The organism is Aeromonas eucrenophila (assembly GCF_000819865.1).
Classification (GTDB): domain Bacteria; phylum Pseudomonadota; class Gammaproteobacteria; order Enterobacterales; family Aeromonadaceae; genus Aeromonas; species Aeromonas eucrenophila.
On sequence record NZ_CDDF01000014.1, the window covers coordinates 357,887 to 413,835 of the forward strand.

At 59.3% G+C, this 55,949-nt stretch carries 59 protein-coding genes (2 of these 59 running past the window's edge); 48 read left to right on the forward strand and 11 right to left on the reverse strand.

Annotated features, from left to right (window positions below; translation table 11 throughout):
- Together BN1124_RS15205 and BN1124_RS15210 are read left to right on the forward strand one after the other, a co-directional pair.
- Positions 1–126: the 3' end of a LysR family transcriptional regulator gene (locus tag BN1124_RS15205; protein WP_042643282.1), read on the forward strand. 810 nt of this gene lie to the left of the window's left edge; the window shows 126 of its 936 coding nt (coding positions 811–936); the start codon falls outside the window, past its left edge; the stop codon is at positions 124–126.
- A gap of 182 nt (positions 127–308) precedes the next feature.
- Positions 309–1,505, forward strand: coding sequence for a NupC/NupG family nucleoside CNT transporter (locus BN1124_RS15210; RefSeq protein ID WP_033129217.1), 1,197 nt, complete (start codon positions 309–311; stop codon positions 1,503–1,505).
- Positions 1,506–1,929: 424 nt separating this feature from the next.
- On the opposite strand, the gene BN1124_RS15215 is transcribed toward BN1124_RS15210, so the two are convergent.
- Both BN1124_RS15215 and arfB read right to left on the reverse strand, forming a co-directional pair.
- A complete protein-coding gene (locus tag BN1124_RS15215) occupies positions 1,930–2,421 on the reverse strand; it encodes a methylated-DNA--[protein]-cysteine S-methyltransferase (protein ID WP_042643284.1) in 492 nt (163 codons plus the stop codon).
- Positions 2,422–2,460: 39 nt separating this feature from the next.
- Positions 2,461–2,877 (reverse strand): alternative ribosome rescue aminoacyl-tRNA hydrolase ArfB, encoded by a 417-nt coding sequence (gene arfB, locus BN1124_RS15220; RefSeq protein WP_042643286.1) that lies wholly within the window; start codon positions 2,875–2,877, stop codon positions 2,461–2,463.
- Positions 2,878–3,079: 202 nt separating this feature from the next.
- On the opposite strand from arfB, the gene glnK reads away from it, so the two are divergent.
- From glnK to BN1124_RS15245, 5 genes are all read left to right on the forward strand, one after another.
- The gene (gene glnK, locus BN1124_RS15225) at positions 3,080–3,418 is read left to right on the forward strand and encodes a P-II family nitrogen regulator (protein WP_033129214.1); all 339 of its coding nucleotides are present in this window, start codon (positions 3,080–3,082) and stop codon (positions 3,416–3,418) included.
- A gap of 242 nt (positions 3,419–3,660) precedes the next feature.
- Positions 3,661–4,668, forward strand: a complete 1,008-nt coding sequence (locus BN1124_RS15230; protein ID WP_082041652.1) for a Fe(3+) ABC transporter substrate-binding protein — start codon at positions 3,661–3,663, stop codon at positions 4,666–4,668.
- Positions 4,669–4,707: 39 nt separating this feature from the next.
- Positions 4,708–6,333: an ABC transporter permease gene (locus tag BN1124_RS15235; RefSeq protein WP_042643289.1), complete on the forward strand. Its 1,626-nt coding sequence runs from the start codon at positions 4,708–4,710 to the stop codon at positions 6,331–6,333.
- A gap of 43 nt (positions 6,334–6,376) precedes the next feature.
- Positions 6,377–7,411, forward strand: a complete 1,035-nt coding sequence (locus tag BN1124_RS15240) for an ABC transporter ATP-binding protein (protein ID WP_042643291.1) — start codon at positions 6,377–6,379, stop codon at positions 7,409–7,411.
- Between the two features lie 81 nt (positions 7,412–7,492).
- Positions 7,493–8,398, forward strand: a complete 906-nt coding sequence (locus tag BN1124_RS15245; RefSeq protein WP_042643293.1) for a Dyp-type peroxidase — start codon at positions 7,493–7,495, stop codon at positions 8,396–8,398.
- Between the two features lie 193 nt (positions 8,399–8,591).
- Here BN1124_RS15245 and argR read toward each other — a convergent pair whose 3' ends face one another.
- Positions 8,592–9,062: a transcriptional regulator ArgR gene (argR, locus tag BN1124_RS15250; RefSeq protein WP_005308670.1), complete on the reverse strand. Its 471-nt coding sequence runs from the start codon at positions 9,060–9,062 to the stop codon at positions 8,592–8,594.
- A gap of 200 nt (positions 9,063–9,262) precedes the next feature.
- On the opposite strand from argR, the gene BN1124_RS15255 reads away from it, so the two are divergent.
- The 6 genes from BN1124_RS15255 (at position 9,263) to BN1124_RS15285 (ending at position 14,200) form a co-directional block, all read left to right on the forward strand.
- Positions 9,263–10,003 carry an ATP-binding cassette domain-containing protein gene (locus BN1124_RS15255; protein ID WP_033129209.1) on the forward strand — a complete coding sequence of 247 codons (741 nt, stop codon included), beginning with the start codon at positions 9,263–9,265 and terminating at the stop codon, positions 10,001–10,003.
- Positions 10,004–10,027: 24 nt separating this feature from the next.
- Positions 10,028–10,768, forward strand: a complete 741-nt coding sequence (locus BN1124_RS15260) for a transporter substrate-binding domain-containing protein (protein WP_042643297.1) — start codon at positions 10,028–10,030, stop codon at positions 10,766–10,768.
- A gap of 3 nt (positions 10,769–10,771) precedes the next feature.
- A complete protein-coding gene (gene artQ / locus BN1124_RS15265) occupies positions 10,772–11,422 on the forward strand; it encodes an arginine ABC transporter permease ArtQ (RefSeq protein WP_042643299.1) in 651 nt (216 codons plus the stop codon).
- A 2-nt stretch (positions 11,423–11,424) separates the two neighbouring features.
- A complete protein-coding gene (artM, locus tag BN1124_RS15270) occupies positions 11,425–12,087 on the forward strand; it encodes an arginine ABC transporter permease ArtM (RefSeq protein WP_042643301.1) in 663 nt (220 codons plus the stop codon).
- 242 nt (positions 12,088–12,329) lie between these two features.
- Positions 12,330–13,265: a malate dehydrogenase gene (gene mdh / locus BN1124_RS15275; RefSeq protein ID WP_033129205.1), complete on the forward strand. Its 936-nt coding sequence runs from the start codon at positions 12,330–12,332 to the stop codon at positions 13,263–13,265.
- A 362-nt stretch (positions 13,266–13,627) separates the two neighbouring features.
- On the forward strand, positions 13,628–14,200 hold the full coding sequence (locus BN1124_RS15285; protein WP_042643380.1) for a tetratricopeptide repeat protein: 573 nt from the start codon (positions 13,628–13,630) through the stop codon (positions 14,198–14,200).
- 91 nt (positions 14,201–14,291) lie between these two features.
- Here BN1124_RS15285 and hmpA read toward each other — a convergent pair whose 3' ends face one another.
- Positions 14,292–15,485 (reverse strand): NO-inducible flavohemoprotein, encoded by a 1,194-nt coding sequence (gene hmpA / locus BN1124_RS15290; RefSeq protein WP_042643302.1) that lies wholly within the window; start codon positions 15,483–15,485, stop codon positions 14,292–14,294.
- Positions 15,486–15,596: 111 nt separating this feature from the next.
- On the opposite strand from hmpA, the gene BN1124_RS15295 reads away from it, so the two are divergent.
- A complete protein-coding gene (locus BN1124_RS15295; RefSeq protein WP_042643303.1) occupies positions 15,597–16,070 on the forward strand; it encodes an Rrf2 family transcriptional regulator in 474 nt (157 codons plus the stop codon).
- Positions 16,071–16,101: 31 nt separating this feature from the next.
- Here BN1124_RS15295 and BN1124_RS15300 read toward each other — a convergent pair whose 3' ends face one another.
- On the reverse strand, positions 16,102–17,382 hold the full coding sequence (locus tag BN1124_RS15300; RefSeq protein WP_042643304.1) for an HlyC/CorC family transporter: 1,281 nt from the start codon (positions 17,380–17,382) through the stop codon (positions 16,102–16,104).
- A gap of 39 nt (positions 17,383–17,421) precedes the next feature.
- Entirely contained in the window at positions 17,422–18,213 is a 792-nt protein-coding gene (locus BN1124_RS15305) for a cytochrome C assembly family protein (protein ID WP_042643381.1), read from the reverse strand.
- Positions 18,214–18,498: 285 nt separating this feature from the next.
- On the opposite strand from BN1124_RS15305, the gene ffh reads away from it, so the two are divergent.
- The 5 genes from ffh (at position 18,499) to rplS (ending at position 22,019) form a co-directional block, all read left to right on the forward strand.
- Positions 18,499–19,878 (forward strand): signal recognition particle protein, encoded by a 1,380-nt coding sequence (ffh, locus tag BN1124_RS15310; RefSeq protein ID WP_042643305.1) that lies wholly within the window; start codon positions 18,499–18,501, stop codon positions 19,876–19,878.
- A 181-nt stretch (positions 19,879–20,059) separates the two neighbouring features.
- Entirely contained in the window at positions 20,060–20,308 is a 249-nt protein-coding gene (rpsP, locus tag BN1124_RS15315; RefSeq protein ID WP_033129199.1) for a 30S ribosomal protein S16, read from the forward strand.
- Between the two features lie 24 nt (positions 20,309–20,332).
- Positions 20,333–20,854: a ribosome maturation factor RimM gene (gene rimM / locus BN1124_RS15320; RefSeq protein WP_042643306.1), complete on the forward strand. Its 522-nt coding sequence runs from the start codon at positions 20,333–20,335 to the stop codon at positions 20,852–20,854.
- 34 nt (positions 20,855–20,888) lie between these two features.
- Entirely contained in the window at positions 20,889–21,635 is a 747-nt protein-coding gene (gene trmD / locus BN1124_RS15325) for a tRNA (guanosine(37)-N1)-methyltransferase TrmD (RefSeq protein WP_042643307.1), read from the forward strand.
- Between the two features lie 36 nt (positions 21,636–21,671).
- On the forward strand, positions 21,672–22,019 hold the full coding sequence (gene rplS / locus BN1124_RS15330) for a 50S ribosomal protein L19 (protein ID WP_005313505.1): 348 nt from the start codon (positions 21,672–21,674) through the stop codon (positions 22,017–22,019).
- Between the two features lie 104 nt (positions 22,020–22,123).
- Here rplS and BN1124_RS15335 read toward each other — a convergent pair whose 3' ends face one another.
- Together BN1124_RS15335 and mutH are read right to left on the reverse strand one after the other, a co-directional pair.
- On the reverse strand, positions 22,124–22,453 hold the full coding sequence (locus tag BN1124_RS15335) for an isoamylase early set domain-containing protein (protein ID WP_042643308.1): 330 nt from the start codon (positions 22,451–22,453) through the stop codon (positions 22,124–22,126).
- Positions 22,454–22,536: 83 nt separating this feature from the next.
- Positions 22,537–23,211 carry a DNA mismatch repair endonuclease MutH gene (mutH, locus tag BN1124_RS15340; protein WP_042643309.1) on the reverse strand — a complete coding sequence of 225 codons (675 nt, stop codon included), beginning with the start codon at positions 23,209–23,211 and terminating at the stop codon, positions 22,537–22,539.
- 732 nt (positions 23,212–23,943) lie between these two features.
- Between mutH and rppH the strand changes: the two genes are divergently transcribed.
- From rppH to BN1124_RS15380, 8 genes are all read left to right on the forward strand, one after another.
- A complete protein-coding gene (gene rppH / locus BN1124_RS15345) occupies positions 23,944–24,483 on the forward strand; it encodes an RNA pyrophosphohydrolase (protein ID WP_033129194.1) in 540 nt (179 codons plus the stop codon).
- Between the two features lie 13 nt (positions 24,484–24,496).
- Positions 24,497–26,767, forward strand: coding sequence for a phosphoenolpyruvate--protein phosphotransferase (gene ptsP, locus BN1124_RS15350; protein WP_042643310.1), 2,271 nt, complete (start codon positions 24,497–24,499; stop codon positions 26,765–26,767).
- A gap of 84 nt (positions 26,768–26,851) precedes the next feature.
- Positions 26,852–27,676 carry a prolipoprotein diacylglyceryl transferase gene (gene lgt / locus BN1124_RS15355; protein WP_042643311.1) on the forward strand — a complete coding sequence of 275 codons (825 nt, stop codon included), beginning with the start codon at positions 26,852–26,854 and terminating at the stop codon, positions 27,674–27,676.
- Positions 27,676–28,470, forward strand: a complete 795-nt coding sequence (gene thyA / locus BN1124_RS15360; protein WP_042643312.1) for a thymidylate synthase — start codon at positions 27,676–27,678, stop codon at positions 28,468–28,470. Before lgt ends, thyA begins: the two co-directional genes overlap by 1 nt.
- A gap of 342 nt (positions 28,471–28,812) precedes the next feature.
- Positions 28,813–30,003: a Na+/H+ antiporter NhaA gene (gene nhaA / locus BN1124_RS15365; RefSeq protein ID WP_042643382.1), complete on the forward strand. Its 1,191-nt coding sequence runs from the start codon at positions 28,813–28,815 to the stop codon at positions 30,001–30,003.
- Entirely contained in the window at positions 30,000–30,404 is a 405-nt protein-coding gene (locus BN1124_RS15370) for a hypothetical protein (RefSeq protein WP_042643313.1), read from the forward strand. Before nhaA ends, BN1124_RS15370 begins: the two co-directional genes overlap by 4 nt.
- On the forward strand, positions 30,391–31,323 hold the full coding sequence (nhaR, locus tag BN1124_RS15375) for a transcriptional activator NhaR (RefSeq protein WP_033129189.1): 933 nt from the start codon (positions 30,391–30,393) through the stop codon (positions 31,321–31,323). Before BN1124_RS15370 ends, nhaR begins: the two co-directional genes overlap by 14 nt.
- A gap of 50 nt (positions 31,324–31,373) precedes the next feature.
- The gene (locus BN1124_RS15380; protein ID WP_042643314.1) at positions 31,374–31,676 is read left to right on the forward strand and encodes an ArsR/SmtB family transcription factor; all 303 of its coding nucleotides are present in this window, start codon (positions 31,374–31,376) and stop codon (positions 31,674–31,676) included.
- Between the two features lie 49 nt (positions 31,677–31,725).
- Here the strand turns inward: BN1124_RS15380 and rpsT are convergent, their stop codons facing one another.
- Complete coding sequence (gene rpsT / locus BN1124_RS15385; RefSeq protein WP_033129187.1) at positions 31,726–31,989, reverse strand: 30S ribosomal protein S20; 264 nt, start codon at positions 31,987–31,989, stop codon at positions 31,726–31,728.
- A 191-nt stretch (positions 31,990–32,180) separates the two neighbouring features.
- Between rpsT and murJ the strand changes: the two genes are divergently transcribed.
- The 12 genes from murJ to BN1124_RS15445 all read left to right on the forward strand — a co-directional run bounded on the left by murJ (position 32,181) and on the right by BN1124_RS15445 (position 45,996).
- The gene (gene murJ / locus BN1124_RS15390; protein WP_042643315.1) at positions 32,181–33,749 is read left to right on the forward strand and encodes a murein biosynthesis integral membrane protein MurJ; all 1,569 of its coding nucleotides are present in this window, start codon (positions 32,181–32,183) and stop codon (positions 33,747–33,749) included.
- 133 nt (positions 33,750–33,882) lie between these two features.
- Positions 33,883–34,857 (forward strand): bifunctional riboflavin kinase/FAD synthetase, encoded by a 975-nt coding sequence (gene ribF / locus BN1124_RS15395; protein WP_042643316.1) that lies wholly within the window; start codon positions 33,883–33,885, stop codon positions 34,855–34,857.
- Positions 34,857–37,718 (forward strand): isoleucine--tRNA ligase, encoded by a 2,862-nt coding sequence (gene ileS, locus BN1124_RS15400; protein WP_042643317.1) that lies wholly within the window; start codon positions 34,857–34,859, stop codon positions 37,716–37,718. Before ribF ends, ileS begins: the two co-directional genes overlap by 1 nt.
- Complete coding sequence (lspA, locus tag BN1124_RS15405; RefSeq protein ID WP_042643318.1) at positions 37,718–38,227, forward strand: signal peptidase II; 510 nt, start codon at positions 37,718–37,720, stop codon at positions 38,225–38,227. Before ileS ends, lspA begins: the two co-directional genes overlap by 1 nt.
- Entirely contained in the window at positions 38,224–38,676 is a 453-nt protein-coding gene (gene fkpB / locus BN1124_RS15410; protein WP_042643319.1) for an FKBP-type peptidyl-prolyl cis-trans isomerase, read from the forward strand. The genes lspA and fkpB overlap by 4 nt, the downstream gene beginning before the upstream one ends.
- On the forward strand, positions 38,676–39,611 hold the full coding sequence (gene ispH, locus BN1124_RS15415) for a 4-hydroxy-3-methylbut-2-enyl diphosphate reductase (RefSeq protein WP_042643320.1): 936 nt from the start codon (positions 38,676–38,678) through the stop codon (positions 39,609–39,611). The genes fkpB and ispH overlap by 1 nt, the downstream gene beginning before the upstream one ends.
- 110 nt (positions 39,612–39,721) lie before the next feature.
- Positions 39,722–40,129 carry a type IVa pilus pseudopilin TppA gene (gene tppA, locus BN1124_RS15420; protein WP_042643321.1) on the forward strand — a complete coding sequence of 136 codons (408 nt, stop codon included), beginning with the start codon at positions 39,722–39,724 and terminating at the stop codon, positions 40,127–40,129.
- Between the two features lie 3 nt (positions 40,130–40,132).
- On the forward strand, positions 40,133–40,696 hold the full coding sequence (pilV, locus tag BN1124_RS15425) for a type IV pilus modification protein PilV (RefSeq protein ID WP_042643322.1): 564 nt from the start codon (positions 40,133–40,135) through the stop codon (positions 40,694–40,696).
- On the forward strand, positions 40,693–41,697 hold the full coding sequence (locus BN1124_RS15430; protein WP_082041653.1) for a PilW family protein: 1,005 nt from the start codon (positions 40,693–40,695) through the stop codon (positions 41,695–41,697). Before pilV ends, BN1124_RS15430 begins: the two co-directional genes overlap by 4 nt.
- A complete protein-coding gene (gene tppD, locus BN1124_RS15435) occupies positions 41,694–42,125 on the forward strand; it encodes a type IVa pilus pseudopilin TppD (protein ID WP_042643323.1) in 432 nt (143 codons plus the stop codon). The genes BN1124_RS15430 and tppD overlap by 4 nt, the downstream gene beginning before the upstream one ends.
- Before the next feature lie 11 nt (positions 42,126–42,136).
- Entirely contained in the window at positions 42,137–45,715 is a 3,579-nt protein-coding gene (locus BN1124_RS15440; RefSeq protein WP_156128394.1) for a pilus assembly protein, read from the forward strand.
- Positions 45,712–45,996: a TapY2 family type IVa secretion system protein gene (locus BN1124_RS15445; RefSeq protein ID WP_048822966.1), complete on the forward strand. Its 285-nt coding sequence runs from the start codon at positions 45,712–45,714 to the stop codon at positions 45,994–45,996. Before BN1124_RS15440 ends, BN1124_RS15445 begins: the two co-directional genes overlap by 4 nt.
- 13 nt (positions 45,997–46,009) lie before the next feature.
- Here BN1124_RS15445 and BN1124_RS15450 read toward each other — a convergent pair whose 3' ends face one another.
- Positions 46,010–46,513, reverse strand: a complete 504-nt coding sequence (locus BN1124_RS15450; protein ID WP_042643324.1) for a GspH/FimT family pseudopilin — start codon at positions 46,511–46,513, stop codon at positions 46,010–46,012.
- 137 nt (positions 46,514–46,650) lie between these two features.
- On the opposite strand from BN1124_RS15450, the gene BN1124_RS15455 reads away from it, so the two are divergent.
- From BN1124_RS15455 to luxS, 4 genes are read left to right on the forward strand one after another with little or no spacing between them, the layout of a single operon-like run.
- Positions 46,651–48,273: an NAD+ synthase gene (locus tag BN1124_RS15455; RefSeq protein WP_042643325.1), complete on the forward strand. Its 1,623-nt coding sequence runs from the start codon at positions 46,651–46,653 to the stop codon at positions 48,271–48,273.
- Between the two features lie 9 nt (positions 48,274–48,282).
- Positions 48,283–48,621 carry a nitrogen regulatory protein P-II gene (gene glnB, locus BN1124_RS15460; RefSeq protein WP_005308848.1) on the forward strand — a complete coding sequence of 113 codons (339 nt, stop codon included), beginning with the start codon at positions 48,283–48,285 and terminating at the stop codon, positions 48,619–48,621.
- A 52-nt stretch (positions 48,622–48,673) separates the two neighbouring features.
- Positions 48,674–49,273: a transglycosylase SLT domain-containing protein gene (locus BN1124_RS15465; RefSeq protein WP_042643326.1), complete on the forward strand. Its 600-nt coding sequence runs from the start codon at positions 48,674–48,676 to the stop codon at positions 49,271–49,273.
- Positions 49,274–49,290: 17 nt separating this feature from the next.
- Entirely contained in the window at positions 49,291–49,800 is a 510-nt protein-coding gene (luxS, locus tag BN1124_RS15470; RefSeq protein ID WP_033135492.1) for an S-ribosylhomocysteine lyase, read from the forward strand.
- 61 nt (positions 49,801–49,861) lie between these two features.
- On the opposite strand, the gene BN1124_RS15475 is transcribed toward luxS, so the two are convergent.
- Positions 49,862–50,884, reverse strand: coding sequence for a GGDEF domain-containing protein (locus tag BN1124_RS15475; RefSeq protein WP_042643327.1), 1,023 nt, complete (start codon positions 50,882–50,884; stop codon positions 49,862–49,864).
- Between the two features lie 133 nt (positions 50,885–51,017).
- Here BN1124_RS15475 and rnr point away from each other — a divergent pair, with 133 nt between their 5' ends.
- The 5 genes from rnr to BN1124_RS15500 all read left to right on the forward strand — a co-directional run.
- Positions 51,018–53,390, forward strand: coding sequence for a ribonuclease R (gene rnr / locus BN1124_RS15480; protein ID WP_042643328.1), 2,373 nt, complete (start codon positions 51,018–51,020; stop codon positions 53,388–53,390).
- Positions 53,387–54,136, forward strand: coding sequence for a 23S rRNA (guanosine(2251)-2'-O)-methyltransferase RlmB (rlmB, locus tag BN1124_RS15485; protein WP_042643329.1), 750 nt, complete (start codon positions 53,387–53,389; stop codon positions 54,134–54,136). The genes rnr and rlmB overlap by 4 nt, the downstream gene beginning before the upstream one ends.
- A gap of 10 nt (positions 54,137–54,146) precedes the next feature.
- Positions 54,147–54,713, forward strand: coding sequence for a Crp/Fnr family transcriptional regulator (locus tag BN1124_RS15490; protein ID WP_042643330.1), 567 nt, complete (start codon positions 54,147–54,149; stop codon positions 54,711–54,713).
- A 58-nt stretch (positions 54,714–54,771) separates the two neighbouring features.
- Positions 54,772–55,227: a GNAT family N-acetyltransferase gene (locus BN1124_RS15495; RefSeq protein ID WP_042643331.1), complete on the forward strand. Its 456-nt coding sequence runs from the start codon at positions 54,772–54,774 to the stop codon at positions 55,225–55,227.
- A 104-nt stretch (positions 55,228–55,331) separates the two neighbouring features.
- Positions 55,332–55,949, forward strand: the 5' portion of a protein-coding gene (locus BN1124_RS15500) for a DMT family transporter (protein WP_042643332.1). Its footprint extends 219 nt past the window's final position; only the first 618 of its 837 coding nucleotides appear in the window; the start codon lies at positions 55,332–55,334; the stop codon falls past the right edge of the window.

Below are 55,949 nucleotides of genomic sequence, written 5' to 3' on the forward strand. Positions count from 1 at the left end.
GAGCATCTGGATCCCAAAATCCGGCTCTTCATCGACTTCCTCAAGGAGAGCTTCAGCCCGGAACCCTACTGGGAGCAGCGGCTCGCCCCCTGGCTCGGCGGCAAATTGTCCGGTGCAGAGGAATAATCGTTTCCATATACGAACACTGGCTTTCGCCTGATATCAAAATCGAACCAAATCAGCACCTTGGCGCAATCGGTATCGTGAAAACGTTTTTGCTAACAGGTCCGTAACCAAGCGGGCTTGCAGTAACCACGCGGGAGGAGCAGAATCCGCGCCCATCTTTTACCCCACTAGATGGAATCCCTATGATTGCCCTGCTCGGCATCTTGAGTATCCTGGCGATGGCCGTACTCTGCTCTGATAATCGTCGTCGTATCCCGTTGCGAACAGTCGGCCTGGCCCTCTGTCTGCAAATCCTCTTCGCCGCGCTGGTGCTCTGGTTGCCCGCCGGTCAGAGCGTGCTGAACGGGGTCAGCGAGAGTGTCAGCAGCGTGATCGGTTACGGTCAGGAGGGGATCGCCTTCCTGTTCGGCGATCTGGCCAAGTTCAAGCTGGGCTTCATCTTCGCGTTCAACGTGCTGCCGGTGATCATCTTCTTCTCCGCCCTCATCGCCATCCTCTATCACATCGGCCTGATGCCCAAGGTGATCGCCCTGCTCGGCGGCGGCCTGCAGAAACTGTTGGGCACCGGCCGGGCCGAGAGCCTCTCCGCCACCGCCAACATCTTCGTCGGCATGGTGGAGGCGCCGCTGGTGGTCAAGCCTTACCTCTCCAAGATGTCCGATTCCCAGTTCTTCGCGGTGATGAGCTGCGGTTTGGCCTCGGTGGCCGGCGGTACCCTGGTGGGCTATGCCAGCATCGGGGTCGAGCTGAAATACCTGATAGCGGCGGCCTTCATGTCGGCCCCAGCGGGTCTGGCCATGGCCAAGATCCTGGTGCCTCCCAGTGCGGATGAGGTGGATCACCACCAGGACGTGGAGATGCCGCGCTCGACCAACGTGATCGAAGCGGCGGCCGATGGTGCCATGGCGGGTCTGAACATCGCAGTAGCGGTGGGGGCCACCCTGCTGGCCTTCGTCGGCGTCATCGCCCTGTTCAACGGTCTGATCGGCTGGGCCGGGGATCTGGTGGGGCTGGAGCTGAGCTTCCAGATCATCCTGGGCTGGCTGTTTGCCCCCGTCTCCTGGCTCATCGGTGTGCCCTGGGATCAGGCTCAGGCCGCTGGCGCCCTGATCGGCACCAAGATCGTCATCAACGAGTTCGTCGCCTTCATCGCCCTGGTGCAGGATCAGACCCTGGATGCCTCGAGCAAGGCCATCGTCACCTTTGCCCTGTGCGGCTTCGCCAACATCTCCTCCATGGCGATCCTGATCGGCGGCCTGGGGGCCATGGTGCCGGAGCGCAAGGCCTTCATCGCCCGTTACGGCATGCGTGCCATCTTGGCTGGAGTGCTGGCGAACCTGATGAGCGCCTCCCTGGCCGGGCTCTTCCTCGCTCTCTGATTTGACCCCGAAGCTAACACCTTCCGGTCAAGGCCCGCTTCGGCGGGCTTTTTTGTGGCCGGACGACAGGCAAAAAAAAGCGCCTCTGGGGAGGCGCGGGGAAAAAGACAGATTGGAAGCGTCACACGGGTGGTACCTGGATGCAGGATGTTCCGTGCCATCCAAGTATGAAGCCATGATGCCTGTCTCTCTCTGAAGCCCTTCTGAGGCGATTCTTCATACTGCGTTCATTTTGCTAAACACCCATTGGGCCGGTTTAGTCGCCTGATCCTGTTGTCTGGGGGCCAGCTCAACGGCCTGGCCTGACTGGCTCTAGAGCCAGCAGCCAGTGAGTGTGAAGGGGAGGCCGTTGGCGGCTCTGGGGTCAGCTCAAAGGCCTGATCCGATTGTTCCACAATGAGTTATAAGGGGAGGCCGTTGGCGGCTATGGGGTCAGCTCAAAGGACTGGTGTGATTGTTCCAGTGCCAGCAGCCAGCGTTTGATGGGCAGGCCTCCGCCATATCCGATCAGCTCGCCGCTGCGGCCTATGACCCTGTGACAGGGCACTATGATGCTCAGGGGATTACGGCCGTTGGCGGCGCCCACCGCCCGCATCGCCTTGGGATTGCCGATGGCCCTGGCGATCTCCAGGTAGCTGGTGGTCTCGCCGTAGGGGATCTCGCACAGGGCCTGCCAGACCGATTGCTGGAAGGGGGTGCCCCGGGCGGCGAGCGGCAGGTCGAAGCGTTGCAGGCGGCCGGCGAAGTAGGCCTCGAACTGCTCGATAAAGGGGGCCAATGCCGGGTCATCCCGCTGCCACTCCGGCGCCGGCATCACGGGCCGCTCACCTCGCACGAACTCCACATAGCGCAGCCCATCCTTGTCGATGGCGACGAGCAGGGGGCCATGGCCGCTGTCACAAAAACTGTATTTCATCTTCTGCATTCCTTGGTTCGTGCTGGTCGCCAGTGGACCTCAGTCCAGCCCGGGTTTGCCACGGGTCGATTTGATCTCCCCCTTGCGCTTCTTGGCGTCGACCCGTTTGCGCTGGGAGCTGCGGGTCGGCTTGGTGGCGTGACGGGCCTTGGGGCGCCAGGCGGATTTTTTCAGCAGCTCCACCAGACGGGTCATGGCCTCCTTGCGGTTCATGTCCTGGCTGCGATGGGTCTCGACCCTGATCTGGATGAAGCCGTCGTGCACCCGGCTGTCGGCGAGCTTCTCCAGCCCCTCCTTGTAGAGATCTGGCAGGCTGGGGGAGTCCCGGTAATCGAAGCGCAACCAGACGGCGGAGTCGGTCTTGTTGACGTGCTGACCCCCGGCACCCTGGGCGCGCATGGTCTGGAACTGCAGCTCATGCCAGGGGATGGTCACGCTGTTGGAGATGACTAACATGGGGTGATGCTCTCATTTGGTGCATCAAGGGAGTCTGGTGCAGCTTGGTGCCTCAATATGGGGCGAGATGCGCTTCCTTGGTGATCCTGGGTCCTAATGGCCCAAGGGTTAAAGCCTATCTTTATGAAAATAAACAATAAAAATACTTGGCACAAGAATTGATGTCTCTATCCACGACATACCATGGATTGGGAGCAACCAGATGAAGCTGATTACTGCGATTATCAAACCCTTCAAGTTGGACGATGTGCGCGAGGCCATCGCCAGCCTGGGGGTCGAGGGCCTGACCGTGTCCGAGGTCAAGGGCTTCGGTCGCCAGAAGGGACACACCGAATTATACCGGGGAGCCGAGTATCAGGTCGACTTCCTGCCGAAGGTTAAACTGGAGATCGCCACCGCCGACGAGAACGTGGAAGGGGTGATCGAGGCCATCTGCAAGGCGGCTTATACCGGCAAGATCGGTGATGGTAAGATTTTCGTCTACGACCTGCTGCAGGCGGTCCGCATCCGTACCGGCGAGAGCGACGACGAGGCACTGTGATCCCTTGTGATCATTCCGCTGTTTGTCGGGGTGAACGGGGACAAGCAGCCTGGCGGATCCAGGCTGGCTGAAATGAGTGATATATCATCGAGGGGCTGGGTGGGATTCCATCCGGCCTCTTTGTTTGGTCGTTGGTTAAATATGTGATCCTACCTGTGTAAACGACCTTGATACTGTGGTCTCGACTGTGCAGAATGCAAACGAAAATAGTTATCACTCGATACGCACACAAGGAATGGATGATGAAAATGAAGATGTTGGCGCTGCTCTTCTCCTCGCTGGTCACCCAGTCGGCATTGGCAGCAGGGGAGGTGAACGTCTACTCCACCCGTCAGGATGAGCTGATCAAGCCCATCATCCAGCAGTTCGAGAAGGAAACCGGGATCAAGGTCAACGTGGTGTTCGCCAAAGAGGGGCTGAACGAGCGTCTGGAGCGGGAAGGCAAACTCTCCCCGGCCGACCTGATGCTGACCGTCGACATCAGCCGCCTGACCGATCTGGTGGACAAGGATCTGGTGCAGTCGGTGGACAGCAAGACCCTGCAGGAGAACATCCCCTCCATCTATCGGGATCCGGACAACAAGTGGTTCGCCCTGACCACCCGGGTGCGCGCCATCTATTCCAGCAAGGAGCGTCTCGGTAAGCTCGACACTGTCAGCTACGAAGATCTGGTCAAGCCTGAATTCAAAGGCAAAATTTGTACTCGCAGCGGCAAGCACGAATACAATGTGGCCCTGGTCTCCTCCATGATCGCCCATCACGGCATGGCCGACACCAAGATCTGGCTGGAAGGGGTCAAGGCCAACCTGGCGCGCAAGCCGCAAGGCAACGATCGGGATCAGGTCAAGGCGATCAAGGACGGCATCTGTGACGTCTCTCTCGGCAACAGCTACTACCTCGGCGCCATGCTGAAAGACCCGGCACAGAAGTCCTGGGCCGATGCGGTCTACATCAACTTCCCGAATCAGGCGGATCGCGGTGCCCACGTCAACGTGAGTGGCGTGGCCATGACCAAGTACGCCAAGAATAAGGCTGAGGCCCAGAAGCTGATGGAGTTCCTCTCCGGCGACACCGCCCAGCACATGTATGCTGACGTGAATGCCGAGTATCCAGTCAAGGCCGGGGTCGAGCCGTCCGCCATGGTCAAGTCCTGGGGCAGCTTCAAGACCGACGCCCTGCCGGTCAGCGACTATGCCAAGCACCGCAAGGACGCCTTGCAACTGCTGGATGAAGTGAAGTTCGACTTGTAATCAGATGGGGCCAAGGGCCCCATCAACCTCTGTGGTCTCATGAAAAATTTTGGTTGGATTGCCGGCAGCTGGGTCACCGCCCTGCTGCTGGGTTTGCCCGTACTCGCCCTCATCTTCTCCGCCTTCTCGGCGGACGGGGAGCTGTTTTCCCACCTCGCCGATACCGTTTTGCTGGACTACCTCGCCAACACCGCAGGACTGGTGCTGGGGGTGGTGGTGCTCAGCCTGTTGTTCGGAGTACCCACCGCCTGGCTGGTGGCTATGTGTCAGGTGCCGGGGCGCCGCGCCCTGCAGTGGGCGCTGATGCTGCCCATGGCCATGCCGTCCTATATCGTCGCCTACGTCTACACGGATCTGCTGGACTACTCGGGCCCGTTGCAGGCGGGACTGCGCGTTCTGTTCGACTGGCAGAGCCCGGCTGACTACTGGTTTCCGGCCATTCGCTCCCTCGGCGGGGCCGCCTGGGTGCTGGCGCTGGTGCTCTTCCCCTACGTCTATCTGCTGACGCGCGCCTCCTTCCTGGAGCAGTCGGTCAGCCTCATTCACTCCAGCCGGCTGCTCGGCTGCACCCCCTGGCAGAGCTTTCGCCGCCTGAGCCTGCCGCTGGCCCGTCCCGCCATCATGGTCGCCATCTCCCTGGTGGCGATGGAAACCCTGGCGGACTTTGCCACCGTGCATTTCTTCGCCATCAACACCCTGACGACGGCGATCTACGATACCTGGCTCGGCTACGGCAGCCTGGCGACCGCCGCCAAGCTCTCCTGCCTGATGTTGCTGGCGGTGGTGCTGCTGATCGCCATCGAGCGCCGCTCCCGTCGGCGCCAGCAGGTGTTCCAGAAATCCATGGGCCATGAGCAACCGCTGCGTTATCCCCTCAAGGGCTTGCCCCGCTTGTTGGCCGGACTCTGGTGCTGGGGTCTGGTGCTGGCGGGCTTTGCCCTGCCGTTCGCCATTTTGCTCGACTACGGGGTGCGCTACTTCGCGCTCTCCTGGACGCCGGAGTTCGTCCGCTTCGCCGGCAACAGTCTGCTCATCTCGGCCCTGACCGCCCTGCTCGCCATGGCCGTCGCCCTGCTGCTCGGCTTCTTCCGCCGTCTCGATGGGGGCACCCGCAGTCTGCTGCCCCTGCGCATCGCCGCCATGGGCTACGCCATGCCGGGCACTGTGCTCGCCATCGGGGTGCTGGTGCCGCTGACGGCGCTGGATTTTGGCATCAACGATCTGGCCGAGTGGCTGGGGTTGCAGGGGCCGGGTCTGCTGTTGACCGGCACCCTCACCGCCATCGTGTTCGGCTATCTGGTGCGCTTCGTGGCCATCGCCATCGGCTCGGTGGAGAGCAGCATGGGCAAGATAGCCCCCAGCCTCGACATGGCGGCGCGCTCCCTCGGGCAGGGCACCGGCGGCATGCTGCGGCGGGTGCACCTGCCGCTGATGCGGCGCGGCCTGTTCGCCGGCGCCCTGCTGGTATTTATCGAATCCATGAAGGAGCTGCCCGCCGCCCTGCTGCTGCGGCCCTTCAACTTCGAGACCCTGGCGACCCACGTCTATCAGTTCGTCTCGGACGAGATGCTGGAGCGGGGGGCGCTCGGCGCCATCGTCATCGTGCTGGTGGGCCTGGTGCCGCTCATCTGGATCAACCGCAGCCTGGACAGTCAGGGCCATTGAGCCCTTGTCCGGTCTGACGTCAAAGAACGAGAGGAGACGAGCCTTGTCTTGTCTGAATATCGAGAAGGTCAGCTGTCACTACAACGGCAGGCCGGTGCTGGAGCAACTCTCCCTGCAGGTGGCCGACAACGAGATCGTCTGCCTGCTCGGCGCGAGCGGCTGTGGCAAGACCACCCTGCTCAAGGCCGTGGCCGGTCTGCTGCCGCTGGCGGAAGGGGAAATTCGGCTCGGCGAGAGCCTGCTGGATGGCCCCGGGGTCAGCATGGCGCCGGAGGCACGCAACATCGGCATGATCTTCCAGGATTACGCCCTGTTCCCGCACCTGACGGTGGCCGACAACGTCGGCTTCGGGCTGGCCAAACAGAGCCGCGCCGCACGTCAGCAACAGGTGGAGGAGGCGCTGGCCCTGGTCAATCTGCAGGGGCTGGGGGAGCGCTACCCTCATCAGCTCTCCGGCGGTCAGCAGCAGCGGGTCGCCATCGCCCGCGCCCTGGTGTGCAAGCCGCGACTGATGCTGCTGGACGAGCCCTTCTCCAACATCGATACCCAGGTGCGGATGAAGCTCATCCTCGAGATCCGCGCCCTGCTCAAGCGCCAGGGCATAGGTGCCATCTTCGTCAGCCACAGCAAGGAGGAGGCGTTCGCCTTCGCCGACCGGCTGGCTCTGTTCAGATCCGGTCACATCGAGCAGGTGGGAGAGCCGGAGCAGCTCTATCGCCGCCCGCAGAACCGCTTCGTGGCGGAGTTCCTCGGCGGGGTCAACTACCTGGCGGCCGAGGTTGTGGACAGCCACTGCGTGCAGACGGCACTGGGGCTGATCAGGGGCCATGAACCCCACGGCCGCGTCGTCGGTGAGCGGCTGCAACTGATGCTCAGACCCCAGCAACTGGTGCTGACGGCGACGGCAGAGGGGGAGCTGGTGATCCGGGAGCAGCAGTTCCTCGGTCACCACTGCCGGGTGCTGGTGGCATGCGGGGAGCAGTTGCTGGAGGCCAGCATAGGGGAGCCGCTGGAAGGGGCGCGGGCGCGGGTTGTGGTTGCTCCCCATGCGCTGGTGCTGTTCGACTCTTTGCCCTGATAGCGATGTGAAATCAAGGAATTGGCCCGGTTCCGGTTTATAATCCCGCCACGCCTTTAGCCAATGTCTTTGGAGAGAGAAATGAAAGCCCAAGCCGGGATCTGCGCAGAGCCGAATCTGCACGCCCTCTATCTGATGTTCAATCGCACCGGTGACGGCGCCGAGCTGGCGGCCCGTCTGGCCAAGCTGCCGCTGCTGTGGGATGCGGTCGCCGCCGACTTCCCGGCGGCCGGTTTTTCCGGCCTGGTCGCCGTGGGCGCCGAAGGCTGGGATGCCATCTATCCGGCCGCCCGTCCGCCCCAGTTCCGCGGCTTTATGGCGCAGTCCGCCAATGGCCAGGAAGCGCCGAACACCCCCTTCGATCTGTTTGTGCAACTGCGTGCCGACCGGGTGGACGTGTTGCATCACGCCGGTCAGCGGGTGATGGCGCTGCTGGCGGGTCTGGTGGAGTTGGCCGAAGAGGTGCGGGGCTTCCGCAACCTGGACTGCCGCGATCTCACCGGTTTCGTCGATGGCACCGAGAATCCGCAGGATGAGCACAGGGCCGAGGTGGCGCTGCTGGAAGGTGGCGAGTTCGCCGGCGGCTCCTACATCCATGTGCAGCGTTGGGTCCATGCCCTGGCCGACTGGCAGAAGCTGGCGCTGAAGGAGCAGGAAGACATCATAGGCCGCACCAAGGCCGACAACATCGAATACGAGTCTGCCGACAAGCCGCTGACCTCCCACATCAAGCGGGTCAACCTCAAGACCCCGAAGGGCGAGTCCATGGAGATCCTGCGCCAGAGCATGCCCTGGGGCACCATGCAGGAGCAGGGGCTCTACTTCATCTCCTGCTGCCGCACCCCCCAGCACTTCAACGCCATGCTGGCCAGCATGTACAAGGGGGAGGGCAGTCACTACGATCACCTGCTGCGCTTCACCAAGGCAGTGACCGGTGTGGCCCTCTTCGCACCTTCTCAAGATTTCCTGCTGTCACAGGGTAAATAACAGCACGAACACACTGAAAAAATGAGCCGGCACGGGGTCTGGTACGGATCTCTGACCCTGTCGGCTCATCTCTGGCGCCGGGCAACAGAACCCGGATGCGAGTCAGGCCGTCGACAAGGCGTCCAGATAACAAAAATCCCGGCCTAGGCCGGGATTTTTCGTTCAGGTCACAGGGCCGGGAAGGCCTGCCTGATCAGGGGGTCTGTTCGAACAGCTCGAGCGCCGAGAGGTAGAGTTCTTCGATGTCGGTGTCGCTGGTCGGGGTGATGAAGATGGTGTCATCACCGGCGATGGTGCCGAGGATCCCTTCGGCCTTGCCGAGGGAGTCGAGCAGGCGGGCGATCAGCTGGGCCGCACCCGGGCTGGTGTGGATCACCACCAGGGCGCCGTTGTGGTCGACATCCAGCACCAGGTTCTTGAGCGGGCTGGAGGTGGTGGGTACACCCAGCTCTACCGGCAGGCAGTAGACCATTTCCATCTTGGCATTGCGGGTGCGAACGGCGCCGAAGCGGCTCAGCATGCGCGAGACCTTGGATTGGTTGATGTTCTCGAAGCCCATCTCTTGCAAGGCAGTGACTATCTCTGCCTGGGAGCCGAAACGCTCCTCTTTCAGCAGGGCTTTAAAGGCCTTTGCCAGTTTTTCTTGCTTGTCGTTATGTTTCATCTTGGACTCACGAATGAGGGGTGTGGCCGCCTGTCACGCTCAGGCGGCAGATACGAACAGCGCTGCTATTTTGCATTCATATGCCGGTTTTGGCAAGGAAGCGGCGCTTGTTCTGCATATTGATTCAAATATAGCTTGCATCCACCCAACCTAGCGCTAGAATCAGGACGAAATTTTGAAAACTTATTCAATTGGGCTGTATGGGTATTGAATTAATCGGCATCGAAAAATCCTGGCACAAGGTGCAGGTACTGCAACAGGTCAGCTTCAAGACCGCTCCCGGCGAGACCTTGGTATTACTGGGCCCAAGCGGTGCAGGCAAGAGTTCGCTGCTGCGCATGATGAACCTGCTGGATACCCCGGATGCCGGTGTATTGCGCATCGGCGACAATGAATTTTCTTTCCCGTCCTCCCTGTCGACGGCGGAATTCAACCGTCAGGCACAGGCCCTGCGCCGCAAGGTGGGCATGGTGTTCCAGCAGTACAACCTCTGGCCCCATCTCACCGTGATGGAGAACCTCATCGAGGCGCCGGTCAAGGTGCTCGGCATGAGCCGCGAGGCCGCCATCGACAAGGGGGCCTATCTGCTCGCCCAACTGCAACTGGCCGACAAGCGCGACGCCTGGCCGGCGCGCCTGTCCGGTGGTCAGCAGCAGCGGGTGGCCATCGCCCGTACCCTGATGATGGACCCGCAGGTGCTGCTGTTTGATGAGCCCACCGCGGCGCTCGATCCTGAAATTACCAAAGAGGTGGCGGAGATCATCCGCACCCTGAGCCAGACCGGCATCACTCAGGTGGTGGTGACCCACGAGGTGGAGTTCGCCCGCAAGGTGGCCAGTCAGGTGATCTATCTGGAGAAGGGGCGGATCATCGAGTCCGGTAGCGCCGCCATCTTCCAGGCCCCGCAAACCAGCCGGTTTGCCGAATTCTTGATGCATTGATACTGAGTCGATAAGGAAGCTGTCATGAAAAAGAGTCTGCTGTTGATCGCCGCCATGGGCCTGCTGAGCACTTCCGTGTTGGCCAAGGAGATCAAGTTCGCCACCGAGGCGACCTACGCGCCGTTCGAATACCTGGATGACAAGAACGAGTTCCAGGGCTTCGACATCGACCTGGCCCGCGCCATCTGCGTCCAGGCCAAGCTGGAGTGCAGCTTCCACAACCAGGCCTTCGACAGCCTGATCCCCAGCCTCAAGTTCCGTCGTTACGATGCCGCCATCGCCGCCATGGACGTGACCCCGGAGCGGGCCGCCCAGGTCGACTTCTCCGACATCTATTATGAAAACTCCGCCGTGTTCGTGGCCAAGAAGGGCAGCTTCAAGGGCCCGGAAGAGATGGTCGACAAGACGGTCGGCGTGCAGAACGGCTCCTCCCATCAGTCCTATCTGGTGGATAACTGGATCAGCAAGGGCCTGCTGACCGTGCCTTACGCCAGCTACCAGAGCGCCTTCCTCGACATGATGAACGGCCGCACCGACGGCGTCTTCGCCGACACCGCCGTCGCCGCCGACTGGCTCAAGCAGCACAAGGATTACGGCGTGATCGGCGCTCCCGTGACCGACGCCAAGTACTTCGGCACCGGCTTTGGCATCGCGGTGGCCAAGGACAACCAGGAGCTGCTGGGTCAACTGAACAAGGGGCTGGCCGAGATCAAGGCCAACGGCACCTATCAGAAGATCTATGACAAATACTTCGCGCAGAAATAAACCATGTTGAGCCTGTTGTTGGACGCAGCCTGGATGACCCTGGGGCTGGCCTTGGCATCACTGGTCGGGGGCATGGCGTTGGCGCTGGCATTCAGCGCCGCCGAGCTCAGCAAGCGCAGTTGGTTGGTGTGGCCGGTGGCCACCCTGACCACGCTTATCCGTGGCCTGCCCGAGCTGCTGGTGGTGCTGTTCATCTACTTCGGCTCGACCCAGGTGCTGTTCCTCATCACCGGCGAGTATGTGGAGTTCAGTCCCTTCGCCTGCGGCGTATTGGCGCTCTCCCTGCTGTTCGCGAGCTACGCCACCCAGACCCTGCGGGCCGCGCTCAATGCGGTGCCCTCGGGGCAGCGGCTGGCGGCGCTGGCGCTCGGTCTCGGCAGGGGCCACATCTTCTTTCGTATCGTGCTGCCCCAGGCCTGGCGCCACGCCCTGCCCGGGCTCGGCAACCAGTGGCTGGTGTTGCTCAAAGACACTGCCCTGGTCTCCCTTATCGGGGTGAACGAGATGATGCGTCAGGCGCAGATGGCGTCGGCCAGCACCTATGAACCCTTCACCTGGTATGCCGCAGCGGCCCTCATCTACTTAGGCATCAGCCTGGTGAGTGAGTTTGGCCTCAAGCAGGCTGCCCGTTATACCCGTCGTTACGGAGGCTGACCATGCAGGACTATCTCATGACCCTGCTGGGTGGTCTGGCGATCACCTTGCAACTGACGGCACTGAGCTTGTTGCTCGGCGTGTTGCTGGCGGTTGGCATGACCTGGGTGCTGGAGCGGCGCATTCCGGTGGCGACCCAGCTGGTGCAGCTGTGGGTGCTGATCTTCACCGGCACGCCCCTGCTCATCCAGATCTTCCTCATCTACTACGGCCCCGGTCAGTTCGAGTGGCTCAAGGCCGGCCCGCTCTGGCCGCTGCTCAAGCAGCCCTGGTTCTGCGCCGTGCTGGCCCTGGGTTTCAATACCGCGGCTTATTCCACCCGGCTGTTCAAGGGGGCGCTCGACGCCATCCCGGCCGGCGAGGTGGAGGCTTGTCGCTCGCTGGGCTTCTCGGCCGGACAGACCCTGTGGATGAAGGCGCGTCACGCCGCTCGCCGGCTGGTGCCCGCCTACTCCAACGAGGTGATCCTGGTGCTCAAGGGCAGTTCGCTCGCCAGTACCATCACCATCATGGATATCATGGGGTTGGCCCAGCGTCTCAACGCCCAGACCTATGACACCCTGGCGGTATTCACTGTGGCCGGTGCGCTCTACCTGACCATGAATGGATTGTTAACAATTGGTTTCCGTTGGTGTGAAAGACGAGCTCTGGCATTTCAGTCTTGAAACAGCCGTAATTACCTCTTAATGGTGAGGTGGGCGCAGGAAATCTGTGCCTTTCCTCCCATTTATCGCAGATTCCTCTCCATTTTCGTCTCCGCTTGTTCCCTGGCTCACAGAACCTGTGATTACAACTGTTATCAGATTGTTTTTTAGCAGGGGATCCTTTAAGGTGAGGCCCACAATAAGAAACAGCTTTAACCCAACTAGAAACAACCTTAAACCTACGCTGAAACATGGAGTTGATCATGAAAGTTGCCGTTCTGGGTGCCGCCGGTGGCATCGGCCAAGCCCTCGCTCTGCTGTTGAAAAATCGCCTGCCTGCTGGTTCCGAATTGAGCCTGTATGACATCGCCCCGGTCACCCCGGGCGTGGCGGCGGATCTGAGCCATATCCCGACTGACGTGAAAGTAAAAGGTTTCTGCGGTGAAGATCCGAGCCCTGCTCTGGTCGGCGCCGATGTCGTGCTGATCTCCGCCGGTGTGGCCCGCAAGCCCGGCATGGATCGTTCCGACCTGTTCAATATCAACGCCGGTATCGTCAAGAACCTGGTGGAGAAGTGCGCGGCCAGCTGCCCGAAGGCGCTGATCGGCATCATCACCAACCCGGTCAACACCACGGTCGCCATCGCCGCCGAAGTGCTGAAGAAAGCCGGTGTCTATGACAAGCGTCGCCTGTTCGGTGTCACCACCCTGGACGTCATCCGCGGCGAGACCTTCGTGTCCGAGGCCAAGGGCCTGAACATCGACAAGATCCGTGTCAACGTGATCGGTGGCCACAGTGGCGTGACCATTCTGCCGCTGCTGTCCCAGATCGAAGGGGCCAGCTTCACCGCCGAAGAAGCGGCTGCCATGACCAAGCGCATCCAGAATGCCGGTACCGAAGTGGTGGAAGCCAAGGCCGGTGGCGGTTCTGCCACCCTGTCCATGGGCCAGGCGGCCTGCCGCTTCGGTCTGTCCCTGATCAAGGGTCTGCAGGGCGAAGCCAACGTCATCGAGTGTGCCTATGTGGAAGGCAACGGCGAGCACGCCACCTTCTTCGCCCAGCCCATCCTGCTTGGCAAGAACGGCGTCGAGTCCGTGCTGGACTACGGCAAGCTGAGCGCCTTCGAGCAAGAGTCCATGAACAGCATGCTGGCCACCCTGAAGGCCGACATCCAGCTGGGCGTCGACTTCGTCAAATAAGCTGCAGCGTCAGTCATAAGGGGAGCTTCGGCTCCCCTTTGTCATTTTGGGTGGTCTGAACGCCGAGTGAGAGGGCTAAGGAGATGAGGCTTGCGGCCGATAACCGAGAGCAGCAGGAGATCTTCATGATGAAACCCAATACCCTCGTCGGCCTTATCTGTTTATGCAGCCTCCCCTTGCAGGGGGCAGAGCCGGTCTCGGCTGCCTCGCCAACCCAGGCCCCCGCGGTATCTGCTGCCATTGCGCCATCCATACCCGCCTTACCCGCTCCGGCGCCAGCTATTCCTGCCGTGACAGCGTCAGCTCCTATACCGGCCGCTCCCGCCTCGGCAGCGCCGTCGGCGGCACCGGCATCCGCTCCCTTGCCCGAGCCGCTGAGCACGGGTCTGCAGGCGGTGCAGCTCTATCGGCAGGATGAGCTGCTCAACTGGATTGAGCAGGGCCGCCATCTGACCCGGGTGAAGCAGGACAGATGCCAGCTGACCCAGGACATAGAGGCGCGCGCCTCCGTGATGAAGATCCCCGCCTACCAGTTCCTGTGGGGTGACATGCTGGCCTGGGGAGTCTGCATCAAGCCCGACGCACAGATGGGCGTGCAATACATGTGGGAGGCGGCCGATCAGGGGCTGGCCCCCGCGCTTGAACAGTTGGGGCGCTATTACTGGAAGGGGACATTGGTGCAAAAGGATCTGGCGCGAGCCGAGATCCTGATGCGGGAGGCGGCCAGCCTTGGCTTCCAGCGGGCACAGATCGAATGGGTCGAGATGCTGCTGCAGGGCATGGGCAGCCCGCTGGATTATGAGGAGGCCTACCATTGGCTGCACGGCACCGTCATAGGTGACAAGGCCACCCACCAGAAGGCGGCTAGCCTGCTGAGCCGGCTTGGCAATCGCATGCCCGCCAACGCCATCGCCCGTGCCAAGGCGATGCGCTGATCTCTGTCTGATGTGATGCCGGATATGACAAGGCCCACGAACCTGCGTTCGTGGGCCTTGTTGCATCTCGCCATGTCAGGATGCAGACGCCTTATAGATCCTGATGGGGACCGAAGACCTCGTAGTGCATCCGCTCGGCAGGTACACCCAGCGCGAGCAGCTGGGCCTTGATCGCCTTCATGAACGGGAGGGGACCGCAGAAGTAGTAGTGGGCATTGGCCGGAATGAGGTCGGTGACCTGCTCCAGCGCCATGGTGCCACTGAAGTCATAATCTTCTCCTTCCAGATCCTGCTCGGCAGGGGTGCGATACCAGACTCGGCTCTGTAGGTGGGCGTGTTGGCGGCTCTTGGCCCGGATCTCCTCCTTGAAGGCATGCACGGCGCCCTGTTCGCAGGCGTGCAGCCAGCGGATGTCGGCAGCCTGCGGCTCGGCCAGCCGCTGGTTCAGCATGCTCAGCATGGGGGTGAGACCCACACCGGCACTGAGCAGCACCACTGGACTGCTGGCGTCGGCTTGCAGGAAGAAGTCACCGGTCGGCGGCATCAACGCCACCTCGTCACCCGCCTGCAGCTGGTCGTGCAGCAGGTTGGAGACCTGACCCTGGGGCTCACGTTTGACGCTGATGCGATAGTCGCGGCCATTGGGGGCATCGGAGAGGGAGTATTGACGGATCTCCTGGTACTCCAGCGTTGGGTGATTGAGCTGGATGCTGAGGTATTGGCCCGGTTTGAAGGCGAGCACAGGTTTGCCATCGGCAGGGGCCAGCACGAAGGAGGTGATGAGCTCGCTCTCTTGGCGCTTCTCCTTGATGATGAAGGGGCGGGCACCCTGCCAGCCACCGGCCTGCGCGGCCCGCTCCTGATAGATCTCGCTCTCCCGGCCGATGAAGATGTTAGCCAGCACCCCATAGGCCTTGCCCCAGGCATCCAGCACCTCGTCGGTCACCGCACTACCGCCCAATTCTTTGAGCGTGGCCAAGAGATGACTACCTACAATGTGATATTGTTCCGGCTGGATAAGGAAACCCGTGTGCTTGTGGGCGATGCGCTCCACCGCGCCGGCCAGGGCGCCCAGATTGTCGATGTTCTTGGCGTAGGCCGCCACGGCATTGAACAGCGCCAGCGGTTGACCGCCGCTGCGTTGATGGGCCAGGTTGAAAATATCCTTCAGCTCGGGATTGTGGCTGAACATGCGTTGATAGAAGTGCTGGGTGAGCGCAGGCCCCGCCGATTCGAGCAAAGGGATGGTGCTTTTGATGACGGCGATGGTGCCTTGGTCTAACATAGGAGGTCCTTTTTAATTGAACATATAAAATGCCACTTAATAAGTTGCATCCTAAATGTTTAATTGATCTGGATCAATCATCAATTTCTTGCGCTATGCGCCACAGGCACTATGAGACTAACTAGCTATACCGATTTTGGATTGAGAGCCCTGCTCTATCTGGCCACCCTGCCGGAAGGCGAACTGTCGAGCGTGGCCAAGGTGTCCGCCCTGTACGACGTGTCCCGCAATCACATGGTGAAGGTGGTGAACCAGCTGGTGAAGCTGGGCTATCTGCAGTCCCAGCGCGGCAAGAACGGCGGGATCCGCATGGCCTGTAAACCCGAAGAGGTCAACATAGGTCAGGTGATCCGGGCACTGGAAGGCAATCTGGACGGGATCGACTGCAACTCGCCGGTCTGCCATATCGTCTCGGTCTGTCTGCTCAAGAGTGCCCTGAAAGAGGCGATGAATGCCTTCCTGGCGGTGATGGACAGCTATACGCTGCAAGACTTGCTGGCCAACCGCGCCGAGTTGCAACAGGTGTTCGGCGAGCTGATCCCGACCCTGGTGCTTGAGCCTGAGCCGGAAGAAGAGAACGAATAAGACGAAAAAGGCTGCCATCGGCAGCCTTTTTTCAATCCTCGTAACCCGACTCGTTGCGGTATAGATGTGGCATGATCCGCGCCATCTTCACCATGTTGTTCTCGACTTCAATGATCTCGATGGGATAGCCCGCCAGCCTGACGCTGATGTTTGGCTGGGGGATCTCCTCCAGGTACTCCAGGATCACCCCGTTGAGGGTGCGTGGCCCCTCGATGGGCAGATGCCAGTTCATCTCCTTGTTCAGCTCGCGGATGCTGGCGGAGCCTTCCACCAGGAAGGAGCCGTCCGGCTGGGGGTGGATCTCGTCGCTCGGGGTCGGCGTCATGGAGGTGGTGAAGTCCCCGACTATCTCTTCGAGTATGTCATCCAGGGTGATCAGCCCCTGAATATCCCCATATTCATCGACAATCAGCCCGATCCGCTCCTTGTTGCGCTGGAACTTGGCCAGCTGCACGTTGAGCGGCGTCCCTTCGGGAATGAAATAGATGGGATCGACCTCCCGCAGCAGGCTGGACTTGTTGAACTGATCCTTGGCGACCAGCCTGAGCGCATCCCGTGCGTGCAAGAAGCCGACAACGTCATCGATATTGTCGCGATAAAGCAGGATCTTGGTATGAGCGCAGTGAGCCAGCTGACGCAGTATGGTCTTCCAGTCATCGTTGATGTCGATGGCGAAGATCTCGCTGCGCGGCACCATGATGTTTTCCACCGTCATCTTGTCCAGATCCAGGATGCCGATCAGCATCTCCTGATGGCGTTGGGGGATCAGGCTGCCCGCTTCGTTGACTATGGTGCGCAGTTCTTCCGCGTTGAGGGAATCATCCTTGCGGTGATCCAGTCGCATCAGTTTGAGCAGCAGGTTGGTGATGCCGTTGATGAGCCAGACGAAGGGGGAGAGGGGAATCATCAATCCCTTGAGGATCCAGGAGGCTGGATAGGCAATCTTCTCGGGGAACATGGCGGCCAGGGTCTTGGGGGTGACTTCACCAAATACCAGTACCACCAGGGTCAGGCCGACGGTGGCGATGAGGATGCCGAGATCCCCGAACAACCGGATGCAGACGACGGTGGCGATGGCGGACGCCAGGATATTGACCAGGTTGTTGCCGATGAGGATGAGGCCGAGCAGACGCTCCGGCCTGGCCAGCAGTTTTTCTACCCGGCGGGCGGCCTTGTGCTTGGTCTGGGCCAGATGTCGCAACTTGTAGCGGTTGAGGGACATCAGGCCGGTTTCGGAACTGGAGAAGAAGGCTGACAAGAGGATCAAGATAACGAGGACAATCAGCAGTGTGCTCGTCGAGATACTGTCCAAAAAAGGCTCCTGTTGGATGATGAGGTGATGGACGAGCCGTCAGCTCAGCAAGACTTCCTTGACGAAACGGCTGCCAAAATAGGCCAAGGTCAGGATGACGCTGCCGATGAGGCTCAACGTGATGACCTTGCGGCCACGCCAGCCGCGGCTGTGATGACCCCAGAGCAGCAGCACGTAGACGCACCAGGCGAGGATCGACAGGACCGCCTTGTGGGACTTGCCCTGAGCAAACATGTCTTCGAGGAAGAACAGGCCGGAGGCGATGGACAGCGTCAGCAAGAACAGGCCGGCCGAGATGAGCTGGAACAGCCGCTTCTCCACCGTCATGAGCGGCGGCATGGCGGGCAGGTTGCTGATCTTTCTGGATTTCAGCTTGCGGTCCAGGTAGGCGAGCTGGAGCGCAAAGAGGCAGGCGATCATCAGCACCGAGTAGGCCATCAGGGCGAGCCCGATGTGCAGCAGCAGCTGGGGATGGGCCTCCAGATGGGTAACATAGTTACCGGGGATGAGGGCGCTGGCGGCCAGCAGCAAGGCCGAGAAACTGTAGACCACGGGCAGCAGGATCCAGCCGTTGAAGCGGCGGGTCACGCAGGTCATGAAGCAGCTGATGATGAGGGCGACCAGAGAGGCGACATTCAGCATGCTGAGATTTTGGCCGGACTGCGTGGCCAGCACTTCGCTGCCCACCGCGATACCGTGGGTAGTCAGGGCAAGACCGACGCAGGCGAACAGCGACACTTGCCCGACGGGCTTGGCACTGAGCAGCAGATGCAGCGAGGCGATGATGGCCAGCAGGTAAAACGCCAGGGCCAGAACAGAGATCACGATCATAACCAGGTCGTTGTTAAACAAGCTTTATGAATAAGAGGGGCAGTATACCTTGCACAAGATATGCTCGCCAGTTGTGCCAGGGGCTAACTGCCCATATATAAGTAGCAGGTGACCGCCGCGTGCGGTGAATAATCGTCCTCTGGCGTTGACTGAGGTATGATGCGCCTCATCTATTACGCCTGACCATGCTGATGGCAGGCGGCCGCTGTGCGGCGAATCATCGTCCCATAGTGCTGACTGGGGTATAATGCTCCCCATTTGTTACGCCAAGAACCGGAATGCGTCATGTTTGAGAATTTGACTGAACGACTCTCGCGCACCCTGCGCAATGTCAGCGGCCGTGGCCGACTGACCGAAGAGAACATCAAGGATACCTTGCGTGAAGTGCGCATGGCGCTGCTCGAGGCGGACGTCGCCCTGCCGGTCGTGCGTGACTTCGTGGCGCGGGTCAAGGAGCGGGCCGTTGGTCAGGAAGTGGCCAAGTCGTTGAGCCCGGGCCAAGCCTTCATCAAGATAGTGCATGGCGAGCTGGTCTCGGTCATGGGCGAAGCCAACGAGCAGCTCAATCTGGCCGCCCAGCCGCCGGCCATCATCCTGATGGCGGGTCTGCAGGGTGCCGGTAAGACCACGACCGTGGCCAAGCTGGCCAAATTGCTCAAAGAGCGCAGCAAGAAGAAGGTGCTGGTGGTCAGTGCGGACGTTTACCGTCCCGCGGCGATCAAGCAGTTGGAGACCCTGGCCAGCGACATCGGGGTCGACTTCTTCCCGAGCGACGTGACCCAGAAGCCGGTGGCGATCGCCACCGCCGCCATCGATCAGGCACGCAAGAAATTCTATGACGTGGTGATCGTCGATACCGCCGGTCGCCTGCACGTCGATGGCGAGATGATGGCGGAGATCCAGGATCTGCACGCCACCATCAAGCCGGTCGAGACCCTGTTCGTGGTCGATGCCATGACGGGTCAGGATGCCGCCAACACCGCCAAGGCGTTCAACGAGGCGCTGCCGCTCACCGGCGTGATCCTCACCAAGGCGGACGGCGACGCCCGCGGTGGTGCCGCCCTGTCTGTGCGCCACATCACCGGCAAGCCGGTCAAGTTCATCGGTATGGGCGAGAAGACAGACGCGCTGGAGCCCTTCCACCCGGACCGTCTCGCCTCCCGCATCCTCGGCATGGGGGACGTGCTGTCGCTCATCGAAGAGGTAGAGCGGACCGTCGATAAAGAGAAAGCCGCCAAGTTGGCCAACAAGGTCAAGAGTGGCAAGGGCTTCGATCTGGAAGACTTCCGCGAGCAGCTGGCGCAGATGCGCAACATGGGCGGCATGATGGGCATGCTCGACAAGTTGCCCGGCATGTCCGGTCTGCCGGATAACGTGAAGGATCAGATGGACGACAAGCTCACCGTGCGCATGGAGGCCATCATCAGCTCCATGACCCCCAAGGAGCGTGCCCATCCCGATCTCATCAAAGGCTCCCGCAAGCGCCGCATCGCCGCGGGCTCCGGCATGCAGGTGCAGGACGTGAACAAGCTGCTCAAGCAGTTCACCGAGATGCAGCGCATGATGAAGAAGATGTCCGGCAAGGGTGGCATGCGCAAGATGATGGGGCAGATGAAGAACATGCTGCCACCCGGATTCGGTGGCGGCGGTCGCGGCCCGTTCTGATCCCGAGCCATTCAGCCAGCACAGGGCCCACAAGATGTGGGCCCTTTTCATGGCGTATCCTGCGCAAAAAATGGCTGGTTTGGTTGCAATTATTACGAATCCAAGTAGAATTACGCGGCTTATTTTAAGCTAGGGTCCGCGTGTTTGCGGGCCTTGTTCATTAGATGTTAATGAGGACGATATGGTAACCATTCGTTTACAACGTGGTGGCGCGAAAAAGCGTCCGTTTTACCAAGTAGTAGTTACTGACAGCCGTTGCGCCCGTGACGGTCGTTTCATCGAACGTGTTGGTTTCTTCAACCCGGTCGCTACCGGCAATGCTGAAAAGCTGAAGCTGGACCTGGCTCGTATCGAGCATTGGGTTGCTACTGGTGCCGCTGTTTCTGACCGCGTTGCCAAGCTGATCAAAGACGCTGCCAAAGCTGCTTAATCAGTCAAACGGTAGGGAGTTAAGGTGGAAAAACCTATAGTTCTGGGCACCCTGGGTACCGTATACGGGATCAAGGGCTGGCTTAAAGTGAACTCCTTCACCGATGTTGCCGAAGCGATTTTCGATTACAACCCCTGGATGATTCATCAGAACGGGGCGTGGCGTGAGATTCAGGTTTCGGCCTGGAAGCGTCACAACAAGGGTCTGATCTGCAAGCTCGATGGTATCGATGTGCGCGAGGATGCCCTGGCATTGACCAATGTCGAGATTGGCGTACCCGCCGATCTGTTGCCTGCGTTGCCCGAAGGTGAGTTCTACTGGCGTGACCTGATTGGTTGCTCGGTAAAGACCACCAAGGGATACGACCTGGGCAAGGTGACCGAATTGATGGAAACCGGCTCCAACGATGTGTTGGTGGTTGAGGCCAATGTAAAAGATGCCTTTGGTGCTAAGGAGCGGTTGATTCCGTTTCTGGAAGAGCAGGTGATCAAGAATATTGATCTGACTGCTCGAACAATCGAAGTTGATTGGGATCCTGGTTTCTAGTTTCCCGCGCTAACACGGGTGCCGGAGGTTTCTTATGTGGATTGGGGTCATTAGCCTCTTCCCGGAAATGTTCCGAGCCATTACCGAGCACGGGGTAACGGGTCGGGCCGTCAAGAGTGGCCTGCTGCAGATTGAGTGCTGGAACCCTCGGGATTTCACCCACGACAAACACCGTACGGTCGATGATCGTCCTTATGGTGGTGGGCCTGGAATGCTGATGATGGTGCAGCCGCTGCGTGATGCGATTCATGCAGCCAAGCAAGCGGCGGGAGACGGGGCGAAAGTCATCTATCTCTCTCCTCAGGGACGCAAGCTGACTCAAGCGGGCGTAACCGAGTTGGCGACGAATCAGAAGCTTATTCTGGTCGCCGGTCGATACGAAGGTATCGACGAACGCGTGATACAAACCGAAGTCGACGAAGAGTGGTCTATCGGAGATTACGTGTTAAGTGGTGGCGAGTTGCCTGCCATGACCCTGATCGATGCGGTTTCGCGTCTGGTCCCAGGGGTCTTGGGTGATCAGGCCAGTGCCGAGCAGGACTCCTTCACGGATGGCCTGCTGGATCATCCCCACTATACTCGGCCGGAGTTGTTGGATGGATTGGCGGTGCCTGAGGCGCTGACAAGCGGCAATCACGAAGTGATCAGGCGCTGGCGGCTCAAGCAATCGCTCGGACGAACCTGGCAGAGAAGGCCGGAACTTATTAACAACCTAGCTCTGACTGACGAGCAAGAATCACTTCTTGCCGAATATGTCCGCGAAGTGCGTGACAACGTCTAAGTAGAGTTTTCAGTTTATCCTAGGTAAGGAAAGACAATGAGCAAGATTATTCAGCAGCTTGAACAAGAGCAACTGCGTACCGACATCCCGGCATTTGCCCAGGGCGACACCGTACGTGTTCAAGTTCGTGTTAAAGAAGGTGGTAAAGAGCGTCTGCAGGCTTTCGAAGGCATCGTCATTGCCAAGCGTAACCGCGGTCTGCACTCTGCTTTCACCGTTCGCAAGATCTCCAACGGCGAAGGTGTTGAGCGTGTATTCCAGACTCACTCTCCGCTGATCCACAGTGTAGAACTGAAGCGTCGTGGTGATGTTCGCCGCGCCAAACTGTACTACCTGCGCAACCTGTCCGGCAAAGCTGCTCGTATCAAAGAGAAGCTCAACTAATTCGATTCGAATTGGTGTCGGTATGTCGACGAATAGCTCGACAGGTAGTGAAAAGGCTCGCCAATGGCGAGCCTTTTTTGTGTCCGTCATTTGAGGCGCGGGGCTCAACCAGGTTGGCTGACCCGCACCACCGAGTTGTCCCGCCCGAAGGGGCCTGGCACATAGTCATCCGCCGCCCAGTCGTTGTCGTAATGGGTTTCTCCCCCCGGCTGCACCAGTTGGTAACAGTACTCGAAATGGCTGGGACCATCGGTGGGCAGATTGAGGGTCGCCTTGAACTCCCCGTTCTTCATTCGCTTGAGCTCGATGGGTTGCCACTGGCTGAACTCTCCCAGTAGCAAGATCTGTTCGGCCTCACCTGCGGCCTCTTTTTCCACTGCAAAGGTCACCTTGACCTCGGGACGCGACTTGAGAAACTGCTTGTTTATCGGCATATGGCCTCCTTGTCACTGATTGCGAAGAAAATGGCATTGGTTATTTTTATATCACTTTATGACAAGGATGTTGATAACGAAGATCAAAGGGGCAGGGCGAAATGGCGCTGCAACAGCCGATGGGTGAAATCAATCTTGAGATAAAAGCCCCGTGGCAGGGTCTGGATCGGCTGGCCGTTGCGGCCGATGGCGCGGGTCAGGGCCTTGCTGTTCGCCGCCTTGGGCCTTAGCTGCATGACTTGACCATGGCGGGCGCTGATCTGCTCCACTTCCCCCAGCACTATCATGTCCATCAACTCTTCCCAATCCTGACGCAGCAACCGATCTTCTTCCTCGCTTGGGCTCCACAGCAGCGGCATGCCGACCCGGCGCTCACCGATCGGGATCTCGCGGCTGCCCTCGACCGGGATCCAGAGTACCCGGGAGAGCTTGTTGCGCACGTTCGACTCTTCCCAGCGCTGGCCGCTGACACCGATCAACGGCGCGACGCAGACGAAGGTGGTCTCCAGCGGCTTGCCCTGAGGATCCACCGGGATCGTCTTGAGCTCTACCCCCAATTCCGGGAAGTCCTGCTCCGGCTTGCTGCCCGCGCTGGCGCCCAGTTGCCATTCGATCAACTGGCCGATCCAGCCTTTGTCCCGCCGCAGATCCCGTGGCACCGGGATACTTGCATCGGCGGCGAGCTGGGCCAGGGGGAGCCCCGCCATGGCATAGGCGCGCGCCAATAATTCTTGCTCTGACTGGGGACTGATGGGCATGAGGGACTCCTGTGAGATGAATGAGTCTAGCAAGTCTGCTTTTCGTTGAGGATCGCTGTTTTTATAACCGATCACTGGCCAACTGTGCACAGGGGAGGGTAGATTGCCAATAATCATCTATGGTGATGATTTTAAAGGAATTTGACTTTTTATGCCAGCCGTTGGGATCGGAGGATCCTCGCTGAAACGAGTTGTCCAAGGGTTTGGCCTGGCTGTTGCACATAGTTATCCACAGAAATCTTGGATAACTGGCATAAAGTGATCATAGTGGCCCCTTCACCGGAAAAAAATGTGAGAGTGCACCGATTTTTCCCGCCATATCGGTGCAGATAATGCGCCAAGCTTGTGGATAAATCAGCCATGGTGGATCTTTGAGCAGTCGAACTTGTTCACAATCCGGGAGCAGGATCCTCGGCGGCAAAAGACATGGATCTTGATCCAGCATTTAAATATTAACTACATGTATTTAAATGAATATTTTGTTTAATGGCGAATGAGGTATGATAAGGAATGATTTGGTACCCCGTTATGAAACTACTGTATATACCCGTTTGATCACAGGCTTATGCACAGTCTGGGTGGGCAACTCACGGCAGCTGATCCTAAAATTTGTTTATAACTTAGCTTGAAAAGGCAAGTTATTCATGAATGGAAGATGACAGTCCTTGTTTGCCGCCACGGGGTGAATGTGGAACAATCTCTTTATAGATTCAGCCTTTATAAGGTGATCACGTGATAGATGGTGACGGATTTCGTCCCAATGTCGGCATCGTGATCTGTAACCGTGACGGACAAGTATTGTGGGCTAAGCGCTATGGGCAGCACTCCTGGCAGTTTCCGCAGGGGGGGGTTGATGATGGTGAGTCGCCGGAACAGGCCATGTATCGTGAGCTATACGAGGAGATAGGCCTCAAGCCCGAAGACGTGACCATCTTGGCGATCAGTCGCAACTGGCTGAAGTACCGCTTACCCAAACGACTCGTTCGCTGGGACAGTTCACCGGTCTGTATTGGCCAAAAGCAGAAATGGTTTTTGTTACAGCTCGATCCGGGCAAAGAGTCCAGGATCCAGTTCGGTTGTCATGGTCACCCGGAATTCGATGATTGGCGTTGGGTCAGCTTCTGGTACCCGGTTCGTCAGGTCGTCTCCTTCAAGCGGGAAGTCTACCGCCGGGTGATGAAGGAGTTTGCCCCACTGGCCATGCCGGTGCCTGTGTTGGTACAGGCGGGGCAGGCTAATCGGAAGGATGGGCGGCGTAACCGCTCGCGCTAAGGAGCACAACTAGTTGTTGACGGAACTCAGACGCATCGTCGAGAGCATGGCCGAGGCCAATACCCTCGAGCAGGCCTTGCAGGCATTGGTGAGCCAGACCCGGCTCGCCATGACGGTCGACTGCTGCTCCGTCTACGTCGCCGAACCGGACATGCGGCGTTATCGACTGGCGGCCACCGATGGCCTGGCCGAGTCGGCGGTGGGCAAGGCCACGCTGCCGTTCGAGCAGGGCATCGTCGGTCTGGTGGGTCAGCGCGAAGAGCTGATCAACCTGGCCGATGCCCCTTCCCACCCCAGCTTCAAGTTCTTGCCCGACGTGGCCGAAGAGGCGTTTCGCTCCTTCCTCGGCGCCCCCATCATGCATCAACGCCAGGTGGTGGGCATCTTGGTGGTGCAGCAGAAAGAGAGCCGGCTGTTCGATGAGGGAGAAGAGTCCTTCATGGTCACGCTGGCGGCGCAGCTGGCGGCCCGCATCGCCCAGGCCCAGGCCAAGGGCTGGTTGCAGAAGACCGACTGGAGCAAGCCCCTGCGCGGCATCGCTGGCGCCAGCGGCATCGCCATCGCCAAGGCCTGGGTGTGGCGCCCACGGAAGGCGCTCAATACCATCACCCCGCGCAAAGACGAGGAGCATGGCAAGCAACTGGCGCGCCTTGAGCTCGCGGTGGAAGAGGTGCGACACGATCTGGAGAGCCTGGCGCTGCGCTTTCGCGAGAGCTATAGCGAGGATTCGGTCGCCATCTTCGATATCTATCTGCACCTGTTGAACGATCCCGGCTACATCAAGCCGATCCGCAACAAGGTCAGCAAGGAGCACTGGACCGCTATCTCCGCGGTCAAGCTCATCAGCGATCGGCTGATCGAGCAGTTCAAGGGGATGAAGGATCCTTACCTGCGCGAGCGTTCCGCCGATGTGAAGGACATCGCCCAGCGGCTCATCAGCCGTCTGGTGCAGGATGAGCCCGAGCAGCTCACGGTCGGGGAGCCCGTGGTACTGGTGGCCGATGAGGTGACCGCCACCATACTGGCCGAGATCCCGCGGGAGTTTCTGAGCGGGGTGGTGTCGCTCAAGGGGGGCACCAACTCCCACGCCGCCATCCTGGCGCGGGCCATGGGGGTGGCCGCCATCATGGGGGTGGATCTGCCCCTCGGCGACATAGGTGGTCGCACCCTGGTGGTCGACGGCTACAGCGGCGATCTCTTCATCGAACCCAATCAGGTGATCCTGACCGAGTACCGACAACTGCTCAACGAGGAGCGGGAGCTCGATACCCTGGTGCGCAGCGTCGACAACCAGCCTTCCGAGACGGCCGACGGCACGCCGGTGTCGCTGCTGCTGAACGCCGGTCTCAGCGCGGATACCGAGATCTCCCTCAATCATCTGGCGGACGGGGTCGGGCTCTATCGCACCGAGATCCCCTTCATGCTGCAGGAGAGCTTCCCCTCCGAGTGGGAGCAGACTGCCCGCTACCGCGGCATCCTGGAAACCTACCGGGATCGCCCCGTTTGTATGCGCACCCTGGACGTGGGGGGGGATAAACAACTGCCCTACTTCCCCATCGTGGAGGAAAATCCTTTCCTTGGCTGGCGAGGGATCCGGCTCACCCTGGATCACCCCGAGCTCTTCCTGGTGCAGCTCAAGGCCATGCTGAGGGCGAGCGAGGGGTTGGACAATCTGGCCATCATGCTGCCGATGATCAGCAGCGTGGGCGAGATCCGGGCCTCCCGCCGCCTGCTGGATCAGGCCTGGCGCGAGGTATCGGAAGAGGCGGCCAGTCGCAATGCGCTGATCCGCTATCCCAGTCTCGGGGTGATGATAGAGGTGCCCTCCGCCCTCTATATCCTGCCGGAGATGGCGCCGCTCATCGATTTCTGGTCGGTGGGCAGCAACGATCTGACCCAGTACCTGCTGGCGGTGGATCGCAACAACGCCCGGGTCGCCAACATCTATGACGCCTTCCATCCGGCGGTGATCCGCGCCCTGCAACTGCTGGTCGATGCCTCCCATCGCTATCAGAAGCCGGTCTCGGTGTGTGGCGAGCTGGCCGGGGATCCGGTGGGCGTGCTGCTGTTGCTGGCCATGGGCTATCGCCGTTTCAGCATGAATACCCACAACATCTCCCGCATCAAATACGTGCTGCGCCAATCCCATCTCGGCGAATTGACCAAGTTGCTGACCGATGGTCTCAAGCACGACAATCCCCATGTGCTGCGCGGCCTGTTCGCGCGCTATCTGGAAGAGCACGGCCTCGGCGGCCTGTTACGGGCTGGCCACAAGGCGAAATAGGCCGATTGATAATCATGCCTTGTCCCTGCTGACGAATGATCGGAGAATGCGGCTTTTCTCATTTCTCAAGATTGGGGCCGCACGATGCAGCACGATGGATATTGGGTTTTCTCGCAGATTGATCCCGTAGCATTCAGTTTGGGACCACTATCGGTACGCTGGTATGGTCTCATGTACCTGTTTGGTTTCGCCTTCGCCATGTGGCTTGCGGGGCGTCGTGCCGATGCACCGAACAGCGGCTGGACCCGTGAAGAGGTATCGGATCTGCTGTTCTACGGCTTCCTCGGGGTGATCCTCGGTGGCCGCATTGGCTATGTGCTGTTCTACAACTTCGATCTCTTCCTGGCAGATCCCCTCTATCTGTTCAAGATCTGGACCGGCGGCATGTCGTTCCACGGTGGTCTCATCGGGGTCATCACGGCCATGTGCTGGTTTGCCCACAAGACCAAGCGTCACTTCTTCACCGTGGCCGACTTCGTGGCACCCCTGATCCCGTTCGGGCTGGGCGTGGGTCGCATCGGCAACTTCATGAATGGCGAGTTGTGGGGTCGGGTGACCGATGTTCCCTGGGCCATCATCTTCCCGGAGGCGGGCCCGGAGCCGCGTCATCCTTCCCAGCTCTATCAGTTCGCCCTGGAAGGGGTGGTGCTGTTCATCATCCTCAACCTGTTCTGGCGCAAGAACCCGCCACGGGGTGCCATCTCCGGCATGTTCCTGCTGTTCTACGGTCTGTTCCGCTTCCTGGTGGAGTTCGTGCGCCAGCCGGACAGCCAACTCGGTCTCTACTTCCAGGAGATCAGCATGGGCCAGATCCTCTCTACCCCGATGATCATCATCGGTGCCATCATGATCTGGGTCGCCTACAAGCGGCCACAGCTGTTCGGTAACGTGGCGAAGGAGGCAAAGTAATGAGGGCTTATCTCGATCTGATGCAGAAGATCCTGGACGAGGGCACGGTCAAATCCGACCGCACCGGCACCGGGACCGTCTCTCTGTTCGGCCATCAGATGCGCTTCAACCTGGCCGAGGGATTCCCGCTGGTCACCACCAAGAAGTGTCACCTGCGTTCCATCATTCACGAGCTGCTCTGGTTCCTCAATGGCGATACCAACACCGCCTACCTGAAGGAACACGGCGTCAGCATCTGGGATGAGTGGGCCGACGAGCACGGCGATCTGGGGCCGGTCTACGGTGCCCAGTGGCGCTCTTGGCCGGCGGCCGATGGCGCCACTATCGACCAGATCCAGCGGGCGGTGGATGACATCAAGCACAACCCAGATTCGCGCCGGATCATCGTCTCCGCTTGGAACGTGGGCGAGCTGGACAAGATGGCGCTGGCCCCCTGCCACGCCTTCTTCCAGTTCTACGTGGCGGATGGCAAGCTCTCCTGCCAGCTCTACCAGCGCAGCTGCGACGTCTTCCTCGGCCTGCCGTTCAACATCGCAAGCTATGCCCTGCTGACCCACATGGTGGCCCAGCAGTGTGATTTGGCGGTGGGTGACTTCGTCTGGACCGGCGGTGATGTGCATCTCTATTCGAACCACATGGAGCAGACCGCGCTGCAGCTCTCCCGCGAGCCGCGACCCTTGCCGCAGCTGGTGATCAAGCGCCGGCCTGACTCGATCTTCGATTACCGCTTCGAGGACTTCGAGATCTTGGGATACGACCCGCACCCCGGCATCAAGGCACCGGTCGCCATCTGACTCAGGTCGGGGGCCCTCGCCGGCATCAATACAGGGTGCGACAGCATCTTATCGACAGGCACCCTCGGGTGCCTTTCTCATTTGTGGCTCATCCCCATCAGACCCTGGTGTGACCGCCTCCAGGCAACAGAGCTGAGGGGGTTCACTCAGCTAAAATATGAATTTCCATTCAAATTTATGAATGCCGCTGCGACTTGAAAAAGCGAGAAAAAACGGGGTTATAGCAGACTCGGTGATTTTTGCTTTCGGTTTTTCCGTTGTTAATGGCAGTTAGAAACGATTTTTCATTAACTCACTCCCGCTCTAGACTGAAAAAAATGCAATTTTATGGGTAGTCAGATCATGAGCGACGTAATCAAGAGATTCCTCAAACTGGAGTCAGCCTCCGGAATAATTCTGATCCTGGCGGCCTTGCTGGCCATTGGCTTGGCCAACTCGGCCCTGGCTGATCACTATCGGGCCTTCCTGGATACGCCCGTGCAGGTGCGCATCGCCGCCCTCGACATCGACAAGCCGCTGCTGCTCTGGATCAACGACGGCTTCATGGCGATCTTCTTCCTGCTGGTCGGGCTGGAGGTCAAGCGCGAGATGCTGGAGGGGGCGCTTTCGTCCCGGGTGCAGGCGACCTTCCCGGCCATTGCCGCGGTGGGTGGCATGCTGGCACCGGCGCTGATCTACGCCTTCTTCAACTACTCGGACGAAGTCGCCCGCGCCGGTTGGGCCATTCCGGCCGCGACCGACATCGCCTTCGCCCTCGGGGTGATGGCGCTGCTGGGCAAGCGGGTGCCGGTGAGCCTGAAAGTGTTCCTGCTGGCGCTGGCCATCATGGACGACCTCGGGGTCATCATCATCATCGCCCTCTTCTATACCCAGCAGCTGTCGCTGACGGCACTGGCGGTCGGCATCTTGGCTATCCTGACCCTGCTGTGGATGAACCGCCGTGGCGAAGACAGGATCGGCCTCTACATGCTGGTCGGCCTGGTGCTCTGGGTGGCTGTGCTCAAATCCGGTGTCCATGCGACCCTGGCGGGCGTGGTGCTGGGTTTCATGATCCCGCTTAACGGCAAGCGCTATGCCTCGCCGCTCAAGCATCTGGAGCATGTGCTGCATCCCTGGTGCGCCTACCTGATCCTGCCGCTGTTTGCCTTTGCCAACGCGGGGGTGTCGCTGGACGGGATCGGTCTGTCGGCCCTGCTGAGCCCGGTGCCGCTCGGCATCATGCTGGGGCTCTTCATCGGCAAGCCGCTCGGGGTATTTACCATCAGCTGGCTGGCAGTGAAGCTGGGTATCGCCCAGCTGCCGAGCGGGGTCAACTTCAAGCAGATCTTTGCGGTCAGCATCCTGTGTGGCATCGGCTTTACCATGTCGATGTTCATCGCATCGCTGGCGTTCGAGCATGGCGGATTGGATTACGGCAGTTACTCACGCCTCGGGATCCTGGCGGGATCCAGCCTGGCGGCCGTGGTCGGTTATCTCGCCCTGCGGATGTCGCTGCCCAACCGGGAGGCGGATCAAAGCACGGAGGGGTTATGAGAAGACTGGGATGGTTGGTTCTGCTGGCAAGCCCGACACTCTGGGCGGGTAGCCTGACGGATTGCCAGCAGGATGCGGCCTCGGCCGGCTGCTCGGCTTATCTCAACGGGGTGGTCGACGGTGCCCTGATGCTGGGGGAGCAACAAGCCAGGGCCAGGTTCGGTGAGACCTTTGCCGAGCGGGCCCTGAGCAGCCGGGCCGGGGAGCGGGTCAAGAAGTCCAACAAGCGCTATTGCGGGGAACGGATGCCGGAGCCGGTCGCGCTCAAGCTCAGCCTGCAGGCGCAGTTCGATGCGAACAAGGTTGACTCGATCAGCGACATGTATGACATTCTGGCGGTTGAACTCAGCTGCTACCGGAGCCCGCCTGGCGCGGGAACCCCATCGGATGTCACACCTTAATTACAATCATCTTTATTACTTTTGGATGACTCAGAAGAAGGGCTCCGTCACGCAAGCGGCGGAAGCCCTCTTCTTGACTCCGCAGACGGTCACCGGCCAGATCAAGCTGCTGGAGCAGCGGCTCGGTGGCAAGTTGCTGATGCGCAAGGGGCGCTCCCTCGAGGCCACCGAGCTTGGCCAGCTCGTCTTTCGTTACGCCGACAAGATGTTCAGCCTCTCCTACGAGATGCTGGATATCGTCAACTACCGCAAGGAGAGCCAGATCCTGTTCGACGTCGGCATCGCCGACGCGCTCTCCAAACGCCTCGCCAGCCGGGTACTGCTCTCTGTCATCCCCAACGACGGCTCCATCCACTTGCGCTGCTTTGAGTCGACTCACGAGCTGCTGCTGGAGCAACTGAGCGAGCACAAGCTCGACATGATCCTCTCCGACTGCCCGGTGGATTCCAGCCAGCACGCAGGCTTGCTTTCCAAGCGGCTCGGTGGCTGCGGCGTCAGCTTCTTCTGCAAGGCGCCCCTGCCTTCGCTGCCGTTCCCCGCCTGTCTGGAGGAGCGCAAGCTACTCATCCCCGGCCGTCGCACCGCCATGGGTCGTCAGCTGACCCACTGGTTCGAGCAGCAGGGCATCTCCCCCAGCATCCTCGGTGAGTTCGACGATGCGGCGCTGATGAAGGCATTTGGTTTCTTCAATCAGGGCATCTTCATGGCACCGACCATCTATCGGGAGGAGATCCTGGAGGGGGAGGGGGTCATGCTGCTGGGAGAAACCCAGGATCTGATGGAGGAGTATTACGTCATTTTTGCCGAGCGCATGATCCAGCATCCAGCGGTGAAACGGGTGTGCGAGAGCGATTTCTCCTTCCTGTTCGCCGGGCAGGAGGATTTTACCGCTATCCAGCCGGCGCCCCTGTCGTTTTAAATGGAAGAGGCAAGGGGGTATGATGCCTGCCTTGCAGAAGAGGGAATGAGATGCAGCTGGAAGAGATGGAGGCGAATGCCGGGCGTGCGGTGACTCTGCTCAAGGCATTGGCCAATGAACGGCGCTTGTTCATTCTGTGTCAGTTGCTGGAGCGGGAGTTGTCGGTGGGGGAACTCAACGAGGTGCTCAGGTTGAGCCAATCGGCCCTGTCACAACATCTGGCGGTGCTGCGGCGCGATGAGCTGGTGACGACGCGAAAGGAGGCCCAGACGGTCTACTATTCGCTGCGCAGCCATGAGGTGCGCGAGATGATAGGTCTGCTGCACAGGCTTTACTGCAGCGCAGATAAATAAAAAACCGGCCCTGGGGCCGGTTTTTTGAGCTTTATACAGCCGAAGCTGATTAAGCCATAGCTTTGATCTGGGCAGACAGGCGGCTCTTGTGACGAGCAGCTTTGTTCTTGTGGATCAGGCCTTTGGTAGCCATACGATCCATGATCGGCTGGGCAACAGCGAAAGCGGCAGTGGCAGCAGCCTTGTCGCCAGAAGCGATGGCAGCAATTACTTTCTTCAGATAGGTACGGGTCATGGAACGACGGCTGGCGTTGTGTTGACGACGTTTCTCTGACTGAATCGCGCGCTTCTTAGCAGATTTGATATTAGCCAAGGTAAAACTCCTAAAACTGTCTTAGCGAGTGTATTGAAAAGGCCCGGAAATATGCCCTTCCAACCACATATTGTCAAATGATTTGTGCAAATAAACACCGCCCCCCGGTGGTGTGTCAGTTGGGAGGCGGTTAAACTGTCGGCCGATTCTACCAGCATTCTTTCCATTCTGACAGTTCCAGAGGCTTCGTCTTGAGTAAGAAATTGATCAAATCCGGCATGATAGTGTCCGCAATGACGCTGGCGTCCCGTGTGATGGGCCTGGTTCGCGATGTGGTCATCGCCAACCTGCTCGGCGCCGGGATGGCCGCAGACGTCTTCTTCTTCGCCAACCGCATTCCCAACTTCCTGCGTCGCCTGTTCGCCGAAGGTGCCTTCAACCAGGCTTTCGTGCCCGTGATGACGGAGTACAAGAAGAAGGGGGATGAGAATGAGGTGCGCGAATTGCTGGCCGCGGTAGCGGGAACCCTGGGTGGCATCGTCACCGTCGTCACCCTGCTCGGGGTGCTGGGCTCCGGGGTGTTGACTGCCCTGTTTGGCTGGGGCTGGTTCTGGGACTGGCTGCACGGCGGCCCGGCGGCCGAGAAGTTCGAGCTCGCCAGCCTGATGCTCAAGATCACCTTCCCCTATCTCTGGTTCATTACCTTTACCGCCATGGCGGGGGCCATCCTCAACACCTACGGCCGCTTCGCCGTCTCCTCCTTTACCCCGGTGTTTCTCAACCTCACCATGATTGCCGCCGCCTGGTGGATAGCGCCCTTGATGGACAATCCCGAGATCGCGCTGGCGATCGGGGTCTTCCTCGGGGGGCTGGTGCAGTTCTTGTTCCAGTATCCCTTCCTGCGTCAGATGAACATGCTGGTGTGGCCCAAGTGGGGTTGGCATCACCCCGGGGTCGTCAAGATACGCACCCTGATGATACCGGCGCTGTTTGGCGTATCGGTCAGCCAGATCAACTTGCTGATCAACACCATGCTCGCCTCCTTCCTGGCGACCGGTGCCATCAGCTACCTCTATTACTCGGATCGGCTGCTGGAGTTCCCCCTCGGTCTGTTCGCGGTCGCCATCAGCACCGTGATCCTGCCGGCGCTTGCGAAGAAGCACGTGGATGCGGATCCCGCCGACTTCTCCCGCACCATGGACTGGGGGATACGGATGGTGATGCTGCTCGGCCTGCCCGCCATGGTGGGGATCGCCGTGCTGCGCGAGCCCATTCTGCGAGTGCTGTTCATGCGCGGTGAGTTCGGCCTGCACGAGGTGAGCATGTCCAGTGCCAGCCTGCTGGCCTCCACCACTGGCCTGCTGTCACTGATGCTGATCAAGGTGCTGGCCCCGGGGTACTACGCTCGCCAGGACACCAAGACCCCGGTGCGGATCGGGGTGATGTCCATGGTGGCCAACATGGTGTGCAACCTTATCTTCATCTACCCGCTCGGCTATGTGGGGCTGGCGCTCGCCACCGCCTGCTCCGGCACCCTGAACGCGGCCCTGCTGTTCAAGGGTCTCTATGAGCAGAAGGTCTATCGTCCGTCCCGCGAGACCGGGGTGTTCTGCCTCAAGCTGCTGACCGCGACCCTGTTGATGGGTGGCCTGCTTGCGTACCTGTCGCCGGATCTCGCCCAGTGGGGCGCCTGGAGCATGGGCAAGGCCAGTCTGGAGCTGACAATGCTGCTCTGCCTCGGCGGTGCCCTGTACGGGATAGTCCTGCTGGTGCTCGGCATTCGGCCGAGTCACCTGAAATCGGGGCAACAGCAGGACTGATCCTGCTGTTCCGTGCGGGATCGCTGGAGTCTGCATGTGAGCAAGATACCTGAAATCGGGCGGGGAGGGCTGACCCTGCCTGCCGCCTGATATATAATCCGCCGATTTCCCGGCAGCAACGCACAAGGCACTGATGGAGCTTATTCGCGGCATTCACAATATCAAGCCCCGTCACCGGGGTTGCGTATTGACCATAGGCAACTTTGATGGGGTTCATCAGGGACACCATGCTGTGCTGGCTCGGCTGCAGGAAAAAGCCGCCGAGCTGGGCCTTCCCGCCTGCGTCATGCTGTTCGAACCCCAGCCCCTCGAGCTGTTTGCCGGGGCCGATGCCCCCGCTCGTCTCAGCCGCTGGCGTGAGAAGTACGAGGCACTCAGGGGAATGCGGATCGATCGCATGCTCTGCGTGCACTTCACCCACCGTTTCGCCGAACAGACGGCCAACACCTTCATCGAGCAGCTGTTGGTGGAGAAACTCGGCGTGCACTATCTGGTGGTGGGGGATGATTTTCGCTTCGGTCGCGGCCGGGAAGGGGACTTCCACCTGCTGGAGGAGGCGGGGCGCCGCTTTGGTTTCGAGGTGATCAGCACCCAGAGTTTCCAGATCGAACGCCAGCGGATCAGCAGCACGCTAGTGCGCGAGGCCCTGAAATCGGGCCGGATGGCGGAGGTGGAGCTGATGCTCGGCCGCCCTTACGCCATCAGCGGCCGGGTCGCCCACGGCGACAAGCTGGGCCGTACCATAGGTTTTCCCACTGCCAATCTGGCCCTCAAGCGGCAGGTGATCCCGGTCGGTGGCGTGTTCGCGGTGGAAGTGTTATGTTCCGGCAAGACCTTCCCCGGCGTTGCCAACGTGGGCGTGCGGCCGACCTTGAGCGGCACACAAGCAAGATTGGAAGTACATCTATTTGATTTTTCTGGTGATCTATATGGTCAGCAGGTCAAGGTGCTGCTTCGCCACAAGCTGCGCGAAGAGCAGAAATTTGCCTCTTTCACCGCCTTGAAAGAGCAGATCGAACGAGATGCCCTGGCGGCCCGAGCCTGGTTCGGGCTGCCACCATTCAATTTACCCAGCACTCTTTTAGCAAAGAAGGGAACCCAGGACTGATGAGCGACTATAAACACACCCTGAATCTGCCGGAAACCGAGTTTCCGATGCGTGGCGATCTGGCCAAGCGCGAACCCAACATGCTGAAACGTTGGTACGATCAGGATCTTTACGGCGCCATTCGCCGCGCCAAAGCGGGCAAGCCTTCTTTCATTCTGCATGATGGTCCTCCCTACGCGAACGGCAGCATTCACATCGGTCACTCGGTCAACAAGATCCTCAAAGACATCATCATCAAGTCCAAGGGCCTCTCCGGTTTCGACTCCCCCTATGTGCCGGGCTGGGATTGCCACGGTCTGCCCATCGAGCTTAAGGTCGAGGGGCTCGTCGGCAAGCCAGGTGTGAAGGTCTCCGCCGCCGAATTCCGCGCCGAGTGCCGCAAATACGCCAAGACCCAGATCGAAGCGCAGAAGACCGACTTCATCCGTCTAGGTGTGCTGGGTGACTGGGAACATCCCTACCTGACCATGGACTTTGGCACCGAAGCGAACATCATCCGCTCCATGGCCAAGATCGTCGAGAATGGCCACCTGCACAAGGGCTCCAAGCCGGTGCACTGGTGTACCGACTGCGGCTCCGCCCTGGCCGAAGCCGAAGTGGAGTACTACGACAAGAACTCCCCCTCCATCGACGTGCGCTTCAAGGCCACCGATGAGGCGGCTGTGGCCGCCAAGTTTGATTGCCCCGAAGGTCATACCGGCCGTGGCCCGCTCTCTGCCGTGATCTGGACCACCACCCCCTGGACCTTGCCGGCTAACCGCGCCATCGCCATGCACGCCGACCTGGACTATGCCCTGGTGCAGGTGGAAGGGGAGAACCCCGAGCGCCTGATCCTGGCCGCCGAGCTGGTCAAGGACGTGATGGATCGCGCCGGCATCGAGAAGTACCACAACCTGGGTTATGCCAAGGGTGCGGCCCTCGAGCTGCTGCGCTTCAACCACCCCTTCTACCATTTCGACGTGCCCGTTGTACTGGGTGATCACGTCACCCTGGATGCCGGTACCGGCGCCGTGCACACAGCGCCTGGTCACGGTCAGGAAGACTTCGTGGTCGGCCAGAAGTACGGTCTGGAAGTGGCCAACCCGGTGGGCAGCAACGGTGTCTATCTGCCGGATACCGAACTCTTTGCCGGTCAGCACGTGTTCAAGGCCAATGCGGCCGTGGTCGAGGTGTTGACCGAGCGCGGCGCCCTGCTGCATCACAAGGTGTTCAACCACTCCTATCCGCATTGCTGGCGTCACAAGACCCCGATCATCTTCCGTGCCACCCCCCAGTGGTTCATCAGCATGGAGCAGAAGGGTCTGCGCAAGCGCGCGCTGGAAGAGATCGAGCGCATCGAGAAAGACGGCATCGCTCAGCAGGGTCAGAGTGGCTGGGTTCCTGCCTGGGGCAAGAACCGCATTCAGGCCATGGTCGAGAACCGCCCGGACTGGTGCATCTCCCGTCAGCGTACCTGGGGCGTGCCCATCTCCCTGTTCGTCCACAAAGAGACCCAGCAGCTGCACCCGGAATCCGTGCGCCTGATGGAAGAGGTTGCCAAGCTGGTTGAACAGAAAGGCATCCAGGCCTGGTGGGATCTGGACAAGGCCGATCTGCTCGGCGCAGATGCCGACAACTACGACAAGGTACCGGATACCCTGGACGTCTGGTTCGACTCAGGCTCCACCCACTCCTCAGTGGTCGATGCCCGTCCCGAGTTCAACGGCAACCCGGCCGACATGTATCTAGAAGGCTCCGACCAGCACCGTGGCTGGTTCATGTCGTCCCTGATGATCGGCGTGGCCATGAAAGACAAGGCTCCCTACAACCAGGTACTGACTCACGGCTTCACCGTGGATGGTCAGGGCCGCAAGATGTCCAAGTCCATCGGCAACGTGGTCAGCCCACAGGACGTGATGAACAAGCTGGGCGCCGACATCCTGCGTCTGTGGGTCGCGAGCACCGACTACACCGGCGAGATGACCGTCTCCGACGAGATCCTCAAGCGCAGTGCCGACGCCTATCGTCGCATTCGCAACACGGCCCGCTTCCTGCTGGCGAACCTGAACGGCTTCAATCCGGCGACCGACATGGTGGCGTCTGCCGACATGGTGGTGGTGGATCGTTGGGCCGTGGGCCGTGCCAAGGCCGTGCAGGCCGAGATCGTGACCGCGTTCAATGAGTACAACTTCCACGGCGTGACCCAGAAGCTGATGCAGTTCTGCTCCATCGAGATGGGCTCCTTCTATCTGGATGTCATCAAGGACAGGCAGTACACCGCCAAGGCTGACAGCCTGGCCCGTCGCTCCTGCCAGACTGCGCTGTATCACATCGCCGAGGCCATGGTGCGCTGGATGGCGCCGATCATGAGCTTCACCGCCGACGAGATCTGGGCCCTGTTGCCGGGTGAGCGCGGCGAGTTCGTGTTCACCGAGGAGTGGTACGACGGCCTGTTCGGGCTGGAAGCGGGTGAGCAGATGAGCGATGCCTTCTGGGCCGAGATCCTGGAAGTCCGTGGCGAGGTGAACAAGGCGCTGGAAGCGGCTCGTGGCGAGAAGCGCATCGGCGGCTCCCTGCAGGCCGAGTTGACCCTGTTCGCCAAACCTGAGCTGGCTGCCCGCCTGAACGCCCTGGCCGATGAGCTGCGCTTCGTGCTGCTTACCTCCAAAGCCAAGGTGGTTGTCGCCGACGCCGCGCCGGAAGGCGCCGTCGCGACCGAGCGCGACGGCCTGTGGCTGAACGTAGCTCAGTCTGCCGCCGCCAAGTGCGACCGCTGCTGGCACCATGTGGAAGACGTGGGCACCATTGCCGGTCACGAAGAGATCTGTGGCCGCTGCGTCACCAACGTCGAGGGTGACGGCGAAACGCGTCAATTTGCCTGATGAACATGATTCAAGACACTCAAAAAACCGGCCTGCGTTGGCTGTGGCTAGCAGTGCTGGCCTTCGTACTGGACCAGGCGAGCAAGCTCGCCGTGGTCAAGTTGCTGCCGTTTGGCTACCCGGGGGTGGAGATCACCCCCTTCTTTAACTTGGTACACGTCTACAACAAGGGCGCGGCGTTCAGCTTCCTGGCCGATCAGGGGGGCTGGCAGCGTTGGTTCTTCGCGGTGTTGGCGTTTGCCATCTGCGGTTTGCTGATCCACTGGTTGCGCAAGCAGCCGGTCACCCAGCGCTGGAGTGGCATCGCCTATTCGCTCATCATCGGCGGGGCCCTTGGCAACGTGTTCGATCGATTGGTGCTGGGCCATGTGGTCGATTTCCTCGACTTCTACTGGCAGCGTTCCCACTGGCCGGCGTTCAACCTGGCGGACAGCTTCATCTTCATCGGCGCCGCCATGATAGTGCTGGAAGGTTTTCGCAGTGAGAAGAAGAAGGAAGAGACAGCATGAGCCAGATCATCGGCGCTGACAGCAGCGTGTTGTTTCACTTTTCCATCAAGCTGGAAGATGGCTCTGTCGCCGATAGCACGGCGCTGCACGGCAAGCCGGCCCGCCTGCGGATGGGGGATGGCAGCCTGACCGACACCTTCGAGCAGTGTTTGCTGGGGCTGCAGCAGGGGGAAGCCAAGAGCTTCACCCTGACGCCGGAGCAGGCCTTTGGCCTCTCCAACCCCGACAACATCTACCATCTGGACAGAGCCAAGTTCGGCGCCGATATGGAACCCAGGGTCGGTACCATCATGGTCTTCGATCAGCCCAATGGTAGCGAGCTGCCCGGCATCATACGGGCGGTGGAAGGCATGTCGGTGACCGTCGATTTCAACCACCCCCTGGCCGGTCACACCGTCACCTTCGAGGTGGAGATCCTGGGTGTCGATGTCGAGGAGAAGGTGCACTGATGGATATCCTGCTGGCTAATCCCCGTGGCTTTTGCGCCGGCGTCGACCGTGCTATCAGCATCGTCGAGAGTGCGCTGGAGAAATTTGGTGCGCCCATCTATGTGCGCCATGAGGTGGTGCATAACCGCTACGTGGTAAACAAGCTGAAAGAGGCGGGCGCCGTGTTCGTCGAGGAGCTGGACGAGGTGCCGGACGACAGCATCGTCATCTTCTCCGCCCACGGTGTCGCCAAGTCGGTGCGCGAGATGGCGAAATCCCGTGCCCTCAAGGTGTTCGATGCTACCTGCCCCTTGGTGACCAAGGTGCATATGGAAGTCCATCGCGCCAGCCGCAAGGGCTCCGAAGCAGTGCTCATCGGCCATGCCGGCCACCCCGAGGTGATCGGCACCATGGGACAGTACGAGAACCGCGAAGGGGGCATGTATCTGGTGGAGACGCCGGAGGACGTGGCCAAACTCCGGGTGAAGAATCCGGACGACCTCTGCTTCGTCACCCAGACCACCTTAAGCGTGGATGAGACCTCGGATGTCATCGACGCCCTGCGCAAGCACTTCCCCAGGATCCAGGGGCCGCGCAAGGACGACATCTGCTACGCCACCCAGAACCGTCAGGATGCGGTGCGGGAGATGGCGGGGTTGGTGGATGCCATGCTGGTGGTCGGTTCACGCAACTCCTCCAACTCAAACCGTCTACGGGAGCTGGCCGAGAAGGTGGGAGCTCGCGCTTATCTTATCGACGATGCCTCCATGATCGAACCCAGTTGGCTGGCTGGGGTCGAGCGCATCGGTGTGACGGCGGGCGCCTCCGCCCCCGACATCCTGGTGCAGAACGTCATCGTCCGTCTGCGCGAGTTGGGAGGAAAGATAGTGACAGAGCACCCAGGTCGTGAAGAGAACGTGGTGTTCGAGGTACCGCCCGAGCTTAGAATTATTTGAATGTGGCCAGGATGGCCTAAGAATAAAGAGTGATGTTTCTGATGCCGGATTTGTCGTTGCGACCTATCCGGCATTAGACTGTCAGGACTACCAGTCACCAAGGATGGGATATGATTGGGCTCTATCGAGGCTTTTCTCTTATTGAATTGATGATTGTCGTCGTAATCGTGGCGATCCTTGGTGCTATTGCCTATCCCTCCTATCAACGTTATCTACTAACCAGCCATCGTGTTGAAGCCAAAAAAATGCTGTTGGATGCTGCCAATAGACAAGAGACCTATTATATGGACTTCAATCGGTATACCTCTTCTGCGGTTGCGCTGAACGTTGCCACTCACTCCGATTCCAACTATTACAATTTGGTTATTTCTGCTGGGACTAATACCTTCACTTTGTCGGCAACCGCCTCCGGTGCGCAGGGTTTCGATAGAGATTGCGTCACTTTCTCCGTCGATCAGAACGGAGCCCGCACTGCCACCCGGTTTGGTAATACCGCCAACAACGCCTGCTGGGATTAGTCAATGAAACAGCATCGCCGTGTTAGTCAGACTGGATTTAGCCTGCTGGAAGTAATGATAGCTGCGGTGGTGCTCTCCTTTGGCTTGCTTGGCTTGGTGGCTATGCAGGCGACGGCCAAGTTTTCCAGTTATGAAGCGCGCCAGCGCACCATTGCCAGCTGGCTAGCCAATGATCTGGTGGAGCGCGCTCGGATCAACAAAGACAGCTGGTCTGCCCAGGGAACCACTGTCGTATCCGGTAACGCAATATTACGTATGCCGAACTGCGCCAACATCGATGGCACTATGTCGGGTTGTAGCCGGAGTGATCGACAAGTGCTCGATCTTTACTATTGGCAACGCTCCCTGCTGGGAACTGCCGTCTCCGGCTCGGCCTCTTCTCTGCAAGCCCCCACTGGGTGTGTGATCAGGGGGGGCAATAACAGCCTGACGGTAGGGATATTCTGGCGTGGCCGTCAGTCCCTGTCCGATGGTAGCGGTGCCGTCACGGCTGTACGTAACAGTTGTGGTCTGAACAACGCAGCCGATCGGCAGAGGCGTCAGTTCGTACTGACGACTACCCTATGAATGCCCGTGGCTTCACCCTGATCGAATGGTTGATCGCCATGCTGATAGGCGTATTTCTGGTCGGTGGTGGCTTGAGCGTCTTTGTGGCATCCCGTGCGACCACAGAGGATGCGTTCGATCAGAGTGAGTTGCAGGAGAACGGTCGCATCGCCATGCGCATGCTGACTCAAGATCTAAAATGGGCGGGTTTCTGGGGTGACTACACAGGTTCTCCGATGGCAACGGGTCTAGGAGTGACCTTGAGCAGCGGATCTACGGTAGCTAGCTCAGCTGACTGCTTGGACAATCTGGGGCGGGGTAGCTTGCCACCCAGTGTGGGGACAAACAGAGCGCTCTGGGTAACCCGGATTGATAACAACAAGCTTATTGCCGCAAGTGCTTTCGCCTGCATTCCCGTCGCTTCGCGCATTGCCAACACCGACGTCATCAGCATCAAGCGGCTGATGGGCCGCCCTCTCACCGATGCAAATGCCTCTGGAAACCGCTTCTATCTTGCCACGACAACCCAGGCCGCTCAGATGTTCAAAGGGGGAGAGACTATACCGAGTGTGGCGACTATGCCTGCGCGCCAACTATGGGAATATCAACATGTTATTTATTATATTTCTCCTAATGCAACAACGAATAGCCCCGAACTGAGAAAGCGATATCTGACGGCCAATGGTGGTTCAGTCCTGATTGGTGGTGCCATGGCGGAAGGCATTGAACGGCTGAACGTATTATTTGGAGTGGACGATAGTTCGGTACCTGATGGTGTAGTCGATCGCTACGTCGCCACCAATAATGTCACCGAGCAGGAGTGGAGTGAAGGGCGCGTCGTTGCTGCCAGGGTCTTCGTGCTCGTGCGTTCATTGCAAGCATCAGGTCGTTATGCAAATAACAATACTTATCAGGTTGGTGATATATCAGTTGCAGGCAATGGTGATGGTTTTCGCAGGTTGTTATTGGAAACCAGCGTATCACTGCGTAATCCGGCAGTGATTACCGGGGGAGGCTCATGAGAACTCAGCGCGGCGTGGCCCTGATAGTAGCCTTGATCATTCTGGTACCACTGACGCTTATTGCCGTGGTGGTGATGCAATCATCGGGACAGGATCTCAAGATGGCAGGTTCAGCAGCCAATTTCCGGCAGGCAGAGCATCGACTCGAGGGAATCATGGAAGCGGCCATACAGAGCAACAATTTCTCGACACTCATCGCCAATATGGGGGCCAGTGCAGCGATCAATGTCAATAGCAGCAATGCCTCTGCAGCCGTAGCCCTCACGAATCGTACCGAGACTATTTGCAAGCGCAAGGTTGATGCCAGCAGCAATAATGTGATTCCGGTTTGTAAATATGTTGAGCTGCAGGCGAATGTAAACTATGGAAAATATTCCCGGCCCTTGAATTGGACTGCGGGTGTAGAACAACCACTGCTCACCAAATAGGAGCGAAGGATATGTGGTTACGTCAACTTGGGATGATACTCAGCTGGTTCAGTATGGTACTGGCTGCGACTATGGTAAGAGCCGATGATACCGAGCTTTTTATCTATGATTTCAATAAAGCTGGGGATTTTAGACCCAAGGTACTGCTGATTTTTGATAATTCAGGCAGTATGGCTGACACTATGGAGCAGATTAAAGAAGTCTATAATCCTGCAACCACCTATCCTGCATTAAGTAATGATCCTGACTCTGGAAATAGTAAGAAATATATCTATTTTTCTACTGATGGTAGTATTCCAGCCATAAACAGCACCAAACGCTTCTCCGATAAATTGAATGCCTGCGCCACTTCAAAAACACCGCTGTCAAATATTGGTTATTTTCAATCTCAGGTATGGAGCTATGAGGTCAATAATGGTACGCCTCCTGGTAGAGGTCGTGGCGCTTGGTACTCTATCAGTGGATATCAAGAAAGCAATATCAATCTAATTGATTGTAAGCAGGATGTGGCGGCCGCCAACCCGGCAAACCCGTATACTGGAACATGGACAGTAGGTACCGGATACCCTGTTGATAAAACCAGTAATAACCAAGGGATATGGTTTTATACTGCGGCGACAAAGGACTCTGTCAATGCAAGCAATACGGCTGTAACCCTCTACTCTGCTAACTATATTCGCTGGTACTATGGCCCGACAGGTTATTCTGTACAGTCGAGATTGCGCATTGCCAAAGATGCTGTGAAAGGTCTGATATCATCGACGCCTGGCGTTGATTTTGGTTTGGCTGTTTTCAATCGGAATGATAGTAACAGCAATAATGGTGGCCGCATTGTTCGGGACGTATTGGGCAGCGAAATAACCTTGGCGAACGGAAAAACTGGGGAGCAAGATTTGCTTGATAGAGTAGAGGCTCTGACGGCAAGCACCAATACTCCGCTCTGCGAGACACTGAGAGAAGCTTATCAATTTTTTGGTGGTAAGGCCGTTGTGTATGGTTTGCAAGGTAGCCCAAGAGATACGACTGCTGAAAATCCGAGTGGCACTTATGAAGCCCCCTATGATAACTGTTCAAACAATGGCTATGTCATCTATATAACAGATGGTGAGCCAACTCAGGACACGTCATCTGATACCTTTGTTCAGGGGCTGGTCAATACGCTGTCAACTGATGAAAAAGCGGCATATGGTTCAACCGTGTCGTATGGTTCCGGAAATAATAGAGCAAACAGCTATTTGGCTGCCCTTGCTGGTTATATGAAGCATAAGGACGTCAATTCTGTTTCCCCCGGTACTCAGACAGTTACCACTTTCACGGTCGGCTTTGGTGATGAAGCCATCAGTGGTGCAGGGAATTTACTGGCCGAGACGGCTCGTCGTGGTGGTGGTGTATATTATCCAGCCACTAATTCCTCTGCATTAACTGATGCATTAAAGTCTTCTTTGCTCGCTATTCTCAGAATAAATACCTCTCTGGTTTCTCCGGCGATTGCCAGCAATAACTTCGACCGTACGCGGAGCCTCAACAATATTTACTATGCCATGTTTGAACCGGATGATGGCCCGAGGTGGCGAGGCAACCTGAAGAAATTAATGTTCTCCCCGAAGGGTTATGTTGTCGATAGCCGCAACCTGCCTGCCATCAAGTTTGATGGGACCATACTCGACAGTGCCCAAACATTCTGGTCATCAACCAGAGATGGTAACAAGGTTGCTGAAGGTGGTGCGCAGGATATGCTGGCGACAAAGAGCAACCGCAACTTGTATGTCGTCAACAATGGACAAAGCCGGCTTGATACGCTGACGAAAGCCAACTTAGTGGCCCAGGCTGGCACTGAAGCTGCACTCATGACTTGGATGAAGGCCAGTGACACGACTGAGCTCGATCAGTTGGTAAACTGGACCAAAGGAGTTGACGTCGATGATGAAGATTTCGATACCTCAACTCTGATCCGCAGCCATATCATGGGAGATCCCTTGCACTCCCGCCCACTGGTACTGAATTACGGCCCCCAATCCGGCAATATGACAGACGCACCGGATCTGCGGATCCTGTTTGGAACCAATGCTGGTTTCCTACATATGTTCAAGGACATGGGGAACACAGTAGATGAGAGCTGGGCTGCTATCCCCTACGAATTTTTGGCCAACCAGAAGGCACTACGTGCCAACGCCGAATCAGCAGAGCATATTTATGGCGTTGACTCCTCTCCCGTGGCACTCATCAAGGACGCCAATCGTAACGGTATATTGAAAGCTTCTGAAAGTGACTTCGTCTGGGTATTTACTGGCTTGAGAAGCGGTGGGAAGGCCTATTATGCCTTTGATATATCGAGCCCGAATATCCCGACACTGAAATGGCGTTTGAATTCGCAGACAACGGGCTTCAACGAGCTGGGATTGACTTGGTCAGTACCTGAGATCGCGTTTGTCCCAGGGGTAACGGATCCGGTTTTGATTTTCACCGGAGGTTATGACCCGAACAAGAATGCTCTGGGAGTAGGGGCAACTGACAGCATGGGGCGGGGTATTTATATAGTGAATGCTGCGACTGGGGCACTCCTGTTCAGTGCAAGCCCTGCGGCTACCTCGACCACCAACCTGCAAGTAACTGGCATGGTGGATAGCATGCCTGGTTCGGTGGCGACCCTGGATAGCGATGGTGATGACAAGACGGACCGTATCTACGTAGGGGATACGGGGGGAAATATATGGCGGATGGATCTTCCTTCTGCCACAACATCTGACTGGAAGGTATTCAAGTTTGCCAGCTTGGGGTCGGATACAACCCAAGCAGATGATCGCCGCTTCTTTACTCAGCCCATAGTGGTTCGTACCATCAACAAGCAAGTGACGGCAACGGTTGTCGGGGGAAATACGACCTACTCCTATCAGGATCGACCCTTCGATGCGGTGTTGATAGGCAGTGGTGATCGCAATCGCCCCTCGTCCGAATCAACCGTCCATAACGGCTACTTTATGTTGCGTGACTATGATGTCATGCCTCGCACGTCAACTTCGCCTACCAGGTCAGCTATCCAAGTATCGGAACTATACGATGTGACCAATGACCCCTTGTCGGCACAGACGACCAGTGCTGGCATTCTGTCAACCAAGGCGGGTATTACCAGTGCAAAGGGCTGGGTCAACTGGTTGAACGAAGAGGGTGAGAAGTCGCTGGGAGCGGGCGTAGTGTTACAGGGCAAACTCTACTTCACCTCCTTCCTGCCACAGGTGCAGTCATTCCAGCAGTGCACCATTCAGTCCATTGGGGCGGCACGCCAATACATGGTGGATATGCACTATGGCAGCTCCTTCCGTTACGTGGTTGATCTGGATGGTAATGAAACACCAGAACGCTATGTGGAGGTTCAAAACAAGGTGGCGGATGACCTGGTTGTACATGCGGGTGATGATGCAAAAATCCGCATCATAGGCGGAGGTGCTGGGGAGGAAGTGATTCTCAAAGACGATGGTAGTGGTGAACCTGAACGCTGCACCGGTGGTGGTGAATGTGCTCAGGGGGCGGAAGAGGCCGATATGGACATGTCACCCAAGAAAATCTACCTGTATGAAGGAGAGGCGCAATGAAACCGCTGAAGATGATGTTGGGCCTGAGTCTTTTATTATCAGGCCCTGTGCTGGCGGATGACATTAAGTGCTATGTGGAACTGGCTAACGGGCAGAAAGTCGTACTGCATGGCACAGTGACGGATAGCAGCCAGAAGGCAGTACAGGAGAAGTTCAAGCAGCGAGGCTACGAGGTCAATGGTGTAGTACAACCGGTACTCAAGTTGCTGGAGTGCCTGCCATCGGGAGACAAGTTTCAGTCAAAAGAGGGACAGCAACAGGATGCTAGTCAGTTGCGATAGTAGACAAGACTCATCAAGGGCAGGTATTGGCCTGAGTGGACTGGGTGGCGCGTCCCGATGGGGCAATGACCAAATTGACCTGAGCGTTGCCTGGGCTGCAGAGACTGAGGGTGGCATTGGTGACCAAGCTGGTGCCATCCGGGCTGAAGGTGGTGGAAGTCCGGTTGTTGGTGGCGGTCAACGCTCTCGGGAATGCCGGGCTTCTTGCTAGAAACTGTTCGCCATTATTGAGTACATCATTGCCATCACTATCGACGAAGATCAAGACTTGGGTCGGATTGGCCGTGACGCAGTTATCGCTGGCATTAGCCAGGCAGGTGGTCACGGATTGCTGGTTGTCGACGGCCTGGCTGCGAGCGAAACGCAAGTATTTCAAGACTGAGCGGGATTCAAACTGCAGGGTATTTTCATTGAGCAGTCTCGACATGGCGGGTGCCCCTATTCCGAGCAAGATGACTCCCAGGCTGACGGCAATCATCAGCTCAAGCAGGGTGAATCCTTTCACATCCTTGATCATGGCTATCTCTCCTTCGATTAGTTACATCTTATCTCCTGGCGGCCAGAACTCCAGCGCAAAGCCCAAGTGTTGAGCTGGCACAGCCAGCGCCTTTTCTTTATCATTCCCCATCATTTTCGAGTTTAAGATGCATCGCCATGGCAAAAGCCCTCTCTCTGATGCTTGCCCAGTTAAATCTGACGGTAGGCGCCATCGAAGATAACTGTGACAAGGTACTGGCAGCGGCCGCACAGGCGGATCTGCAAGGTGCCGATCTGCTGGTGTGTTCCGAGTTGGCGCTGACCGGCTATCCGCCGGAAGACTTGCTGCTGCGTGCCGACCTGATGATCCGGGTCGAGGCTGCCTTGGCCCGTGTCTCAGCCTGGGCTGGCCAGTGCGCCATCCTGGTGGGTCATCCCTGGCGTGAAGAGGGGGCGCTCTACAACGCAGCCTCCCTCTATGAGCAGGGCACGCTGGTCGCCCGCTACTTCAAGCAGGATTTGCCGAACTACGGGGTGTTCGATGAGAAGCGCTACTTCAGCGCTGGCTCGGAGACCTGCGTTGTGTCTTTCCGTGGTCATCAGCTTGGGCTGCTGATCTGCGAAGACCTGTGGCAACCAGGTCCGGCATTGGCCGCCAAAGAGGCCGGCGCCGAGCTGCTGCTGACCATCAATGCCTCCCCCTACGATAGGGAAAAGCCCTGGGTTCGCCATGAGCTGATGACCGAGCGCTGCGCCCAGACTGGTCTGCCGCTGGTCTACCTCAATCAGGTGTGCGGCCAGGATGAGCTGATCTTCGATGGCTGTTCCAAGGTATTCAACAGCCAGGGTGAGCTGGCCCACAAGCTGGCCCCCTTCGCCGAAGAACTGGGGCTGGTGCGTTTTGAAAACACTCAACCGGTGAAGGTGAAAGAACCCGCCGCTTCCCTCGCCCCCTTGGCCGAGATCTACCAGGCGCTGGTACTGGCGGTGCGCGACTACATCACCAAGAACGGTTTCCAGGGTGCCGTGCTGGGCCTCTCCGGTGGCATAGACTCCGCCCTGACCCTGGCCATCGCAGCCGATGCCATCGGTGCGGACAAGGTGCAGGCGGTGATGATGCCGTTCCGCTACACCGCCCAGATGAGCGTGGAAGATGCCAAGGAGCAGGCCGAGCGGATGGGGGTCGAGTTTGACATCATCTCCATCGAGCCCATGTTCGAAGGCTTTATGGCCCAGCTGGCGCCGCTGTTTGCCGGCACAGCCCGCGATACCACGGAAGAGAACCTGCAGGCCCGCTGCCGCGGCGTGCTCTTGATGGCGCTCTCCAACAAGCGCCGCCGCATCGTGCTGACCACGGGCAACAAGAGCGAGATGGCTGTGGGCTATGCCACCCTGTATGGTGACATGGCGGGTGGTTTCGATGTGCTCAAGGACGTGCCAAAGACTCTGGTCTTCAAGCTGTGTGAATATCGCAATACCTTGGATTACGTGATCCCGCAGCGGGTCATCGATCGCCCCCCTTCGGCAGAGTTGGCGCCGGATCAGGTGGATCAGGACAGCCTGCCCCCCTATGACATCCTGGATGCCATCCTCAAACGCTATGTGGAAGAGGATGCCTCGGTCGCCGATCTGGTGGCGGAGGGCTTCGAGGAGGCGATGGTGCGCAAGGTGATCCGGCTGGTGGATCTCAACGAGTACAAGCGCCGTCAGGCCGCCGTCGGGCCCCGTATCACGGCCCGCAACTTTGGTAAGGATCGCCGTTACCCCATCACATCCGGGTTTGGCAAACAGAACTGGTAAGGAGTCACCATGAAGAAGATTGAAGCCATCATCAAACCGTTCAAGCTGGACGATGTGCGCGAGGCCCTGGCCGAGATCGGCATCAACGGCATGACCGTCTCCGAAGTCAAAGGCTTCGGCCGTCAGAAGGGGCACACCGAGCTCTATCGTGGCGCCGAATACATGGTGGATTTCCTGCCCAAGGTGAAAGTGGAGCTGGTGGTGCAGGACGAGGACCTCGATGCCTGCCTGGAGGCCATCCAGAATACCGCTCGTACCGGCAAGATTGGTGATGGCAAAATTTTCGTCTGCGAGGTGGAGCGCGTTATCCGTATTCGTACTGGCGAAGAGAACGAAGACGCCATTTGATGTGGTGGATGCGCCTCGCGATGACGAAGAGAATTAAGATGGCATTTTGCTGATGTGGACACGTTTAATGGTGGCGGCGGGCCTTTTAGTGGGTCTGACCGCCTGCAGTACCAGGCCGCCGGCCCAGCCGGAAAATCTGTGCCAGATATTCACGGAAAAGCCCGAGTGGCACAAGGCGGCGCTCAAGATGAGCGAGCGCTGGGGCACGCCGGTGCACGTGGTGATGGCCATGATGTACCAGGAGTCCTCCTTCGTGCACGATGCCCAGCCGCCGATGCAGTACTTCCTGTTCATCCCGACCGGGCGAGCCAGCTCGGCTTATGGCTACGCCCAGGTGAAGGACGAGACCTGGGATGATTACCAGCGGGAGACCGGCAACGGCTGGAGCGATCGCGACGACTTTGCCGACGCCATCGATTTCATGGGCTGGTACACTAACAAGGCCCAGCGGCTGAACGGCACCTCCAAGTGGGATGCCTATGGTCAGTATCTCAATTATCACGAAGGCTGGGGCGGTTACCGGCGTGGCAGCTACCGTGCCAAGGGGTGGCTGATGAAGGTCTCCCGCAAGGTGGAGGCCCGCGCCCAGCGCTACGGCGCCCAGTATCGACAATGCAAGGAACGGCTCCCCAGCGGGGGCTGGTTCTCGTAACCAATCAGGAGTCAGAAATGCCGTTATTGGACAGTTTTACCGTCGACCACACCCGCATGGAAGCCCCTGCGGTGCGCGTGGCCAAGACCATGCAGACCCCGAATAAAGACACCATCACTGTGTTCGATCTGCGTTTCTGCGTGCCGAATCAGGAGATCCTCTCCGAGCGCGGCATTCACACCCTCGAGCACCTGTTCGCCGGCTTTATGCGGGATCATCTGAACGGTAACGGGGTCGAGATCATCGACATCTCCCCCATGGGTTGCCGTACCGGCTTCTACATGAGCCTGATCGGCGCGCCGGACGAGGCCCGTGTCGGCGCCGCCTGGCAGGCCGCCATGAGCGATGTGCTGACCGTGCAGGAGCAGGGCAAGATCCCCGAGCTGAACGAATACCAGTGCGGTACCTACAGCATGCACTCCCTGGAGGAGGCGCACGCCATCGCGCGCCACGTGCTGGAGCGCGGCATCGGCGTCAACCACAACGACGAGCTGGCCCTGCCGGAAGAGAAGCTCAAGAGCCTCTAAGCGCATCGCCAGAATGAAAAAGGCCGGTCATTGACCGGCCTTTTTGTTTGCTGCATGAACCTCAGGACGGCAGCGGCATCACCCGGTTGCGACCCAGCTCCTTGGCCTTGTAGAGCAGCTTGTCGGTGCGCTCGACCAGGGTATCGCCTGCTTCCTGTCCACTGTATTCGCCGACTCCGAAGGAGGCGGTGATGTGATCGATGCGGCGGCCTGACTTGCGATCCAGGATCGACATCTTCTCGATGGCCCGGCGCAGGCTCTCCGCCATCTGCCGGGTCAACGCCAGGGAGCGGCGCGGCGCCAGCAGGGCAAACTCTTCCCCTCCCAGCCGATAGGCGGTGATGCCTTCCTTGCTGGCTTCTCGCAGGCGCTTGCCGAAGATGCGCAGCACCTGATCCCCTAGCAGGTGACCGTACTCGTCGTTGAAGTTCTTGAAGCGGTCGATGTCGGTCATGATCAGCGAGAAGGGCTGCTTGCTGCGGATCAGGCTGTCCATCTCCAGATCGAAGGCGCGCCGGTTGAGCAGGCCGGTGAGGGCATCCTCGGTGGCCAGCTTGCGGGTCTCGCTCAGCGCCTCCTTCAGCTCCTTGATCTCCTTCTCGGCACTGCTGAGCTGATTGCGAAAGTGCATGGTGGACATGCGCACGTCCCGCGACTCACGCACCAGCTCGCGCAGTATGCTCATGGTGTCATCCAGGCTCAGCCCCTCGTCGTCGATGAGGCTGAGGCGGTCGAAACTCTTGTCGAGCACCGCCTGGAACTGGCCGGTGTCGACCAACGCATCCTGCATGGAGTGACCGAGCTCGTTGGCCATGGCGACCAGATTGAGCTTCATGGTCTCCATCTGCTGTTCGTCCTGGCTGGCGAGGTGCCGGTGGTAGAGCCGCTCACAGGTCGTGAGGGAACAGGTCCCCTGCAACTTGACCGCCTGATCAATGGCGCCGTTCAGCTCTGGCATATCGCCGGAGACGTAGCTGTACCAGAGGTGGTAATTGTTCGGGGTGGTAGGAATTTGATACTTGATCATCAGGGGTACCGCCTGTTTCAAATAGGCGGCAGATTGGGCGAACGAGTCCTTGCTCATGAGTTCCGAGTCTCACATACCTGCAAACTGTGCCCAGTATGACAGAGAGATTGGCCAAAAGGCAGTCGATGGATGCCAATAGCTCCCCCCTTCGATATAATGTCTTCGTTATTACCTACCCAAAGGCCTGCTTATGTCTCAAAAAGATCCTTTCCTCCAACGCGAGGCCGAAAAATACGATAACCCCATCGCCAGCCGCGAGATGCTGCTGGAGCTCATCCGAGGCCATGAAAAACCCATGTCCCGTGAAGAGCTGGCCACGGTCCTCAAGCTGACCGACGAAGAGCCGTTGGAAGCCTTGCGCCGTCGTCTGCGCGCCATGGAGCGCGATGGGCAGCTGGTATTCACTCGCAACCAATGTTATGCCCTGCCGGATCGCCTGAATCTGGTCAAAGGCTATGTGCTCGGCCATAAGGATGGCTTCGGTTTTCTGCGCCCCGAGAGCGGTGGATCGGATCTGTTCCTGAACAACCGTGAGATGCAGCGCCTGATGCACGGCGACTATGCGCTGGTGCAGCCGACCGAAGTCGATCGCAAGGGTCGCCAGGAAGCGCGGCTGGTGCGTCTGCTCAAACCCCGTGAGGCGGACATTGTCGGCCGCTACTTCGTGGAGAACGGCGTCGGCTTCGTGGTACCGGATGACAGCCGCATCGGCCAGGACATCATCATCCCGGAAGGGGAGAACAAGGGTGCCCGCCAGAGCCAGGTGGTGGTGGTGCGTATCAACCAGCGCTCCAACGGTCGCACCAGCTCGGTCGGTACCGTGCTGGACGTGCTGGGCGAGAACATGGCGCCGGGCATGGAGATTGAAATTGCCCTGCGCACCCACGGCATTCCCCATACCTGGCCGGACGAGGTGACCAAAGAGGTCGCGGGTCTGGGCGAACAGGTGCCGGAGAAGGCCAAAGAGGGTCGCATTGACCTGCGCGCCCTGCCGCTGGTGACCATCGACGGTGAAGATGCTCGTGACTTCGACGATGCGGTGTTCTGTGAGGCCAAGCGCGGCGGCGGCTGGCGGTTGTGGGTCGCCATCGCGGACGTGTCCGCCTATGTCCGCCCGGGTACGGCGCTGGACGCGGAAGCTTATCAGCGCGGCAACTCCGTCTACTTCCCCGAGTTCGTGGTGCCCATGCTGCCGGAGGTGCTCTCCAACGGCTTGTGTTCCCTGAACCCGCAGGTTGACCGTCTGTGCATGGTGTGCGAGATGACCATCTCCGCCACCGGCCGCATGTCCGGCTACAAGTTCTACGAAGCCGTGATGAATTCCCACGCGCGCATGACCTACACCAAGGTCGCGGCGATCCTGGCTGGGGATCCCAAGCTGCGTCAGCAGTACGAGCCGCTGGTGGGCCACATCGAGGAGCTCAACAACCTCTACAAGGCGCTCAAGCACAGTCGTCACCAGCGTGGCGCCGTGGAGTTCGAGAGCGAAGAGACCCGCTTCATCTTCAATGCCCAGCGCAAGATCGATCGCATAGTGCCGCTGGTGCGCAACGACGCCCACAAGATCATCGAAGAGTGCATGATCCAGGCGAACGTGGCTGCCGCGCGTTACATCGAGAAGAACGAGGCTGCCGCCCTGTTCCGTACCCACGACAAGCCGAGTGAAGAGCGCCTGACCGGCTTCCGCGACTTCCTGGCCGAACTGGGCCTGGAGCTCAAGGGTGGACTCGAACCCGAGCCGAAAGACTTCGCCGAGCTGGCCGCCCAGTTCGAGGGGCGCCCGGATGCCGAGCTGCTCTCCACCATGCTGCTGCGCTCCATGCGTCAGGCCGTCTATCAGGCCGACAACATTGGTCACTTCGGTCTGGCTCTGAAGTCCTACGCCCACTTTACCTCGCCGATCCGCCGTTATCCGGATCTGATCCTGCACCGCGCCATCAAATACCAGACGGCCAAGGAACAGCAGGGTAATCTGCGCCACAAGTGGACGCCGAGCGGTGGTTATCACTACCAGCTGGAAGAAGTGGATCCCATGGGCGAGCACTGCTCCATGACCGAGCGCCGTGCCGACGATGCCACCCGCGACGTGGCCGACTGGCTCAAGTGCGAGTACATGCTGGATCACGTGGGTGACGAGTTCGATGGCGTCATCGCCAGCGTCACCGGCTTCGGCTTCTTCGTGCGCCTCGCCGAGATCCACATCGATGGCCTGGTGCACGTCAGCACCCTCACCAACGACTACTACCAGTTTGATCCCCTGCACATGCAGCTGATCGGCGAAAACTCCCGCCGTCGCTACCGTCTGGGTGACAAGGTGCGCGTCAAGGTGATGGGCGTGAACCTGGACGATCGCAAGATCGACTTCGTGATGGTGGAAGAGCCGCTGCCCGCCAACGGCAAGAACACCAAAGGGACGGGCCGCAAGCCTGCCAAGGGCGCACCTCGCGGTGAGAGACGCACCGAAAGCAAGGACGGCGCCAAATCCGACAAGGGTGGCCGTGCCAAACCCAGCAACAGACGACCGAGCAAGAAGGCTCGCGACAAGGCCAAGAGCACTAAATGAGTACTGAACTGATCTACGGCATTCACGCCGTGACCGCTCTGCTTGAGCGTACCCCGGAGCGCTTCATCGAGGTGTGGGCCCTCAAGGGCCGCGAGGACGACCGGCTGCAACCCTTGCTGGACGAGCTGGAATCCCTCGGCCTCAAGGTGCAGAGCGTGAACCGCAAGACGCTCGACGATAAAGCCGAGGGCAACAATCACCAGGGCATCATGGCCAAGGTGATAGAAGCCCCCAAGCTGGCCGAGCACGACCTGGCCAGCCTGCTTGATGGCCTGGCCGAGCAAAAGGCCGAGCCCTTCTTGCTGGTGCTGGACGGCGTGACAGATCCGCACAACCTCGGTGCCTGCCTGCGCAGCGCCGATGCGGCGGGTGTCCATGCAGTCATAGTGCCGCGGGACAAGGCCAGTGGCCTGACCTCAGTGGTGCGCAAGGTCGCCTGTGGCGCCGCCGAAGTGGTGCCGCTCATTCAGGTCACCAACCTGGCCCGCAGCCTGCGCGAGTTGCAGGAGCGCGGGGTCTGGATCGTCGGCACCGCCGGCGAGGCGGATCACGATGTCTTCCAGGCCAAACTCACCGGCCCCATGGCACTGGTGATGGGGGCCGAGGGCAAGGGCATGCGCCGCCTCACCCGCGAGCACTGCGACGAGCTGGTGAGCATCCCCATGGCCGGGGCCGTGTCCAGCCTCAACGTCTCGGTGGCGACCGGCGTATGCCTGTTCGAAGCCGTGCGTCAGCGCCGCGCCTGAGGCGAGCGGGATGGACAGACCCCAGTTCAGTCTGGAGAGGGTCATGAATGAGCAGGAGGCCGAGCGCCTCCTCTCTTTTGCCCGCTCGCTGACGCTCGCCCCCAAATCTTGCCTCTGGCATGCCGGTGACAGCCCGGATCTGCTGATCAGGGTGGAGCAGGGCTTGTTGCGGGCCAAGGTGGTGCTGGCGGACGGGCGCGAGTACATCAAGGAGTTCTACTGGGAGGGGGATGAGTTTATCGACTTCCACCACCTGCTCAGTGGTGCGCCCGCCCGCTACAGCGTGGAGGCGCTGGAGCCCTGCCGGCTACAGCTGTTCAATCTGACGGATCTGCGCCAGTTCCCTTGCTGGCCCGACTGGTATCACCACCTGCTGGCGGTGCAACTGCGGATCAAGGAGGAGAAAGAGCTGTTGTTGCTGACCGAGGGCCCCCAGGCCCGCTATCGGCACTTCCTGGACAATTTCCCGGCGCTGGACGCCAGGGTGCCGGATCACCAGATCGCCGCCTATCTCGGCATTACCCCCATCAGCCTGAGCCGCATTCGCAAACGGCTGAAGAGTCTTAACCAAGGTTAATGCCGGGCGGGGCTTGGGGCCCTATGCTGGCGGGCCGACATGACATAAGGAGTGACCCGTGAACTGGAGTCTCAAGGCCTGGAGTGACCTCACCACGGACGAATTGTATGAACTGCTTGCCCTGCGCGCCGAGGTGTTCGTGGTGGAGCAGACCTGCCCCTTCCAGGATCTGGACGGGCTGGATCGCCGTGACGGCGTGCTGCACCTGCTCGGCTACGACGGCGAGCATTTGGCCGCCTACGCCCGCATCATGGCCCCCGGCATCGGTGACGAGCAGGGCAGCGCCATCGGCCGGGTGGTGACCTCACCGCGCTCCCGTGGCGATGGCCTGGGTCATCGGCTGCTGACCGAAGCCGTCAGAGGCTGTGAGGCCCGTTGGCCGGATCACAGCATCTGGCTCGGTGCCCAGGCCCATCTGCAGGGTTTCTATGGTCGGCACGGCTTCGAGCCGGAAGGAGAAGGGTACATAGAAGACGACATTCCCCACATGGGTATGCGCAAACGGCAGGGTTGAGCTGGGGGGTTGTCGCGAGGCGATGGGGCGACCATGAGGTGGCTCCCAGATTATTGCGATACAAACGGGTATGATCGTGCCCCCATATTGACTGGAACCCCGCTGTGACCCCCACCATCTTCGCGGCCATTTTGTTGGCCGCCTTGTTACATGCCTTGTGGAACGCGCTGGCCAAGCGCCAGGCCACGGGACGGGTCAGCGTGCTGCTGGTCGCCCTCTGCTCCGGTCTGTTCTCTCTCCCCTTACTGCCGCTGGTGGGGCTGCCGGATCCCGCCGAATACCCCTGGTTAGCGCTCTCCATCCTGCTGCACAGCGGCTACTGCCTGTTTCTCGGTCGAGCCTATCGGCTGGGGGAGTTTGGCCAGGTTTATCCCCTGGCTCGTGGCAGTGCGCCGCTGCTGACCCTGTTGCTTGGGGCGCTGCTGCTGGGGGAGTGGCCCGGATGGCTGGCGGTCGTGGGGGCCCTGGTGCTGGTGAGCGGCGTCCTGCTGATGGCCTGGCGCGGTGGCATCAGGCTGGCCCCCGCCGCCCTGACCGCCGTGTTGATCACGGCGCTCTTTACCGCCGCCTATACCCTGTCCGATGGCATGGGGGCCCGCTCGGCCGGTGAACCCATACGCTACACCCTCTGGCTGTTCTTCCTGACTGCGCTGTTGATGCCGCTGCTGATGCGCTGGCAGAGCCGCACCTCCTTGCGCAGCCTGAATCGGGCGGATTGGCAC

Excerpts from the sequence above, each read along its gene's own strand:
- BN1124_RS15210 (WP_033129217.1), top strand. The coding sequence starts at position 309 with ATGATTGCCCTGCTCGGCATCTTGAGTATCCTGGCGATGGCCGTACTC.
- BN1124_RS15215 (WP_042643284.1), bottom strand. The coding sequence starts at position 2,421 with ATGAAATACAGTTTTTGTGACAGCGGCCATGGCCCCCTGCTCGTCGCC.
- arfB (WP_042643286.1), bottom strand. The coding sequence starts at position 2,877 with ATGTTAGTCATCTCCAACAGCGTGACCATCCCCTGGCATGAGCTGCAG.
- glnK (WP_033129214.1), top strand. The coding sequence starts at position 3,080 with ATGAAGCTGATTACTGCGATTATCAAACCCTTCAAGTTGGACGATGTG.
- BN1124_RS15230 (WP_082041652.1), top strand. The coding sequence starts at position 3,661 with ATGAAAATGAAGATGTTGGCGCTGCTCTTCTCCTCGCTGGTCACCCAG.
- BN1124_RS15235 (WP_042643289.1), top strand. The coding sequence starts at position 4,708 with ATGAAAAATTTTGGTTGGATTGCCGGCAGCTGGGTCACCGCCCTGCTG.
- BN1124_RS15245 (WP_042643293.1), top strand. The coding sequence starts at position 7,493 with ATGAAAGCCCAAGCCGGGATCTGCGCAGAGCCGAATCTGCACGCCCTC.
- argR (WP_005308670.1), bottom strand. The coding sequence starts at position 9,062 with ATGAAACATAACGACAAGCAAGAAAAACTGGCAAAGGCCTTTAAAGCC.
- BN1124_RS15255 (WP_033129209.1), top strand. The coding sequence starts at position 9,263 with ATGGGTATTGAATTAATCGGCATCGAAAAATCCTGGCACAAGGTGCAG.
- BN1124_RS15260 (WP_042643297.1), top strand. The coding sequence starts at position 10,028 with ATGAAAAAGAGTCTGCTGTTGATCGCCGCCATGGGCCTGCTGAGCACT.
- artQ (WP_042643299.1), top strand. The coding sequence starts at position 10,772 with ATGTTGAGCCTGTTGTTGGACGCAGCCTGGATGACCCTGGGGCTGGCC.
- artM (WP_042643301.1), top strand. The coding sequence starts at position 11,425 with ATGCAGGACTATCTCATGACCCTGCTGGGTGGTCTGGCGATCACCTTG.
- mdh (WP_033129205.1), top strand. The coding sequence starts at position 12,330 with ATGAAAGTTGCCGTTCTGGGTGCCGCCGGTGGCATCGGCCAAGCCCTC.
- hmpA (WP_042643302.1), bottom strand. The coding sequence starts at position 15,485 with ATGTTAGACCAAGGCACCATCGCCGTCATCAAAAGCACCATCCCTTTG.
- BN1124_RS15295 (WP_042643303.1), top strand. The coding sequence starts at position 15,597 with ATGAGACTAACTAGCTATACCGATTTTGGATTGAGAGCCCTGCTCTAT.
- BN1124_RS15305 (WP_042643381.1), bottom strand. The coding sequence starts at position 18,213 with ATGATCGTGATCTCTGTTCTGGCCCTGGCGTTTTACCTGCTGGCCATC.
- ffh (WP_042643305.1), top strand. The coding sequence starts at position 18,499 with ATGTTTGAGAATTTGACTGAACGACTCTCGCGCACCCTGCGCAATGTC.
- rpsP (WP_033129199.1), top strand. The coding sequence starts at position 20,060 with ATGGTAACCATTCGTTTACAACGTGGTGGCGCGAAAAAGCGTCCGTTT.
- trmD (WP_042643307.1), top strand. The coding sequence starts at position 20,889 with ATGTGGATTGGGGTCATTAGCCTCTTCCCGGAAATGTTCCGAGCCATT.
- rplS (WP_005313505.1), top strand. The coding sequence starts at position 21,672 with ATGAGCAAGATTATTCAGCAGCTTGAACAAGAGCAACTGCGTACCGAC.
- BN1124_RS15335 (WP_042643308.1), bottom strand. The coding sequence starts at position 22,453 with ATGCCGATAAACAAGCAGTTTCTCAAGTCGCGTCCCGAGGTCAAGGTG.
- mutH (WP_042643309.1), bottom strand. The coding sequence starts at position 23,211 with ATGCCCATCAGTCCCCAGTCAGAGCAAGAATTATTGGCGCGCGCCTAT.
- lgt (WP_042643311.1), top strand. The coding sequence starts at position 26,852 with ATGCAGCACGATGGATATTGGGTTTTCTCGCAGATTGATCCCGTAGCA.
- thyA (WP_042643312.1), top strand. The coding sequence starts at position 27,676 with ATGAGGGCTTATCTCGATCTGATGCAGAAGATCCTGGACGAGGGCACG.
- nhaA (WP_042643382.1), top strand. The coding sequence starts at position 28,813 with ATGAGCGACGTAATCAAGAGATTCCTCAAACTGGAGTCAGCCTCCGGA.
- BN1124_RS15370 (WP_042643313.1), top strand. The coding sequence starts at position 30,000 with ATGAGAAGACTGGGATGGTTGGTTCTGCTGGCAAGCCCGACACTCTGG.
- nhaR (WP_033129189.1), top strand. The coding sequence starts at position 30,391 with ATGTCACACCTTAATTACAATCATCTTTATTACTTTTGGATGACTCAG.
- BN1124_RS15380 (WP_042643314.1), top strand. The coding sequence starts at position 31,374 with ATGCAGCTGGAAGAGATGGAGGCGAATGCCGGGCGTGCGGTGACTCTG.
- ribF (WP_042643316.1), top strand. The coding sequence starts at position 33,883 with ATGGAGCTTATTCGCGGCATTCACAATATCAAGCCCCGTCACCGGGGT.
- ileS (WP_042643317.1), top strand. The coding sequence starts at position 34,857 with ATGAGCGACTATAAACACACCCTGAATCTGCCGGAAACCGAGTTTCCG.
- lspA (WP_042643318.1), top strand. The coding sequence starts at position 37,718 with ATGAACATGATTCAAGACACTCAAAAAACCGGCCTGCGTTGGCTGTGG.
- fkpB (WP_042643319.1), top strand. The coding sequence starts at position 38,224 with ATGAGCCAGATCATCGGCGCTGACAGCAGCGTGTTGTTTCACTTTTCC.
- ispH (WP_042643320.1), top strand. The coding sequence starts at position 38,676 with ATGGATATCCTGCTGGCTAATCCCCGTGGCTTTTGCGCCGGCGTCGAC.
- tppA (WP_042643321.1), top strand. The coding sequence starts at position 39,722 with ATGATTGGGCTCTATCGAGGCTTTTCTCTTATTGAATTGATGATTGTC.
- pilV (WP_042643322.1), top strand. The coding sequence starts at position 40,133 with ATGAAACAGCATCGCCGTGTTAGTCAGACTGGATTTAGCCTGCTGGAA.
- BN1124_RS15430 (WP_082041653.1), top strand. The coding sequence starts at position 40,693 with ATGAATGCCCGTGGCTTCACCCTGATCGAATGGTTGATCGCCATGCTG.
- tppD (WP_042643323.1), top strand. The coding sequence starts at position 41,694 with ATGAGAACTCAGCGCGGCGTGGCCCTGATAGTAGCCTTGATCATTCTG.
- BN1124_RS15440 (WP_156128394.1), top strand. The coding sequence starts at position 42,137 with ATGTGGTTACGTCAACTTGGGATGATACTCAGCTGGTTCAGTATGGTA.
- BN1124_RS15445 (WP_048822966.1), top strand. The coding sequence starts at position 45,712 with ATGAAACCGCTGAAGATGATGTTGGGCCTGAGTCTTTTATTATCAGGC.
- BN1124_RS15450 (WP_042643324.1), bottom strand. The coding sequence starts at position 46,513 with ATGATCAAGGATGTGAAAGGATTCACCCTGCTTGAGCTGATGATTGCC.
- BN1124_RS15455 (WP_042643325.1), top strand. The coding sequence starts at position 46,651 with ATGGCAAAAGCCCTCTCTCTGATGCTTGCCCAGTTAAATCTGACGGTA.
- glnB (WP_005308848.1), top strand. The coding sequence starts at position 48,283 with ATGAAGAAGATTGAAGCCATCATCAAACCGTTCAAGCTGGACGATGTG.
- BN1124_RS15465 (WP_042643326.1), top strand. The coding sequence starts at position 48,674 with ATGTGGACACGTTTAATGGTGGCGGCGGGCCTTTTAGTGGGTCTGACC.
- luxS (WP_033135492.1), top strand. The coding sequence starts at position 49,291 with ATGCCGTTATTGGACAGTTTTACCGTCGACCACACCCGCATGGAAGCC.
- BN1124_RS15475 (WP_042643327.1), bottom strand. The coding sequence starts at position 50,884 with ATGAGCAAGGACTCGTTCGCCCAATCTGCCGCCTATTTGAAACAGGCG.
- rnr (WP_042643328.1), top strand. The coding sequence starts at position 51,018 with ATGTCTCAAAAAGATCCTTTCCTCCAACGCGAGGCCGAAAAATACGAT.
- rlmB (WP_042643329.1), top strand. The coding sequence starts at position 53,387 with ATGAGTACTGAACTGATCTACGGCATTCACGCCGTGACCGCTCTGCTT.
- BN1124_RS15490 (WP_042643330.1), top strand. The coding sequence starts at position 54,147 with ATGGACAGACCCCAGTTCAGTCTGGAGAGGGTCATGAATGAGCAGGAG.